Here is a 52699-nt window from a genome sequence, read left to right on the forward strand (position 1 = left end):
ACTAAACTTACAATAAACATAACTGGTGTTATTAATGCTGTTCTCAGCAGAATATTAACAAACTGCTGCAATTGAAAAGCATCATTAGTAGTTCTAGTAATCATAGAGGATATTCCAAATTTATCATATTCACTATGTGAGAATTTTTGAGATTTTTCAAATATATTATTTCTTATATCTCTAGTTATACTAGTAGAAATTTTTGCAGAACAATATCCTAATAATATGGTACCGCATACTCCTAAGATAGAAATAATCACCATGAAAAGTCCCATTTTTCTTATATATAAAATATCACTATTAGCTATACCTTGGTCTATAATTTTAGCTATAATAGTTGGTATTCCTAATTCAACTAAAGCAAAACCAAATACTGATACTACATTTAATATAAGAAGTTTTTTGTAGTTTTTTAAATACTGTAAAATTAATTTCATTATATCTTTATTACTCCTTTGTTAATTATTATTTATTTTAATACACTTTCTATGTAAATGAACCTTCAACTTTTAATTTATCACTCTTGTAAAGAGTTATTGACCCAATTGGAGATAAAAACTCCCTCTGAGTCTCTGTATCTTTAAATGTTAATTGTATTCTTAAATTATTAATACTAGCGTACCTATCACTTAACACTACTTGTACATTTTTCTTGCAATTACTTATAATGTTAAATTCAAAATTTAGGCTTAAATATAACTATATACTGTTTTTACTTTTTATCCAACATAATAAATTAAAAGTTAACATATTTTTTTTATTATCCTATAAAATATTGTTCCCAAAACAGTATTTTTTAAATATTATTATACCATTTTTAATATAAAATCTCATGTAAATTTCATATTTTTCAGTTAATTAATATTTTATAATTACTTTTCTTATTTTGTTTGTTAACAACTAGTTCACTTATTAAACCTTATTAATGTATTTTTTTAACTTTACTGCGTAAGATTTTAAAAACAAAAAAGACCTATCATTATATAAACAAATATACAACGATAAGTCCATATTAATTATTACTCTACTTGAGTTACAAGTCTCTTCATAACATCCTTTAATTTGCCTTCTCCAACTTCTTCATGAGTTAAAGCCATAACTAACTTTATGTCATTATCTGATGGGTCCCATTTATAAGATTTAATATCTAAAATAGATTCTTCTGGAAGGTATTCCTCTATATCAGTTGCAATTTCTTCTGCTAGTGTAAGATATTCTTCAAATAACTCATCTTCAGTTAGTTCATTTAAATCAAATTCTTCCTCTAACATTTCATTTAAAATATCTATATTTACACTTATATTAAAAGCAACTATATCCTCTCTTTTTGAACCTTTACTCATATCTTTAAGTATTTTAAATTCAGTATTCTTTTCAATTGTTTCCTTTATTTCTTTACTATCTATAACCTTATTTCCAAACACTACGTACATATATTTTCATCTCCTAAAATTAAGTTTATTTAATTTTCCTTATAGATTATATCATAATATTGTACCAATAGTTATATATGATTTGGAAATAGCAACTATTTATCTATCATTGTCATGAAATAAGTCTTAGGTTCAAATATAATATTATATTGTTTTACTATCAAGTTGCTATCCATTCTAAACACATTTACACTTCATACTTTAGTCTACCTTATTTTACATATTATAATTATCACATTGTATACATTTAAAGTTATTAACAGTAATAACACTATATTGAAAACCTTTAGTATTATCTTTGATGACAGCATCCTATTAAGCTTAGCTCCAATTATCCCACCAAGTATTCCACCAATTATCATAAAAGGTAGCATCGTTAGATCATAAGCTGCTAATCCTTTTGTTAAGACAACTTTTGTCAACTTTGAACTCTGCGAAAAAAATATTGTCACTATTGAATTTACTGCTGCTTCTTTTGTACCCATAGAAAAAAATATAGTTAAAATACAAACATTAATTGGACCTCCTCCTATACTTAAAAAGGATGCGATTGCACCTAAAAATATACCTATGACTATACAAAATAAAGAATTTTCTATTCTATAACTTTTATACTTGTCCTTATTATTCATATATATGTACACAAAAAATAATAGTAATGCAAGTATTATATTTTGAATTAACGCTATATTCAACTCACTACTATTATTTAGAACTAGTGTCATTATACTATCACCTAATATCCCACCTAAAATGGATCCACTGCCTATTAAGACAGTTTTTCTCACCTCAATTTTAAACTTATATCTAATCTGCTTTATTATAGATACTACAGCCATTGAAAATACAGTAAAAGATGACAATACACTTATAGTAGAAACATCATAGTTTCCTAAAAGATCTAGCAACGGCTTTATTATTACGCCTCCTCCTAAACCTGCCATTGAACCTACTATTGTAGCTAATAGTGCAATTAAGAAATATACTAATATCATAATTTTCTCCTTCCATAGAAAACTACAGTTTCCATCTGTTGCTATGTTAACAGAATTATTATTTAATACTAATTTCATATTAGCAATTCATCCAGATGAAACTCAAAAAAAATAATTACCCTTTATTCTTCATGTGTAAAGAACACCTTCCCCATTTTTCATCCTAAAATCCCAAAAATTCATTTACTAGTTTCTTTTTAAAGCATTTAAAGCTTTATATATCGTATTTTCATTTTCTTCAAGAATCTTTATACTCTCTTTCTTATTTAACCCAGAAAGTATACTAACTACAGCAACCTTGACCTTACCATCACATTCATTCAAATATTCTTCTGCAGTTTCTCTATCTACATTGGTACAATCCACTATTATCTTTTTACTTCTCTCCACTAATTTATTATTCTTTGCCCTGACATCAACCATATAGTTTCCATATACCTTGCCACACTTAATCATAGATCCTGTAGAAAGCATATTTAAAACCATCTTTTGCGCTGTTCCAGCTTTTAATCTTGTTGATCCTGTAATAACTTCTGCACCTGTAACTATCTCTATTGCAACTTCTGCTAAGGTAGAAATTTCAGCATTTCTTGAACAACTTACAGCTATATGACTAGCACCTATTTCTTTAGCATATTTCAAAGCTCCTTTTACATAAGGAGTTCTTCCTGATGCTGATAGTCCTACTAAGCAATCATTTTCACAAAAATCAATTTCTTTTAATTCTTTTATAGCTCCATCTTCAATATCTTCGGAACCTTCGTTAGCTCTTACTGTAGCCTCATAGCCTCCTGATAATATACCAATTACTTTGTCTTCTGAAACTCCAAATGTAGGAGGACACTCACAGGCATCTAATACACCTAATCTTCCTGAATTACCAGCTCCTATATAAATTAGTCTTCCACCTTTTGATAACTTTCCATGAATTAAATCAACAGCATTTGCAATATTTTTTATCTCTTTTTCCACAGCTTCGGCCACTAAATAATCCTCTTTATTTATCATTCTTACCATATCTATTGTACTTACTTTATCTATATTAACTGTGTTCTTATTTACTTTTTCTGTATCTAATCTCTTTAAATCTATTATCATTTTAAAGTCCTCCTTTAATCAGTTATCTTAAATTTTAAATTAGGGATGTTACTTCTTGTAACATCCCTAATTCTCTTATAATATATCTTTTAATTTGCAATTCTTATCATCCGGTACCATTACTGCATTTATATCAACACCTGCTTCTAATAATGTGTTGAAATATTTTGTATCTTCATCATTTACATTAACTGAACGCTTTATAGATCTTGTCCCTTCCCTTGAAGCCATATTACCAACATTAAATTCATTAATTTCTAAACCAGCTTCTCTTAATTCCCAAACATCCTTTGGATTTTTTAATATCATTAATACTCTTTGCCCTTCATACTTATCTGCTAAAATATTCTTAACAGCAGTTTCTTTATTTATAATTGAAGTTCTAACAGAAGCTGGTGCTACCATTCTTAAGAGTGATTTTTGCATTTCATCCACTGCAACTTGATCATTAACAACCATTATTCTTGTTATACCTAATGCATTAGTCCAAAACGCTGCTACCTGTCCATGTATTAACCTATCATCTATCCTTATATGAACTATTCCTTTCATTTTTAACTCCTCCTAAAATCAATGTTATGTTTTATTCTAAAATTATTATTTACTCTACCCCAAGATTTTTAAATTGAAAGCAACTATTGATAATACTATTAAAGCTATTATTACTCTTGTAGAATTCATGTTTTTTCTTCCAAGTAACCAATATGTTAAAGCTACTATGCCTACTGGTACTAATGATGGCATTATCTTGTCTAATATTTCTTGTGCTATTAATTCTACTTCTCCAGAAGTATATACATATGGTACATTTCCTTTTACAACTGTTGGTATTAAAGCTCCTATTACCATTAGACCTAATACTGAAGCTGCATCTGTTATATTTTTCAATACATTTCCTATTGATGATACAAGTTTTGCTCCTTGTTTATATCCTGCTTTTATAAAACTTTTACTAATTACTATCTTTGTTAAGTTTGCTAATATCCACAAATAACATCCTATAGCACTTCCCTCTAAAGCCATATAAGCTGCTATTGATCCAAACACAGTGTTTAGTGTAACTCCAAATAACGTATCTCCTATACCTGCTAAGGGTCCCATGAGTCCTGTCTTTATTGCTGCTACTGCTTCTTTAGCTTTAGCTCCCTCAGCTTCTTCAATGGCCATGTTGGCTCCTAAAATGAATTGTCCTGTTACTATATTACAGTTAAAAAATTGCAAATGATTTTTTACTGCTTCATTTAATTCATCCTCATTATTGTATATCTTTCTCAAAGCTGGTAATATAGCAAAACAATATCCTAAACCTTGCATTTTTTCATAGTTCCATGCCGTTTGTGTTGCTAATAGCCATCGTCTAAACACCTTGTTTATTGTCTTATCATCTAACTTCTTTTTTGTTTCTATATTATTACTCATCTTCATCTGCACCTCCTGTATATACTGCTGCTCCACTAGTAGATATTACTTCTTTAGATTGTGCTTTTTTAAATTGATATAGTGCTACTGCGAAGCCTGCTAGAGCTACTCCAAACATAGGAACGTTTAGATAAGCCACCAGGAAAAAACCTATTATTAAATATGGTGCATATGATTTTACTGGTAGATATTTAAGCAATAAAGCTACACCTAAAGCTGGTAATACTCCACCTGCTACCTTCAATCCTCCCATTAACCATTCTGGTGATAATTGCAATAATTTTTGTACTAAACCCTCTCCAAAATATAAACATATAAATATTGGCACAAATCTAGATATCATCCAAGTTGATAAACCTAAAATATTCATTAACTCTATCTTTTCATATTTTCTTTCATCTGCATATTTTTCAGCCTTATGTTGAAAAAATACATTGCTCATTCTTGCCAGTACATCTAATTGAACTAAAAGTAATGCTGTTGGCACACCTATTCCTATTGCAAAATCTATTCCTTGTCCTGTTGATATTGCTAAAGCTCCTGCTATTATGGTAGCTGTTGCATAGTCAGGAATTGTTGCCCCACCATAACTTCCTATTCCTAAAGTCATTAATTGCAAAGTTCCTCCAACTAATAAACCTGTCTTTACATCTCCCATTACTAATCCAACTATTAGTCCTGTTATTACTGGATTTCTAAAACCTAATTTCATATTGGTCTCATCCCACTGGGCTACTCCTCCAAGAAGCCCTAAAAAGATTATTTGCCATAATTGAATTTGCATTACTATTCCTCCTATTTATTCTATTCATCTCCACCTGATGGAGTTAATATTGTTGGTGTCGTTATCGCTGTCTTAGCCGATTCTTGAATGCTGTCTATTATATCTCTAAGATTACTTGTTTTTAACAGAGATGCCTCAATCAATAGTGGTAGATTAACTCCTGTTATTATCTCTACATTTTCAAATTTATTTTTTATTTCTAACATGGATAAATTAAATGGAGTTCCTCCATAAAGATCTACTAAAACTAACAAACCCTTTTCTGGTTCATAACATCTTTTTATCTCCTCTATTAATCTTTCCCTAAAATCTTCTATGCCTGTATCATTTAATCCAACTGCACTAACTTCATCAACATCTCCAGTAAACATCCTTAATGTTTCTTTCATAGCTTCAGCCATGGTACCATGAGTTACTATCATTAACTTATACATTATGTCTCTCCTATCTTTAAACTTCTTTTTATTTACTTATTTATATAGCAATAGATATGCCATATTTGTGTCTTTATATATATTTTTTTTAAGAAGCAGTGTTCATGCTAGTTTCAGAGGTTATAATTTTTTCTAAATTTCCTTCTGTCAGACTAATCAACTTCTGTCCTATTAAATATAGACACAAAAAATATGACACAAAATTTTGTGTCATATCATAATTTACAATCCTAATTTTCCAATTCTACTTTCAATAATACTTTGAATTATATATATTTCTTTTAAAGGTATTTCTAAATTATATTCATCTATTACACCCTTAAATATATCTTGAGAAATTCTTATAAAATTACTATTTTCCTCTTTATACTTTAATTCCTCTTCTTCTATAAACGTAAGACCTTGTTTTAGCATCAATCTTTCAATTAAAATACTAGTATGTATATATAAAGTTATCTTTAAATCAACATTAAATCTTTTATCTAGCGTCCTTTCATATCCTACTATTATTGTTTCTACCTCATTAATTATCTTATTAGGATTTAAAATTGTAAGTCTAGATATAAGATTGTCCATAGAAAACATCTTAATTATATCTTGTTTTATATTATCTATATTTTTATTTATAGTAACATCTTTCAAAACATGGAAAAATATTTCATCACAATCACCATTAATTAAATCATGTAGCAATATACTCTTTACTCCATCAATCTCTAATTTAGTTGTGGTAATAATAAGCTTAACATCATAGTCCGAAAAAATTTTATCATCTTTTCCTTTAAGATTTAAACTAGCATAATCATATTCTTTAATCTCTATGTCAGCATCGCCTATACATTCTTTTAATAATTTTTTAAGTTTCTTAGCTGTACCTATACCAGAAATACATGTAGTCAAGATAGCTTTCTTTTTTTCTTTTGATTTTATAAACTTACACATAAGAGGATTATTTTTTTCAATTCCTGTTATCATATTCTCTACATCTTCACCATTTATTATCCTACCAGCTATATCAAGAGCAATATTTGTCGTTATATTATTTATTACTCCTAAATCTCCCTCTAAAACTTCTTCAAGCTCTGAATTTATATTTATTAAAGATCCCATATCTACTAATATAATAGTTCCTTTTGATGTATCCACTTTACTTAAATAATTTTTTATTTTATCTTTAACTTCAGATGGTCCTATATCTATAGGCATATCAAAAGCTTCAAAAATAAATTCACCATAAAGTTGATTGGCAACACTGGATATACTACTTGCCGTTGAATATCCATGAGCAACTATTATAGCATTTATAGAAGTAGATTCCGTACTCATCATTGTAAATACATAAAGTATCATTATCACCTGTACTACTGTATTTAGCTCATAATCTAGATTGCTTTCTAAATTGTTTATTATTTTCTCTGAAATAACCAGTGACTTACTTAGTTCTTTTCCTATAATATTTTTTATCTTTTCAATTCTTATATAATTATAATCATTGCTTATAGTATCAATATTATTTCTAAAAAAAAGAAGTACCTTAGTTAAAATTTTACTTGTGTTTCCATAATACTTTATACCATAAGTTGACTCCATAATTTTCAAAGTATTTTCTACTGTTTCAAGATATATATTACTTATTAAATCATTCTCCTCATGTTTTTCTTCATGATAGACTATAATATCTAAACTTCTATTTAGCTCCATTGTAAGTTTTTTTCTAAGTTCTCCAATAGATATTATATTTTTTTGATAATCTGTTAATAAGGTCTCAACAACTTCCACCATTTCATACAACCTATTATATCTTTCATTTTTAACAGGATTTATTTCTCTTATATCATGATCTTCTCTATTTACTTTCATAAATTCTTGAAAATAATATTGCTTAACCTTTTGATTAAAGTTTAATTCATCTGTCCTTAAATGGTTTTTATCTATTTTAATGATTTTTTCATTTTGCTGTTCCTTATAAGCTAATGCACAGCAAAACTTCACTACATTTTTTAAACTGCCTATATTTCCTCCATTCTTTTGAGACAAAATAAAATTAATTACCCTTTTACTTATATATATCTTTTTCTATTTCTATAGACTCTTCCTTAAAAAATCTATATATCATAATTAATCTCTCATCAATAGGTCTATCATCTAACTTAGGAATATTTACACTCAAAGGAATTCTTCTTCTAAACGTTTGTAGTAATGCTTGCTGCGGATCTTCTGTTGTGGCAAATATGAATCTCACATTAACATTTCTTTCAGCCTTACTCTCTCCTACTCTTTTAAACAAACCTTTATCCATAAAAACAAAAAGTTTCTCTTGTCCCTCAGCCGATAACCTATGTACCTCATCCAAGAAAAGATATCCGCCATCTGCTAACTCTAATGCACCTAAGTGATCTTTTTCAGCACCAGTAAAGCTTCCCTTGATATATCCAAATATATTTGCAGATAATAGTTCGGGATTATCTGCATAATCTGCACAATTAAATATAATAAATGGAGAACCTGATTTTATCTTTCCTTCATCTTCAGCGTATTTATGAATAAGTCCTGCTATATAACTCTTACCAACTCCACTATCTCCAGTTAATAATATAGACATATCTTTACTAGGATAATAGACTGCTGCTTTGCATTTTTCTACTGCTTCTCTTAAACTTCCATTGTATCCTACCAATTCATTAAAAATATCCTTTTTATTATGTACTATTGTTCTAGTTGCATTATGCATAACATATGTGAATAAAACAGGTCTAGTTTTAGATTTTATAGCTTTACCTTCTTCAACCAACTCATTTAAATATTGACTAACTAAATTTCTTCTAATCCCTAACTCTTCTGCAATTTGTAAAGTAGTAATACCTTTAAAATTACCTGAATAAACATACTTTTCAGTAAATCTCTCTAATCTCTCTTCAATCCTCTTTTTATTGTTTTTAATCATTTTCTCTACCATCCTCCAATGTTTTGGGATAATAATATAGATAAAAATCTCAATTCACTAATTTAAAAAATCCACAAAACCATTTCAGTCATCACTTGTATAGGATTACAGATAGCATACCAAGGTGGTTTACTCTCTATAATTATTCTTTAGCATATTATAAATTTATAATAAAACTTTTCTAAAATTAAGTTTATTCAATTTTTTTATAGATTATATTTTAAATTTATCTATTTCGCTTTTCTTATACTTTCATATTGCTAATTATTTTACCACATTATATTAAGCTATGCACTTCATAATTATTTATATAATTAATGAAAACATAGGAGGAAATTTAAAGATGAATACGAATTTTTCATCTAAAAAACACTATCCAGAATATCTGTTGTATTAAACGTACTTACTAGTGCTATTTTTTTATTATTTTAAATCTAGCTGTATATGAAAGATAAATATAAAACAGTAGTTACATATAATATTAAAACTTACCCTTTATATAAAGTACATAACTTAGTATTATTAATTCACTAAGTTAAATCATCTATTATAATTCTAATGATTTTTTAATTCAATTCTTATATTTCATTAAGTTGTTAAGCTTATATTAAGTTATATGCTTTATAATTAAATTCTCTATTGATTATTTTTATAAAATCTCAATTAGTTTTTAGTTGAAATTTAAAATATGGCACATATTAGGCTATAACTACATACTAAATCATTGTTACTAAACGCCTTATAGTGTTCTTTATTCTTAATAGCCTTTTAATCATGAAAGTATCATAGTAGTATTATTAATCACACCATATAAGGGGGATAAAAAATGAGTTTTTTCTTAAATATACTATTAGCTAGACTAGCTGTTGTTTTAGTCATACTTACTAGTATTATTTATTTATTTAGAAAATTTAATAAAAATAATGACTTAATTAAGCGTGTAAACAGGTCACTTAGAAAAAAACATAAACTTTTAGGAATACTTTTAATTATTGTAGGTTTAATACATGGATTGTTATCTTCTGAAGCAATCTTTTCATTTAATCTAGGTACTATTTGTGAAATACTTTCTATTCTGTTAGGTATAAACTTCTATATAGGTATGAAGTATAAAATAAAAGGTTGGATGCACTATCATAGAATTATAACTTTGCTGTTTTTACTAAGTTTAATAGTACATATAGTTGACGTTGGTGGTTTTACTTCTGATTTGATAGAAAAATCTTTTAGTGATAATTCTAACAATATAGAATACAATAATGACTTTCCTACACAAAGCTCAAAGGATGAAAATAACGAGTCAGCTGATAATCAAACTGAAAATAATAGTCAAAAATCTAATAATAATTCAAATGACAATTCATCGTCTACTAAATATAAGGATGGGGTCTATCAGGGTGTGGCACATGGATATGGACCTAATTTAACAGTAGAAGTAACTGTTAAGAATGGAGCAATATCAAATATAGAAATATTATCTCACAATGAAAGAAATCCAAGATTTTATCAATCACCTATGGATAAAGTACCATCAGAAATTATTGCGAACCAATCAACTGATGTTGATATTGTTGTAGGATCAACCAAAACTTCCAAAGGTATAATGAATGCAGTAAAGGATGCTTTATCAAACGCAGTATAATAGTTAAACTCTAAAGATTATTTTCTCAACAAACAACTTAAACTAAAAATAATGTAGATAATTTTCAAAATCTTATCTACATTGTTTTTATATAATTTTATAATACATTGATCCACTGTTTTATTTCCCCTCTGAAACAAAACTTTAATATTATCGGTAGGCTTATTAGGTAACCCTATTCCTTAACTGGTCTATTGTCATCACTTATAGAATATGTGTCTAGAACATTTTTTTCATACGATGAATTAATCCAGCAAATTATATTATATAATAATTATTATCATTTACTTTCTGATAAAATTATAGTATTCTATACATATAAATATATAGAACTATAATGATTGTATTGAACACTTTTTAAATTTACATAGATTTTTCTTATAAAAAATATTAAATCCAATGTGTTTTCGTATACTATAGGAATTTCAAGAAAATAATATAATACTGAAAATTATTTTAGAATGGAGGGATTTTTATGATAATAGATTGGCTAAAAGATTTTAGCCCAGTAACTCAAGCACTCTTTGCAACACTTTTTACATGGGGAGTAACTGCTTTAGGAGCTAGTTTAGTATTTTTCTTTAAAAACATAAATAAAAAAGTATTAAATGCCATGCTTGGGTTTGCAGCCGGGGTTATGATTGCTGCTAGCTTCTGGTCACTTTTATCTCCAGCTATAGAAATGGCAGAACAATCTGGTACCCCCTCATGGATACCTGCTGCCGTAGGATTTTTACTAGGAGGAGCTTTTCTATGGAGCGTTGATAAGGTTTTACCACACCTTCACCTTAACCAACCTGTAGAAGAAGCTGAAGGAATAAAAACTAGCTGGCAAAGAAGCATATTGTTGGTATTAGCTATAACATTACACAATATACCTGAAGGGCTTGCAGTTGGTGTTGCCTTTGGTGCCGTTGCAGCTGATTTACCTTCTGCATCATTAGCAGGAGCTATAGCACTAGCAATAGGAATTGGTATTCAGAATTTCCCTGAAGGTGCTGCTGTTTCAATTCCATTAAGGAGAGAAGGATTTTCTAGATTCAAGAGTTTTATATACGGACAAGCTTCTGGAATAGTAGAACCTATAGCAGGAGTAATTGGTGCTTTTGCAGTAATGAGTATGCAATCTATTCTTCCGTATGCTTTATCTTTTGCAGCTGGAGCTATGATTTATGTAGTTATTGAAGAATTGATTCCTGAATCTCAACAAGGTTCTAAAACAGATATTTCAACAGTTGGTGCCATGATAGGATTTGTCATCATGATGGTATTAGATGTTGCTTTAGGATAATAATAAGTAAGTGCTAAGCTTGAAGTAAATATCAACAGTTATTTTACTTTGAATTTAGCACTTTTATTTTTAAAATTACGCTTCAATACCTTGTCTTATTATGGTTTTAAGTTTATTTTCATCTGTTTTTCTAGGATCATTTAAATATATTTCATGGTGCTTTCCTCTAAGTTTATAACCATTTTCTTTTATTATTTCGTGTAATTTTTTAACTGTATCACCTTCATTTTTATATGATCCAATGTATAAAGTTTCGTAAGCTTCTCCTTCTATATACTCAATAAACTCAATATCCTTTATAGAACTATAAAGTTCATCCTCATTAAGGCTACCTTTTATATTATTAATATGATCCTCTTTAATATAATTTGGAAGTTGAATCATCATAGTCCATTTCCAAAGTTCTTTCCCACCCTGGACAAAACTATTATTATCCTCTGCCCACCATAAACCACTTAAAGGCATAACAACAAAGTCTAATCCTTCTTTCTTATACTGAAACTTCAATTTATAAGCTACTTTATAAAGTGATGATACTTTATTTGTGTAATCAGCATTGTTATTTGGATCTCCTTCTCCATTAATTGCAATATAATAAGCTTTATCACATATAACTTTTTTATATTCACCTTCTTTTACATTAAATAACTCATTGTTTACCTTTTTTAAATCCAATTTTGTATTTATCATTTTCTTTCACTCTCCTATATATCTTTTATTAAAACAAGTTTTTATAATTAAACTTTATAACTACTTAATTATAAAAAAACAAATAGGACACCTTTCTGTCCTATTTGTATAATTCATTCATATTCTTTACGGTATTTTTTATATTCTCTTTCAAAAATTCTGGTCCAATAACCTTTATTTTATTTCCAAAGCTTAAAATCATGCTTTCTATCCACTTATTATATGGAACGCTAATAGTAAGAGTAATAAAATTCTCATCCTTATTTAAAACCTTATAATCCTGAAAACTTTCATTAATTAGTCCCTTTATATCTCTTGAACATTTTAAAGTTATATCTGTAGTTTCGTAATTTATAGGTTTAAATATTTCTTCATTTGCCTCTTCTCTATACTTAAATGTTTCCTCTTTAATTTTAATATTATTAATTCTATGTATCTTGAAAATCCTCATTTCTTTCTTCAGAGTGCAAAATCCATAAATATACCAATTAAGAGCTTTAAAAACTATTTTATGAGGTTCAACTACTCTTAAGGTATTCTGTCCATTAATATTTATATAATCAAATTCTATTAACTTTCTCTCTAAAATACAGTTATCTATAAGATTAATTTTTTCCGTTAATTCCTTACCTTTTCCCCATGTTGAAAAATCTATTATTAGTCTATTGTTTGATTTTTTATCATTATCATCAATTGCATTAAGTTTGTTAATTAATGAATAGGATTCTTTAGTTTTGTATGTATTATCTATACCCTTTAGAAGATTTTCTAATAAAATTGCCTCGCCTTTTGTTATTGATGATTTGTTAATTTTATACCCCTCTATAATTCCATAACCTCCATTGTAGCCTTTATAGGAAACAATAGGTATACCAGCTTGTTCTATTGTTTCAATATCTCTCTGAATAGTTTTTACTGAAACTTGAAATTTTTCACTTAATTCTTTTGACGTTACTCTTTTATTATTATTTAAAATCATTATAATTGACATTAATCTATCTATTTTCATTTAACCTATATCCTCACAAATTCTAATGTTTATTTATTCTTTCTAAAAATTTTCCTATATTATCCTCATAAAATCATAATAGTATATTTCCTTCCTGCGTTTTATTAACATATTTTTATCCAATATATAACTCACCTTACACTACCCTAGCGACTTTGAATAAGTTTTTCTAAGAATCACTTGATAATTATCCTTGAAATAATTCCCTGTATTATAAATAATATACTAAAACTTTCAATGCTTCAATTCCTATTTCTTACTTATTGCCATATCATTAAAATAAATTATATAAGTATTAATCCATAATGACAAAGTAATAAGTTAAAATAAACTAATCTTTTAAATATACACTTAGGCACATTCATGTGCTTATAGTCTTATACCGTACTCTGTTATATAAATTTTAGCCTAAGTCAATAAGATTCCCACTAATAATTGAGTAAGCATTATTAATTATAATATATAAATAAACAAAAAAGATTTGCCTTTTTGAAACAAATCTTTTTATATTAAATAATTTAAAAATTTATGGCTCTATACTAAATCATATTTATACTTTTATTTTTATCTACATTTATTAGATTTGCTTCTCTTCTTACCTTTATTTTTCTTATGTTTTTCTTTATTTTTTTCTTCACATTCACAATGTATATTATACATATCGCTAAGCTTAGTCCACATTTCTTTGTCAACTATTTTACTAACTTTAATATTAAAATATTTTTGAATAGTATTTATTGCTTTAAGTGTCTCTTCACCAAATTTACCATCTATTTTAACTTTAGTTATTTTTATATCCTTAATTTCCCATGCAATAGTATTTATATAAGTTTGAAGTACTCTTATATAAGCACTATGCTCTCCAAACTTAATATCTTCATATAGATTTTTTTCACCTCTCTCATTTTCATTTCTACCATAGCTAGTATTATTAAAAACTTCTTGAATTTTTCCCCATGTTGTAGGTCCTACTATTCCATCACTGCTAAGTCCAAAGTATTTTTGAAAATCAATAACAGCATTTTTAGTATCACTTCCAAAACTTCCGTCTACTTTAATTTTTCTAATAGAAGAATATAAATCTGCAATATTACTTAAATAATATTGTATTCTTCTAACCTCCTCTCCTACTTGTCCTTCTTTTAAGGGATATCCTGGATATTTGTATTGTGTATCTCCTCTTTTCTCCTCATTTATATTTTTATATACCTCACATAGTTTTTTCCAAGTATCTTTTCCAACAATACCATCAGGTGATAATTCAAACATTTCTTGAAAAGTTATCACCGCATTCTCAGTATCCTTTCCAAATATACCGTCCACATCTATTTTAGGAATATCAGTATAAAAATCTGCAATTTCATTTAAAAATCTTTGTAATCTTTTTACCTCTTCTCCTGCTGAACCTACCCTTAAAAGATACCCTGGATAACCACAATAATCCTCTTCCTTTTCTCCTTCTGATTCAAGTTCTGCAAGATTTTTTACTGCTACATAAATAAATGAAATTCTGTACCAAGTACTTCTTCCTACAATACCATCTTGAGTTAATCCAAATATTCTCTGAAACGTTTTAACAGCTTCTTCAGTATTTTTACCGAAATCCCCATCTACAGGATAAATCTTAGGAATAGCTGGATAGTTTTGAGAAATTCTATTTAATTGTCTTTGCAAAATCTCAACCGATTCGCCACTACTTCCTAATCTCAACAAATATCCAGGATAGGACTCTGGAATTCCATCAACTATATCTGCTGTTCTTAACTCAATATTATCTCCATAATAATACTTTAAAATATCAAATGGTATATAACCTTTATTTGCAAGATCGACTGTTCCCCATTGTGACATTCCTTTACATGTTACAGTTGTTCCATTACAAAACTGAGCAAATAAAGGTTCCTTATATTGTATTCTTGCAATATATTGTTGAAATATTTCATCAACCAATCTATTTATATTATCAAAAATATTTCTTCCTTTTATAAAGTACTGATCATATGCAGTAGAATTTGTTATTTCAAAATCGTATCCTTTTCCTCTATACCATTCAGTATAAATTCTATTTAAAGCAAATGAAATTTGTGCATATACATTGGCTCTAATTGATTCCTCTGGCCATGTTGGAAAAATTTCACTAGATGCAACGTTTTTAATATACTCTGGGAAAGTAACAGTTACATTCTCTGCATATGAAGTTGGTGCTCCAAGGTGCACTGTTATATATTTAGGAATATACGGATCCTTTATGACTTTAGATACAAAATCTTCTGTAGGTCCCCTTTGCTTATCTCTAGTTGCATTAAGAACAAGTTGATTTGGTGTAATTATGATTACATTTTTACCTTGGTATGTCTTACCTTCTTCTAATGGTTGCATATCTACTTTCTGAATTGCTGTTATCTCTGAGAACACCTGAACACCTTGTATTAATGTCTCAACATACCCCTCAGCCTTTACAGAAATATCATAAATATCATAAGGCAATATCTTTGTTTGAGGAGTTTGTGATAATTCTTTAGGTGGCGCATCTACTTCTATTCTTTCTGTCTTACCACTTTCATCGGAATATAAGGTTTTTTCAAAGACAATACTTCCATTTATAGTTCTACTAATTACAACAGTACAATTTTTTATTGGTCGTGCTTCTCTTGCCATTGAAACTCTAACTTGTATATACCCCTTATTCATAATTTCTCCTATTTAAATTTCTCTTCAATTTATCTTATTCAAATATACATTTTTTGTTAATAAAACGTGATATTCTTATGCAATGAAAAGATTTAATTCTCTTTTATTATCCTACATTCTTGAAATCAATTTTAAATACCTTTTAATCTTTCTACTTCCTCATCTATAACTTTTTTGTCAATTCTATCAAATAATATTTTAGTTTCAGGTATAGAGAAACTTTCATTTACATACTGCTCTTGCCACTTGTTGTTTAAACATAACCACTTTTGAATCTTCTCTGAGGAAAATGGTAAAAATGGATTTAATAAAATTGATAGATTTGCAATTATTTGAACACAATTATACAGTGTATTGCTACATTTCTTTATATCTGTATTTCTTGTTTCCCAAGGTTTTTCTTTATCAAAATATTTATTTGAACCTCTTATAAATTCAAATATTTCATCTAAACCATCCTTAAATAATCCCTCTTCAATCTTTTCTCCAACAGTTTTATACAAAGTATTTATTGACACCTTAATTTCTTCATCTAACTTACCATTTGGTACTTTACCATTAAAATATTTACTTATAAAAACAAGACTTCTATTTACTAAATTGCCATAGGCACCAAGCAATTCACTATTATGACTATTTACATATTCACGCCATGAAAAATCAGTATACCTTTTTTCAGGTCCATTTGTAATGAGAAAATATCTTATAGAATCGGGATTATATCTATTAACCATATCCTTAACCCATATTGCCCAGTTCTTACTTGTGGATATTTTTCTGCCCTCTAGTGTTAAATATTCACTTGATATAATTTCATCTGGTAAATTCCAATTATTACCATTTACAAGTAAAAGTGATGGAAGTATAATTGTATGAAATGGTATATTATCTTTCCCATGTACATAATAATGCTTTGCGCCTTCTCCCCATAAATCATTAAAATCTTCACTTCTTTCTTCTGATAAAACCTTACTCATTGAAAGATACCCCAAAACATTTTCAGCCCATATATATATTTTTTTATTTTCATAGCCTTTTTTAGGAACATCAATACCCCAATTTAAATCACGGGTTACTGCTCTATCCTGAAGACCCTCTTTAATATACCTATTTGAAAAGTTAATTGCATTTTTTCTCCAATTAATATGTGAATTAACAAACTCTGAAAGTTTTTTTCCAATTTTGATATTGCAATATATAAATGCTTACTTTCCTTAAATATTGGTGTATTTCCACAAACTGAACATATAGGATTTTCTAAAATTTCAGGTTCAAGTACCTTTCCACAGGCATCACATTGATCTCCCCTTGCATCTTCACCGCATTTTGGACATTTTCCAAGCACAAATCTATCTGCAAAGAAACTATTACATTTTTCACAATATGCTTCTGGTGCACTTTTCTCAAAAATATATTTACTTTTATATAATTCCTTATGAAACTCTATTACAAAATTCTTGTGGACTTTTTTCTTCCTGTTTTGCTCTTATGGCAACAGGTGTTCCATTGCAATCACTTCCTGATACATAGTAAACACTATCACCTTTTGCCCTATAATATCTTGCCAATACATCACCTGGTAATAATGCTGCAATATGTCCTATATGCAAAGATCCATTTGCATAAGGCCAAGCTCCTCCAATTAATATCTTCATAACTTCTTCCCTCATTTCTATATTTTTATTTTAAAAACTCTAATTTGAACATGAAAAAAGCTCTCACCCCCGAAAAATTTCTTTTTCAGGGACGAGAGCAACGCTTCGTGTTACCACCCTAAGTTTATCTATACTTCACAATAATAGACCTCATCTGCTACGAGCAAAAATTTTTACTGATAGCATATCACTATAACGGGTGAACCCGTCGCAGCCTAAACTTAATGTTTTCGGTGCACAGCTCCAAGACCATATTCAGCAATTTTTGAATTTGCCCTTTCTCATCAAACAGGGTTCTCTGTAAAACCATAGATTACTTACTCTTCTTTTCACAGCTATTTTAATATATTATCTCTATTATATCCCCTAAATTTATATTGTCAATATATTTATCAGAATTTTAAGAATGTTTTCTCGTGATTTTGAATTCTATATTTAAAATCTACAAATTCCTACATTTAATTGAAAAATAGTTAAATATGCTGTAAAATATTTCTTGCATCAAAAATATTTTTATTATGTAAAAAATTTATATATGTAATTATTTTATAGGAGGCACTTAATGAGTAAAAATACAAACATATTCATATTCTTGGATAATGGCAATGGGTTTCTTGGTATTATAGTATTAATTATATTAGCTATAGCAGCTATAAAAACTGGCACGAGGTGGATATTTGACCATACTATTAGACCATGGATTTTTGTTATTATCAAAGGATATTTTAAATTATTTCTATGTCCTTTACTATTTTTTGTAAAACCCCAAGACTTTGCATCTGGTTTTGGTACTAAAAGTGTTTCTGAATCAGATATTCAATTGTTTTTTCAAAATCCCAATAATTACATAACAGAGAATAATGGCATATATTCTTATGCAAATATAATATTTGCATTAATCATGTTATTTGGAATTTGTTTATTTTATTATAAAAATGGAATAATTAAAGGAAAAGCTAAATGGTGTGTACGCTATTTAATTACTACTGTCTTAATATCAGTACCATTATTTGCATTTATGTTAGAAAAAGTTTCCTACTTACAAATGCATGTTAATATAGATGGACACTATACCGAAATTTACAAAGACATCCAATCTAATCTATTTAGCATATATATTAAATTTTTTATATTTTGTATATTAATGTCCTATTTTTATAAACAAATATTATTATTCATAGGTAAAAATTTTACTGATAGAGAGAAGAAACGTTTAGACAAAATTAATTTAAGAAAACGAAAAACAAAAGAATATTATTGATTTTGCACTAAGATTATATAATCAAAACATATATTAATAAAAACATAATTTCAATTGAAAATTTTTATTATCATCAGTGTAATATTGTAGACATACAAAGCCTCAACATTTAAAATAGAATATATACTAGGTATTTTTTACAAAAATATGTTAATTGAGGTGGCAATATAATATGAATAAAATAGATATAAAACCAGTTAAAAATAAGAAAGCATATTTCCAAATAATAGAGACCTTCATTCATTTAATAATTGATAATCAACTTGAATATGGAGAAAGACTATATAATGAAGCAGAATTAATGGAAATCTTAGATGTAAGTCGTCCAACCTTGCGTGAAGCCTTAAGGGTTATGGAGTTTTTAGGAATTGTAATTGTATCTCCAAGAAAAGGAATTGTAATTAGTAATCCTAAAAACAATAACTATTATTTACCTCTAACATATATTTTAGCCTTTGAGAAAACAAGTAACACAGATCTTTTTGAACTTAGAATGTCCATAGAATTAGAAATGGTAGGACTTGCTACAGTTAGAGGAACAGATGAAGACTTTGCTGAGTTAAAAAAGGTTTCAGATGAACTAATCAATCTTCCTAGAGGAGATATCAAAAACTTTACTAGATTAGACCAATTATTTCATATGACACTTTTAAACTGTGCTAAAAATGAATTATGCTCTAAATTAATGAATACCCTTAATGCATTAATCTATGAGCAGTTAGAGCAAATACACATGGCTTTAACAAATGAAGATAGAAATAATACAATCGAAAAGCATCGTGCTATATATGAATCACTTATAAATAGAAATGAGGAAATGGCTAGAAAGGCAATGAGAAATCATCTTGATCATGCTTATGGTGTTACCAAAGAATTGCCAAGCGTTTTCTATAACACTTTTGAAACAAATTAAACATAAAATAAAATTCATCTAAACGAGATAATTCATAAAAGTGTGTGGACATAAGCAACACAAACTAGCTGACTGCACATATCATTCTAAGTTATAAAAAATCATTGATGACTAAATTCCAATAACTCTCTACGTTCAAACAATTGGAGTTCTTAACGTCATCAATGTTTTTTATAACAAGAATGATTAATGTTCGTCAGATAGTTTGTTAATGCTTATGCCCACGCACTTTTAGTATATACCTATTAATAATAAACTTGCCACTTGTCACTTAAATAGATTAGTTTACTAACGCTTATCATTCTATTTTTATTATATAAAGTACATTGTCATCAAACTTAAAAGATATGTACCCCTAATAATTTTTGAATATCTGAAATTAAAGACTTAACATTAACTTAAAACATATCCTAATTTTTATATAAAAAATAAAGTTCCTACAGAAGTAATAAATACATTATACATTAATCTGTAGAAACTTTATTAACTTACTTTTAGAATTTATATTTTTAAATCTTTAATCTTATTGAAGAAGTATTTTGTATATAGGAATTATAAATAAACTCAATACTGTGCTTATAGTAATCATAATAGCAGCATATTGATAGTCTGCATCATAGGATTTAGATACTATAGCAGTATTGGTCATTACTGGCATAGCTGCTTGAATGATAAACACACTTGCCATAAGTCCAGGTAGAGGGAAAAACTTACATAATAATACTACCAATAAAGGTGATATTATAAATCTACCTAATAAAACTCCCCATACATCCTTATTAAACTGTATACCCTTTAGATTTATATAATACATTGTATTACCTATAAATAACATTGATAAAGGAGTAGTTAAATTCCCCAAATATCTACAAGTATCCATTACGAACTTAGGTACAGGCACAGCTAAAAGTATTAATATTATAGCCACTATAAATCCCATTAGAGGAGGTGAAAATATTCTTTTTATTGTATTCATTGATAAAAAGCCCTGAGTTTCTCCGCCTCCATCTTTACTTATTTCAAAAACACCTATAGTCCAAAAGAAAGTAGTATTAGCTATATAATATAATAAAACATAAGGAACACTTTCAGATCCAAACAAAGCTAAATTAACTGGCAATCCAATAAATATGGTATTAGATACAAAGAACATAGATAAAAATGTTCCTCTTCTTTTAGGAGTAACATTAAAAACTTTTATAAAAATCTTACCTATTAAATAAGTAAGACCTATAGAAAGAAATGGAACAACAAGTCCTTTTCCCATACTTAAAAGTTTTGCTCTATCAAAATCTGCCATAAGACTATTAATCATTAAAGCTGGTAGTGATACATTTATAACAATTTTTGAAAATAGTTTAGCCCCCGCTTTATCTATCCATTCTTTTTTTGTCAAAATGTATCCAATAGCTATCATTATAATAATACTAAATATACTGCCAAAAGCAGTTAAAAGTTCCATAAAAAATCCCCCTTAATAATGTACTTGTAAGTTAATCTCCCCAATTTATCAGATACACCTCTTCATTATGTATACCATACACAACTCAATAATTTAAAAGTTAGGAACCTGAAAGAAAATAGACTAGCATACTAACTTGTTATTTTTTTGAATGTGCCTTATATATAATTTAATAAAAATTCCTTACATAAGCTTTTCTTATGCCCAGATAAATAACCTAGTACACTTACAAATTATTATTTTTGCTTTCCATACAATCTGAGCATAAGAATCACTTAATTTAATCATAATAAATTATTTCCTATCCACAACTTTTGTAGCGATAATATCTGATCCAAGACCTAATATATTTTCAATAAGAACTTGGTCAACCTTTATAGGTGCATTAACTTCCTTGTTTTTAATTTCTTTCATAACATCAAATATTTTTTCTTTAGGTATTGCCTTTGTTGTTCTTACACTAACAAGTGCTTCTTCCCCATCATTTACTTTAATTAATGATGCAATTGTTCTTTTAGGATCCGTTATTTCTTGGGACACATATGCTTTTCCTCTTTTACATAAAGCTCCACTTACCTCTTTTATATCTTTTCCTTCTAATTCTACACATAATTCACATCCGTTAGGACAAATTATACATGTCATTTCTTTTTTCATTAAACTGCCACCACCTTAATATCTTCTTTACCACTAATATCCTCTTTTTTTAAAGTTATGTGTATCATCTCTGCTGGATTTAATTTTTTAAGATTCTTTACCTTAATAACTTTTTCCCCTTGTCTAATTTCTATTGCTCCATCTCTTGAAGGTCTACTTACTCTTAAAGAGATCTCTACATCATTTTCTCCACTTATTCTTTGTGGAACTACATTATTAATAGTTTTATCTGGTTTTATTGAGATGTTACTTTCTTTTTCTTTTTCTTCTCTTATATATCTTGCTGCTGATTCAGCTAATTTTTCTCCTTCATTAGATACAAAGTCAACTAAATCATGTACATGAAGAACATTTCCTGCAGCATAAATTCCCTCAACACTTGTTTGTAAATTTTCATCTACAACTGGGCCCTTTGTTCTTTCATCAAGCTCTACTCCTGCTTTAAGAGATAATTCGTTTTCTGGAATAAGCCCAACAGATAATATTAATGTATCACATTTATACTCTTTCTCTGTTCCTTTAATAGTTTGTCCATTTTCATCTACTTTACCTACGGTTACTGCTTTTAATCTTTCTTTTCCTTTTATATTAGTTACTGTATGACTTAAGTATAAAGGAATGTTATAATCGTTTAAACACTGCTGAATATTTCTAGGAAGTCCACTAGGGTACGGTAATTTTTCTATTACTGCGAGCACATTTGCTCCCTCTAAAGTAAGTCTTCTTGCCATTATAAGTCCTATATCTCCAGAACCTAGTATTACAACTGTTTTTCCCACCATAATATTTTTTAAATTCATGTAACTTTGTGCTACACCTGCTGTAAATACACCTGCTGGTCTTGTTCCAGGTATACTAATTGCTCCTCTTGTTCTTTCTCTGCAACCCATTGTTAAAACAACTACCTTAGCTTTATATTTTTTTAATCCATCTCTTGTAGCTGCTACAACTTCCTTATTATTTTTAAGATTTATTACAGTAGCTCCTGTTTCTATTTCAATATTTGCTTTTTCTACCTGTTCTACAAATCTATTTGCATACTCAGGTCCGCTAAGTGCTTCATTAAATCTTACTAGTCCAAAACCATCATGAATACATTGTCTTAAGATTCCACCTGGTTTTTTCTCTCTTTCTAATATTAAAATCTCTTCTACACCTTTTTCTTTTAGTTTTAAAGCTGCTGCAAGTCCAGCTGGTCCTCCTCCAATAATAACTGCATCTTTTAATATTACTTCCATTATCTCACCTTCCTTAAAAACATTTTCCCATTTTCTCTTGCATAAGTTACTTCATTTACTTTTTTGTTTTTCTCCTTCATAATGATTTCTGCAATTCTAGTTTGGCAATATCCCCCTTGGCATCTTCCCATCATAGATCTTGTTCTATATTTAATACCTGTTACTGTATCTACTCCTAATGGATTATTTATTGCTTCCATGATTTCTCCCTTAGTAATAGTTTCACATCTACAGATAACTTCTCCATAATCAGGATTTTCTTTTATAAGTTCAGCTTGTTTTTCTTCACATTGCTCTTCAAACTTTAGTATTCCTTTCCTTCTAGGATTAAAGTTTTCTTTTTCTTTTAAAGTCTCTTTATTTTTAATTTTTTCTACTACATATTCTGCAATTGGAACTGCTGAAGTTAATCCTGGTGATTCAATTCCTACCAAGTTAATTACATTTGGTATTTCTTCTCTTTCCTCTATTACAAAATCAGCATATCCACCCTTTTCTTTACTTACTAACTTTGGTCTAATACCTGAGAAGTTTCTAATAAAATGTTCTCTTTTTATTTGTGGCAATATTTTCTGTCCTTCTCTTACAAGCATGTCCATAACTTCCTCAGTAGCTGAATAGTTATCGTTTTCATCGATATACTGAGCACTTGGTCCAATAAATATATTTCCATGAATTGAAGGAGTAAGATGTATTCCAAGTCCCCCCTCTTTTTTATTAGGTACTGGATAAGCTGGTATTCCTAGATATTCTCCTGCTTTTTTATCTAAAATAAAGTATTCTCCTCTACATGGATATATTGTATAATCTGTAACACCTACCATTCTCGCTACTTTATCAGAATTTAATCCCGCACTATTAATTACCCATTTACTATAATAAGTTTCTTTATTTGTAGTAATTTCATAGTAACCTTCTTTTCTTTCAATATTTTTGACTTCTCTACCTAAATAGAAATCTACACCATTTTCACAAGCATTTTCTGCTAATGCAATTGTATATGTAAATGGATCTAATATTCCTGTCATTGGAGAGTATAATGCTGCTTTTCCTTGTACATTTGGTGCTAATTCTTTAATTCTTTTTTCTGATACAATTTCTAACCCTGGAACACCATTTTTATCTCCTTTTTCCTTTAATGCTTTTAATCCTTCTATATCCTCATCGGTAAAACCTGTTACCAATTTACCTACTCTTTTGAAAGGTATGTTAAGTTCTTCTGCAATTTTATCAAATCCCAAACATCCTTGGACGCAAAACTTTGCCATAAGGGTTCCTGGTTTATTATTAAATCCAGCGTGAAGCACACCACTATTTCTACCGCTTGTCTCACATATTACATCTTGTTCTTTCTCTAGTACACCTATTTTCATTTCATACTTTGAAAGTTCTCTTGCAATTGCACTACCAACTACTCCTGAGCCAATAACCATTACGTCATATTGTTGTTTTTCCACTTTCATCACCTCTTCTTATATTCTTTAAACTTTCTTTATTTATAATAAAGAACTTAATATGTTATTTTATAATTTAGTTTAATTAGTATACTTAATTAACTTAATATCATTTTAACTATTGAAAAATATTTTGTCAATTTATTTTTCAGAATATTTTACTAATTGTAATTTTCATATATTATACAATTATTTATCTAATACATAGGCTATAATATACTCAAATTTTTTCTAATTTAATATCCAACGAAAAAATCCCTTCAAACTAAAAGTTTGAAAGGATATATTTCTTGCAATTAAATAAAATTTTATTTTTTAGACAATAGTTTTGATGTTATTTGAATTAATGCCGCTCCTACTATTCCTATTAAAGTATAATTAAGCAAAGTATGATTTAAATTAAATAACCCAAATCCAACAGAAAATAATACTAAAAATATTATAAAATTTATAAATATAAATTTATATTTAATTGAATTCTCCTTCATTATTTTATATCTCCCTTCTGCAATAGTTGTTCATATAACATCTAGGCAGCATTAAATTATATATATATATTGAAATTATACCATTTTATTCATATACATACACTATCATTCCTATGACCTTAAAACTTAAATTTCTACCATTCATCTTTAATTCTATTTTTCAACTAAAAAACTAGCTTAATATAAATATACTAAGCTAGTTCTATATCCAAAATTATTTTACTTTAAATACTATATCTTAAATTTTGAAATCTCTTCTTTTAACTTTTCCGAACTTTCCTTTGCTTTCAATATCATATCTAGTACATCATTAGATTTATTAGTAATGCCTGAAACTTTACTAGCAATATCTGTAGTTCCTGCTGCTCCTTCACTTGCAGCTCCAGCTACCCCATCTATGCTCTTTGTTATATCCATTATAGAATCTAAGAGTTCTTTAGATGTTGAACTAAACTTCATTACAAGATCTTCTATGAAATTAGCATCACCACTGTATTTATTAGCTACGTTGAACATGATTTCATAATCATCATTAATGTCCGTAGACACAAATGTAAGTAATTCATTAGAATTTTGAGAAAGATTTTCAACAGCTTCCTTTACTTTAAGTGTTATGTTCTGTATTTCAATTACCGTATCCTTTGAATCTTCTGCTAATTTTCTTATTTCATCTGCAACAACTGAGAAGCCTTTTCCTGCCTCTCCTGCCCTTGCAGCCTCTATCGCAGCATTTAATGCAAGAAGGTTTGTTTGAGATGTTATCTGCATTATAGAATCAGAAAGCACATTTATTTGTTCAACAACCTTTGCCGCTTCTATAGCTTCTTCAAGGTTTATTTTAGTGTTTTTAAGTACTTTATAAGTTTTTTTCTGTGATCCTTCTACAGTTTCTTTTGCACTCTCTGCTCTTTTATTTATTTCACCTGCTTTTTCTGCACCTTCTTTAGATTTTTCTGCAATAGATTGCACCGCTCTTTCTATTTCTTGTGAAGTTGCATCAATTTCTTCTGATGTAGCTGCAGTTTCCTCCATATTTGCAGAAAGTTCTTCTGTAGTTGCTGAAACTTCCTCTATATTGCCGTTTAATCCATCCATGTTAGTACTTGTATTTATCACAATAGTTTCAATAACCTCTGATTCGTCTCTTACTTTTTTAACAAGTGTACTAATAGAATCTCTCATACCTTGGGTAGCCCTAGATAATTGTCCAATTTCATCCTTTCTATGTATATATTTTTCATCAAGTAGAACTGAAAAATCTCCTGTGGCAAGTAAGTTGAAGTAATTTGCACACTTTTCCAAAGGAATAGTTATGTTTCTTGATATAATTAAAGTTGCTAAAATTATTATTATAACAGCACATATTAATAATATTACAAATTCAATTAATGTTTTTCTATACTCACTATTATTATCTGCATTAACTTCATCTGCATCATTTATATTGTATATAGCTAAATCTTTTAGAATTTTTTCAAAGTCCGTTTTTTTAGATTCTAAAATTTCACATCTTCCTTTAGCTTCTTCTTCCTTTCCTTCCATTGCAAGCTTTAAAACTCCATCTCTTTCTTCTCTATAGTTTTTAAGTTCACTTTCAAATTCTGGAATTAAGTCTTTCTCTTCTTTATCTATATTTGATTTTTTATACTTATCCCAATTTTCATTAAATATTTCAGTTCTTTCTTTTAAATCCTTCATAGCTGAATTTTGATTATCAGGTTTCCCAATATTAAGTATTATATAATATATGTCTGCTTGAATTGCTCTAGATTGATTTCTATTATCACTAAGATATTCAACTGCAAGTAAATTTTCTCCATACAAGCTTTTCATTCCATCATTAGCTTTTGACATACTTATGTATCCCATGCCTGCTACTAAAAATATTACTATAAGCATTACAAATGATAAAAGAAATATTTTTGTTTTAACTTTTAAGTCATTTAACATTTTAAATTTCTCCCCCGTCCAATAGTTATTTTATATATTAATAACCATAAAATATGATTATTAACCATAGTATACCTGTTTATTTTACATATTTCAACATTTGTCTATGGTTATAGAAATTATTTACATGCATTAACTATATGTAAATTAAAATTCTTAATTAAATCCTTATAATCGTACATATATAAATCCATTATTATCTCTCACTTTTTATATAATCACTATTTTTAAGTAGAGGCTTATTAGGCACATGAAAGAAAATAGACTAGCATACTAACTTGTTATGTTTTTGAATTTGCCTTATAATCAATGATAAAATATATTAATAAATAACGCTCTTTATAAGAAATTTAGGTAATGATTAAAAACCATCACCTAAATGAAGATTCGTTCTATAAAATTCTTATATATATATTTAAATAACGGAGGAAGAAAATTAAATGAAAAATGAGAAAGATTTAAATCCTAATAAGAAATGGTGTCAATTAAATAAGAAAGAACAAATAATAGTCTCAACTATGTTAAGAGATTTATATATTAGGTTTGTTGTAGAAAATAATAGAAAACCAAATAGAGATGAAAAACAATTTATAGTGGCTACAGTTTACCTAAAAACAGAAGAAGAAGATATCTTTATACCTGCTAATCAAATCAATAAATATTTTCAAAGTAAGATTCCTAATTATGATAAATCTATAGAAAAACTAGGATTTTAATGTATACTTTCCATACAAACTTATCCAATTTAAAATTCATATTACAACTTTTTTCTACAAAATAATATGCAAACGACTCTTATTGCAGAAAAAAGTAACCTACTAAAATTCATCACATAAACTATAATATGAATCCTCTAAAAAATAAATAACGGGTGATGATAATATGAAAAGTTATGACTTCTGCGGATTAACTGGCAATATTGTATTAAAATATAGTGCAAAGTATGACCAAGCAAGACAGGAATGGAATAGATCTATACAAAAATATCCTTTAGTTATAGTTTATTGTTATGAAAATAAAGATATTAAAAATGCTTTATGTTGGTCTATTAAAAATAATGTTGAAATTAGAATTAGATCTGGTGGCCATAACTATGAAGGTTATTCTATTGGAAATGATGTATTAGTTATTGATATAAGCAGAATTAATAGGATTTATATAGATGAAGAAGAAGGTATAGTAAAAGTCCAAGGAGGAGTAAAAAACTCCGAACTCTACAATTTTCTTGGTAGTAGAGGCTATCCATTCCCAGGTGGAAGTTGTCCAACTGTAGGAATTTCAGGCTATGAATTAGGTGGAGGCTGGGGATTTTCCTCAAGACTATTTGGATTAGGTTGTGATAGTTTAGTTGAAATTGAAATTATGAATTATAAAGGTAATATAATTAAAGCCAATGAATCTTGTAACTCTGATTTATTTTGGGCATGCAGAGGTGGTGGTGGCGGAAATTTTGGAGTTGTTTTATCTATGACTTTTTCTCTTCCTAAAAAAGTTAAAAAAGTTACCTTGTTATCAATATATTATCCAAATTCAACCTTAGAAGAACAGGTAGATGTATTGGATACTTTACAAAATATGTTTCCTACCTTAGATAGGAGAATGAATTTTCGTATAGGTTTTTACAATTCCTTGGAAGAAGAAAAAGCCATTTATTTAATAGGCTTATTTTATGGTTCTGAAGAAGCCGCCCTTAAAATTATAGAGCCACTTAAAATTATAAGCCCCAATTCCAAAGTAACTAGCCAGTATATAACGTTTTTAGAAGCAACACAAGAAATCGCTAAAAATTATCCACCTTATGAAAAGTTTAAATCTACAGGTGGCTTTGTGTTTAATAAGTATACTAGAAGTGAAATTTATAAAATTCTAAACTTTATAAGTAAAAGACCTAAAGGTTCTGTTTTCACTTCAGTATCTCTTTATGGATTAGGTGGAGCTGTAAATGATGTAGAAAAAAAAGATACAGCCTTCTATTATAGAGGATGCCAATATATACTTGGAATTCAAACAGTATGGGAAGATAATAAATATGCATCTATAAATAAAGCTTGGTTTAAAGAACAATTTGATATAATGAGTAAATTTTTTACTGGATCTTATGTTAATTTCCCATATGAAGGAATTAAAAACTATGAAAAACGATACTATGGCTGTAATATATATAGACTAAAATTAATAAAATCAAAATATGATCCTTTTAATATATTTAGATTTCCTCAGAGCATAAACCCTTTTAAGAAACCTTGTCATTACACTAAATTTTAAGCAATTTAATATAGATATCCAATATTATTTTTAAAATAAAAAGCTCTCATTTTTATGAGAGTTTTTTATTGAAACACATCTATATGAAAATTTACAGCTATATTCCACGGACTATTTAGATTTTTTATACCCAAAAAATTCATAGCTACCATCTTCATCTTCAGTAATTGTATATGGCTTATCCTGATCAACCCAAACCTTAGCAAATTTATTATCTGAAACAGGGTATAATAAATGATGCACTTCTCCATTAAATCTCATAAACTCTACACCTTCACCCACTTGCTGTATCTCAATTTTATTTTCAAGATATATACCTTCATATTTAGAAAGTTCCTCTTTACCTAATTGTATTTTTTCAAATCTTTTTGGTTTCTCTGTTGATCCATTAAAAAATATTTCTGTAATAGCATTACCAATATGATAGTTGTTTCCACACTCTAAATTAGAAAGAATAATAACACAAATATCATCTTCAAAGAAATACTGCACATATGTCATTACACCTAAATGGTCTCCCCCATGAGAAAACCTTGTTCGTCCATATATATTGTCACGATTGATTCCATAACAATATCCTGCTAGGTTTTCAGTAAAGAACTTATCATATGTTTCATTAGATAGTAATTTTCTATCCTTCAAACATCTATACCATTTACACAGATCATGAAAGTTTGACATCACTGCTCCCGCCCCAATACTAAATTTTTCATTATAATATTGACACCTAACTATATCATTTCTGTCTATTTGATATGGAAATGCTCTGTTTTTTACAATATTATGCCCATCATCTAAAACTGTATTATTCATTTCTAAAGGTAAAAAAATCATTTCATGTAAAACATGTTCAAAACTCTTATTACATATATTTTCAATAGCCCATGCAAGCATATTATAATTTGCATTATTATATTCAAACTTTGCTCCAGGTTCAAAACCTAACGGCCTATTTATATACTTTTGAAAAAAATCAAGACGATTAAAAGTCCCTCTGTCATAAATCTGAAAAAAATCCTCTTCCCAATTATAAAATTGATGAAGGCCTGATGTATGAGACATTAAATTATGAGCTGTAATTCTATTATCTATCATTAATTCTTTAGGTAAATAATCATTTATTGGTTTATAAATATCAATTTTTCCTTGTTCATTCAGCAACATAACCACAAATGCAGTAAACTGTTTTGATATTGAACCTAAAGTAAAACAAGTATCTATAGTGTTTTGAATTCTATACTCATGACATGCCATTCCATATGAATGCTTAAAAATGATATTTCCATGTCTGATTACCCCCACATTTCCGGAAAAGGGCCATATTTTTATATATTCATCTAAGTATTCTTCTATAGATGTTATCTTCATAATTATCTTACCCCCTAATTATCCTTGCTTTAAGCTATTTCAATTTCACATTTTACAATTTATGTAAATTATACTCGTTCTATACATTTTTCTCAATCTTTTTGTTATTATATATTACAACTAAATTTAATTAAACATAATATAAAAAATATTAGAGTTTTATATTTTAAGAACCCTAATATTTTTATATTATAAAATCTATTTACTTTTCATGCTCTAATAGTTATATTTATGGATTAATACAAGCTCCATTATTATCAAAAATGTATAGTTTTCATCTACATACTCTGGTACCTCCTTCACTATTTGTCCTCAAAACAAAATGACTTTCTCATTTTCATAAAACTATTCTGATATCTTTTTAAAACGCAAAAAAGACTTGTTATTTAAAACAAATCTTTTCAAAATCTAGACCATCTTTAATTATAAAGTTTTCCTTAAAATTATACTTTGACATATCTGTTTTATCTTCAAGTTTAGAAGAAAAGTAATTACATAATCTTTGCTGAAAAATCCTATTTGATATCTTAACTCTACCATTAACATTTTTAAAGTATCCAAATATAAATCCAATATTTATAAGTGGATTATCTATTACAAATGTTTTTTCAGCTCCATTAATTATCAAATCAAATATATATTCTCTAAGTGCATCATTATTTTCAACATTCTTTATTAAATCATCAAATAATGTATTTCCCTCTTGAAGTATTTCTTTAACTGCTTTAATTAAAGTTTCGGTATTCCATGCATATCGATCACCTACTATAAGCTTCTCATCTATAATTTGACATAATCTACTTACTAAAAAAGGATATCCATCAGTATAGTAGTGTAGCATAGATGATATTTCTTTGATATCCATTTCTATTTTTTCATCTTTAGAATATTCTTTTAACATAGTAGATATTTCTTCAGTAGTGAAACTCATATCTATATCAAAATTTACAGCTATATTCCAAGGACTATTGTACTTTATGTCTTCATCTTGTTTTATCTTAAGTTTTAGATTTTTTATATCATACACACCTGCAAGGATAACAGATTTAAAAGTCTTATCTTTCCCTTGCTGCCTTAATAAAAACTTACTTCTAAGCATACCTAAAAAACTTAAAAATAATTGATTGTTAGAATTCTTATCAACTTCATCCACTAAAAGAATAACAGGTTTGCTGCTTTCATCTATAATATCTGTAATTGCATAGGATAGAGTCTCAAAATTATTTACTTTTTCACTTAGCTTAATAATAAAACTACTCATTTCTCTATCTTCAAACCTCAAAGCTCTTGATAAAATTCTTAAAAATCCTGCTGAAAAGTTTGATTCGCTATTAAATATTTCATCTCCTATGCCTTCAAAACTTACACCTATAATTAAATAGTCTTTTTTTAATTCTTCCTCTAACATAAACATTGTTGTAGTTTTTCCATATTGCCTTGGTCTGTTTATAACAAAATATTCTCCCCTATGAACCATGGTTTTTATTTTATTAATCTTACTTCCAATATCAACCATATAATGTATGCTAGGTATACAAACTCCTGTAGAATTAAATCTTTTATACATTTAAATTCCCCTCCATGGTCAAAGTTTTGCATGTGACTATATTGTAACAAAAAAACATGTTTATGTGTTATAAGTTTGTAAGAATATCTTGTTTATGTTAATGATACTTAATTTATCTGCCTATATAATTCTCTTCTATGTATACCTTTTTCATATTTTTTATATTGGGAACATTCAAAAAAATAACAAGCCAGTATTCTAGTCTATTTTCTTTCATGTGCCTTAATTAAAACTGTTCTAAAATGTGATTATACATATCAATAATCCATTTTATTATATCTCTATAGTCAGTTCCTTTAACTTCTAATATTTCATTTGCATATGGTTTAAATATATCTTCTAAAAATTCTACTTTTAATTTTCCTGCAAAAGGTTTATCTACTAATTCATTTTTTAATTGTCTTACTACATACTTTAATACATCTTCCGAATTACCATAAACTGATGAATATACTAGATTAGGATTAAATTTAACACTTGAAAATAAGCTAAGTCCATTATCATATAATTTGTATAATTTAACATATGAGTTAATCTTATAAAATCCGAAATTAGTTAAGTTTCTATCCATCTGCCTAGTTAATATATCAAATAAAAACATTCTTAAAAAATCAATACGTACCCTTTTATCAATATCCTTAATCACTAATTTTTTATATAAAACTTCAATATTTCTACTATCAGTATCTAAAAAAGCTTCTGCATGAATTAAATCCATATTTTCATCAGTAAATTATAGCACAATTTAATTCTCTTATTTTAAAAATATTCTTTAAAGAATATAATAAACATCGAAACTTGTTTTCAAAAATCAATTGTGTAAAAAGGATTTTTAATTAATGTATTTCTTTTTACTTCCATATAAAATCTAATTAAGCAATGTTAATGGTGGTGCTCCAACTAATGTTGAATAAACTTTTCCACTATTTATATCTACAAAATAATAACCAATAGTAGCTGTATGTGTACCCATATTGTCAAGTAAATGTATTGTATACCCTGTCATACCCTGTAAATCTTTCTGAGTTTCATCATCACATTCCACAATTACTCTTCTATTAGTTCCTTTAGCATATACTTTAACTGCAAGAGACTTTGCTTCCTCTAAAGATAGCTGTTTTTCTTCTGATTCCTTGGCTGCTTTTTGCTCTTCCTCAAACACCTTCTTATCATTATCTATTTTATTTTTCAAGACCTCTATATCTTCATTTTTATCCTCTACTTTTTTTGCTTCATCTACACATTCATAAGCTTTATCAAAATCTTTTTGGTTTAGATACTGTTCACCTTGACTTAAATATTGGTTTACTAATTTCTTATTACAATCTAATATATTGTTGTTTGCTTTAGTCTTAATAATTTCTGCCTTATCATTAATTTTATTTAACTCTTCTATGGCTTTATTATATTCTTTATTATCTATTAACTTTAATGCTTCTCTATAAACGTTATTTGCTTCTATGTATATATTGGCTGTGTCTATCTTATTATCTAAGCCATCTTTATTTTTTATATTTTTTGCCTCTTCTAAGCATGATTTTGCCTCTTCATACTTTTCTTCTTGAAGAAGCTTGTCTGAATTAGAAACTAAATCCTTTATTTTCTGTTCCTTTTCATAAACTTTAAACCCAATAGTTCCTCCTATTATTGCTATAACAACTATAATAATTGCCAATATAACTTTTTTACTCCTCATATGTATCTCCTTTTTATATAGTTTTTCCCATATAATATTATATCGTTACTCAAATTTTGTCAATTATTCATTATAGTTACTATATAGTGCTGTTAAATCCATAGAATCAATTTATTGTATGTAAGATAATCAGCTGTACTTTTTTATATATCTTAAATAGAATTAATTCTTTCAAAGTAACTTCAAAAATCATTTTTAAATACATTCACACTTAATTTTTCACATAAATATTTTATATTTAAATACAAAAAACATTAGGCTCCTTCTTAAATTTCAACCTAATGTTTTTTATAAAATATATACTTGTTGGTTTATTTTATATCTTTATTTTTCAACTACACCATTTTCCCATTGAAACTTTAAGAATCGTGTACCTTGAAATGTTAGAGTTCCCCACTGATTTTCTGGAACATTTCTAAAAATACATGTTCCAACTGTAAGTTCAAGTTCACTTCCAGTATCAAGTTGAAATTTCAATCTTAATGTTTCATTTCTTGTTATCATTCCATTAGAATCTGTACGAGTACGGACTTGTCTATTTTTACAAATGAGTTTTGCCTTTATAGATATAATTGGTGAATTTTCATTTTTGATATAAGTGATAATTACTTTTATAATTATTACAGCTAGAATAATAAAAAATAATATTTGAAGTCCAAACATATACCCCTCCACAATTATAAATCTACTTAAGTCTTTATTTTTCCTATTGCTTGTCCAGCTCTTTTATCTTATTAACTCCTAATTCATATAAATGTTCAACAAGATCCTTAGCACTATCATACCGTGCTCCCTGTCTTTGTAAGATTTCCTTGTATTTATCATAGTCTTTTAATTCTATATCAAATTGAACAGAAACTGTTGGTTTTTTAAATTTGTCTCTAGTATCATTTATTATCCAATTCATAAACTCTAAAATCCTATTAAATTGAGTATTATTAAAATCTATTGCATTTTTAGATGGATTTACTCCTAGCCTTTTTAGATCACTTGTTTCTATTAAAACTTCTGCAAAAAACTTAGTGTAAGTATGTCCTTTTACCCTAATATTTTTGTTCCAATTAATTCTATTACTTTTCTCTTTTTCTACTATACTCCTATCATTTACTATAAAATCTATACCATTATCTTCTTTATGCTCAATTCCATTAAATAATTTAATTGTTACTGTATCTCCTCCAATGTTTTCCGTATGCTCAGGTTCTATAAATAATCCATCAATAAAAACTGGTTTAAGTTCTTCATCATTTACTTTAATTCTTATCATTGAATTAATTATATATCTATATCTTTTAGAAATAGTATTTTTCAACTTCTTTAACTCTTTATTATTTCCAATTAATTTTAATGCTTCTTTATTAAAATTGTCTATAATTATCTCAACCATATCATCAGTATCTTGTGTTTTATAATCATCTATTTCTATATCAAATATACCTTTTTCATATTCTGATTTTTTATCTTCTAATACTACTTTTAAATCTATTTTAATTTTTTCTTGTTCTCTTATAGACTTAATACAAGCACTTCTTCCTATTTTTAAAATTGCCTTTTTTAATCCACATCCACAATTATTATCAAAAGTCTTCTCTCCTATTTGAAACAAAGTTTCTTCAGCATCTTTTCTACTTATACCTAAACAGTTATCTTTAATATAAAACTTATTGTTATCTATATTAATATCTATTGTAAACTCTTTGAAAATCCCTTGTGATTTTGCCTTTTCAACAGCATCAATTGAGTTATCAATAAGATAAAATATAGCATCATGTACACTTACTCCCATTATTAAACTATTAATTTCATATTGTTTTGTAGTAACTCCACTTATTCTTTTTTTCATTAAAGCTTTCCTTAATAATTTATATCATATAATGTATATTAACTATTTTTTAGTTTTATTACTCCAATACAACTTTTTTCTTCTACTGTTAATTCTTTATTGCTTGTATTATAATACTTTATCTATATGAACTTCTTATGTATCAACATATCTGTTGCATTATATAATGTCTTTTCTAATATCTACTGGGTATTTGCTTCGTGTTTAATCTTTATATATTAATTTCAAATAGTTACTTCTATAAAAATAACTTTTAGAGATTCCAACCCCACTTCTCTACATACTATATATATTTTTTAAAATAACAAATTTTACATGTGCTTTTCCACATTAAAAATGCCTAACTACCATATATTGTGTAGTTAAGCATTTTTTAAGATTATTTTGTTTTTAAACTTGCTTACTGTTTAAATATATTTTGTAAGTGATTGCGTTTTTGCATATAAACACAACATAAAATTATGTTGAAAGATTTTTAATTTATTCATTACTTAGTTGTCTTTTAATTATTTATCCATTAAAATAATCTCTTCAAGAAACTTCAATATTAATTTTGTTTAATTTATTATTTACTTTCCTGGATATTTAAATATTTTTTTATGGTGACTCAACTTCTTATTATATGAATAATGGGAAGTTAATTCGTCTGTCTATCAATTTTAAAATCAGGAATTTCATGTATTTTTTTATAATAATCTCTGATGCCGAAATGCCTTTCAACTATTTCATTTATATTGTTTTTAACACAATATTCAATTTTTTCATTAATATCTAAATTAATATTTAAAGATTGAACTTTATACTTAACTTCATTTATGAAGACTGCTTTATGAGAATATTTAACATATGACGCACTATGGTAGTTAAATAAAACTAAATTATGGCCTTTTCCAACCGAGCTTTCAAATTTTATACCATCAAATCTTAACAGTATTAAAGCGTCAGCTATTACTTGAGTGAAATCATACTTTTTATCTGGATTTGGTAATGATAGCTTTTCATTAAGTGTCTTTAAAAATATATAATTTCCAATATCATTATCACTTTTTGCAAAGTTATAAAAATCTATATTATAGAAATCTACAATATGTAGATAATCTAACTCTCCAATAATTTCAAATTCTCCAAGAGACACATAATGGCCAGCACTAGGTTTTACTTCTGCTATTGCAGTATCAATATCTGAAGCCAAATATAAATAAGCAGTTTTTTCTATTTAATCTACCTTATGTTGCGATTATAGGTTTGGATGCACTAATTAACTCACCTTTATATGTAATAGCAACTTCATTATAATTATTCGTAAAAACTGAAAATGGATCCACTAAAATGTGCTCTGTTCCTATCCTAGCTCTATAATATCTTTTATCACTTAATCTATTATCCAATATCATTTTTATTTTTTTAATATGTGTAGCCAATTTATGTGCTATTATATATGAATTTTTGTCCTCAATTTCATTTTCTAAATCTTGTATTACTCGAGAGGTTTCATCTTTAATTAATAACATAAACGCACACTCTTCCCCCACCATAATACAATGAGACATCACTATCATAATCGTTAATATGGCCTCCTATTAAATGAATTTCATCGTATAATCTATCATTATCTTGTTTCCTGTCATATATAAAATTAAAAATAGGATTTTCTAATGAGTAGTATTAGCCGTTTTTTTCGAAAGCAACTTCTCCACTTTCAAAATTTACATTAACAGTTTTATATTCTGCATTTAACCACCCCAAATCCACTGAATGAGTTCTAGTGTTAGATTCAAAGCCCTATGTTTATATACTTATGCTCTTTAAGTATTAGGTCAACCCAATATATTTAACTCCTTTTAGCATGTTTACCTCCATAAATTTCTTGTTTTATATTCTAGTTAAAGCTACATTGATTCTATGCACAAACTATCCAGTTTTATATATAATGAGAAGCTAATGTTCCAAGAACTTCCTCTGTAGGCCGCTTTACCCCTTCCCCTGTTAGTAGTTATTTATATTAATCTATTTGTTTTAATCTTATTTCCTTATTTATTGTTTTAATTATGTCACTTTCTGCATCTGTGTCCTTAAAAGAATCCCATAAACTAGCAATTTCAAGAGAAATCCCCAAAATATGATCAATAAAGTAATCGATAACGTAATACACAATCGGGGTTTGTATTCTACTATCATAGTTATGGTTACGAATTAAGATTATATCTGTAGTTTCAGGATAATAATTATTAAGAGGCATACAATTTAAATACGCATCTATGTCGTAGTTATCTATTATTAGTATCGTTTTACAAAAGCCAAAATATTTTTCATTAACATAATAATTTTTTAGAAACCATGTTATATTATTATTTACTGTATATTGATACTCATCATCTGAAAAATAGAATTGATATGCTTCTGGCACTTCTGAACAAAATATATCAAATAAGTCGCACCCTGATAGAGTATAATCATCTTCATAGCATGCGTAAATAATAATTTCTGTTCTAGTTTCAGATGGAATAATTCGCTCTAGATGTTTTTCTAATGATTTCAATATTGATATGTTTGAAATTTCAATATCGATATTCCTATAATAATTAATTCTTTCTACAATTTGATTATAAAAATATCTAAAATCAATGAAAACTACATTATCAATGTCATCATAGAACTGTGACCCAAATTCAGAAATATTAACGTTTGGTATTGATAAATAACTCAAATCTATGTCATATTCTTCTTCTTTATCTTCAATATAACCAGTAACACTACCTAGCTTAATCAATTGTTCTCTAGTAATGAATTCCATCTTTTGAGGTTCAATATAAAACACAGGAATATTGATTTTTTCATCTGATTTCCTACTCATTAATTCTATTTCAAAATAAGAAGGATGTATTAATGCAAATTTTATAAGCTCATCTGAAACTTTTTTTTGAAATCTATAACATGTACTTACTAGAGCATCTCCATGCGAGTCACAAAAATATATGCAATTATAGTAGTTACTGTAATATACAATAAATCTTAGGTGTATACTATTTACTATTTTCAATAATTTTCTTGTAAATTTATCGCCTCTACTATTACTCTCTTTATGTAAGGAAGCAAAAACTTTTAACGAATCGATAAAGTCTGAACCCGTACAGATAATATTATCTCTTATAATTACATTAAAAGTATTTCGTTCATTAACATTTTTTTCGTATAGATAATAAAAAACATCATCATTCCAATTAGTAATACCATTATCAAAAACTCCACCACATACAGTACCACCAACACCATATTTAAGAAATCCATTTTTATATATAATAATTTGAAGGAAAGCAACAATTTTTGTAATAATTGTCTTCGTGCTATTTTTTTCAAATTCAAAGCCTTTCGTAAAATTCATTAGCGTATCTGTTAGGTTATTGATATTTTTTCCATTTCCAATACACTTAAATGTCTGAATTTCTTCATAGCAATTACCATTCAAATAAAATAGTCGATTAATACCATCGATACTAAGTGCTATTAGTACCTCTGTCCCTAAATTTAAAATGCCCGAAGTAGTTATACTTTCGAATATTTCCTCTAATTTAAAATTATCCTTTTTATAAATTAGTTCATCTATGATATTGTTAACTTTATCCGTATTCCCTGCAAATGCTATTAGCATGCCATTTAACTGGAATAATTTAGAACATGATTCCTCAACAAAATATCCATTGTATTTTCCATGTACTTCCCCGATAGTACTATATTTAGATTGAATTATTTCCTCCGATTCTGATGATAATAATGAATCACCTAACATAAATATCTTGTTGTTTTGTTTCCACGCTAAACAATATGTCATTTTCTCCTCCAATTCTTTGATTACAAAATTATTTCGCATAACTAAGATATTGATAACACTTATTAATTAAGTGTTTATTTTTTAAACTTCCCATTATAGGCATAATATACACCTAAATTATACCATAAACACCCTCATATACTTACAATTAACCACAAATTTACTAAATACCTTTCAATTTTTATCTTTTTTTCTTATCTTTAAGAAGTTATTTTACATGTTTTTCTTTTTAAGAAATATTAAATCCAAACTAAATAAACCAGCCACACAGAATTACTTGTGTGCCCGGTCTATATTTAATATTTTTTATGCTGCAATGCTATACATTATTTTCTTTTTAAAATATCATATCTTATAAATGAAAACTATTTTAAAACCAATAACTCCCCATCATCAAATCCCATAGTAATATGTCTAACCTTAAATAAATTAAGTGATTTCAATTCAATCAATAACTCTTTTAAAATCTCATACATTTCAACTTGAACAACTTCCCAAGGTAAATCATACTCTATATTTAACTCGCCACAATATCTATCACTAGGTACAAAATCTTCATTACAAGCCCAATCTTCATTTTCTGGATCATACTCTTTTGATCCAATCAGATATATTCCGTATTGTTCATATAATCCAAAATTTAATGCACTAATTTTTTCTGGTAATATTTCTTTCTGGTCTATTATTAAAATCCATTCCTTAATAATCCTTTTAATTTCTATTTTGTTCACTATTTATCCCTCCACTAAAGCTATCTCTAAACCAAAAATTTTTGTTAATTCCTGCAATGACTCTGTACCGCTATATGAACATATCCATGGATTAAAATATACTCTACCAAACCTCTCCTAAAACAACTCCATCCTTAAATCCACCACGCTCATCTCTCTTCTTCTCCCTAGCCTTAACAAGATCCTCTTCAGAATAACCAAGTGCTTCTGCAAGTCCAAACAAAACCTCAATAACATCTGCAAGTTCCTCAATATTCTTATCCTCTAAATACTCATTAACCTCTTCCTTAAGTTTTTCCTCAAGTAAAGGCAGCTTCTCTTTTTCTGAAACTATCTTTACACTACACTCCTTGCCATCTTTTCTAATAATCTCTGGTATCAAATCCCTTACTAACTTATCATATTTCTTCATTAAAAATCACCTTTACCCTTCTCAAATCTAGTTCTATAATACTGTTTAACTCTAAAATCTATAGCATCCTTAACATGTTTTAAAAAAGTCTTATTATTTACATATTTATGTATATCATTACTTAAAGTAAAATTCCCCTCTTCATTTTCATAGAAGAATGTTGATGAACTTTTAAGTAAAAACTTAATAGGATTTTTCTTAGCTAAAGATACATAGTTCTTCTTATCCCAAATTTCAAAATCCTTTGTGGATTTATCTTTTCTCATATCTACTCCATTGGATTTATAATTGTAAAAATCCCTAAAGCTATGATATAAATCATCATCATCTATAGATGTTTTAAAATAACCTTCATTATACATTGCAAGTAAAACTGGCATTTTATAGGTTTTACTCATGGATGTGGTTTCTATCATATTAATAAAATCATAAGCTCTTGTATTCATTAATGCTGTTTCTTCCTCATTGACTCTATCCATATCGTTTAAAAAATTCATATAATCTATAAATGGGTTTATATTAGATTTTGACTTTATATTGTCATAAATATCATTATCCATTAAATCAAATAACTCAACTCTACTTGGAACATGTCCTATTTCTTCTTCAACTCTTAAGAATTCTTCTTTTAACTTATCTCTAACTGTCATTTCTATTTCTGCTTGTTCTTTAAAAATATCAATTATATTTAAATCAAAATCTACATGGCAATCTTCTGGATATTCATAAGAACTTACATTACCCTTTTTTATTAAGGTTTTATCATAACTTTTTCCACTTAGTAAAAATGGTATAAGATTAGCTTTTTTATAATTACCTATAAAATCAAGGACATTTAAATATTCTTTTCCCTTATATTTTCTAAGACCTCTTCCTAATTGCTGAAGAAATATTGTTGGAGATTCTGTTGGCCTTAAAAACATTACTAAATCAATGGATGGTACATCAAGTCCTTCATTAAACATATCTACTGAAAATAAAACTTGAACCTGTCCAGTTTTTAATAAATTTAGGGCTTCTTCTCTATTAGCTGAGTTTTCTCCCATTTCTCCACTATATACAGCCAAAGCCTTCACTTTATTATCATTGAAATACTTTGCCATATATTCTGCATGATTTTTTGATGAACAAAATCCCATGGCTATTTTTGAATTATATTTTAAGTAGTGTCTTAATACTAGGTTTCCTCTTCTATTTATCATTAAAGCTTCTTCTAGTTTTTTATTATCGTATTTTCCATTTTTAAAATCTATTTCATCATAATTTACTGACTCATCATAAATTCCATAATATTTAAATGGTACCAAGTCACCTCTATTAATTGCTTCTTTTAACCTTATTTCATAAACAGTATTATAATCACATAATGAAAATACATCCTTATTATCTAATCTTTCTGGGGTTGCAGTTAATCCAAGTAAAAACTTTGGTTTAAAATAGTTTAGTATCTTTTTATAATTTCCACTTACTGCATGGTGAAATTCATCTACTACTATGTAATCAAAATAATCTCTTTTAAAATATTCTTCATTTAAATATTCTTCTTTTCCTAATGTCTGAACCAAAGCAAATAAAAGGTCTTTGTTCTCATAATCCTTTGAGTTTCCATAAAACAGTCCACTTTTACTATTTGGTCTTACATTATTGAAGCTTTTTTCTGCCTGTTTTATTATTTCTTCTCTATGTGCTACAAATAATATTTTATTAAAATCTTTAGAGTCAAAGGCTGATAAATATGTTTTTCCTATTCCTGTAGCAGCAACAACTAATGCCTTGTCAAATCCTTCTTCTCTAGTTTTATTTAACGCATGAAGAGCTTCTATCTGTGCTCCCTTTGGTTCCCAAAACTCAATAACCTTTATTTCTTCTTCTTGCTGATCTTTCTCTATGTCTTTATACAACTTTGGTCTAACCCATGATTTTGCATATTCTCTTAAGATTTCATCTGTTACTTCAAAAGAATGGTTATTAAACAAATCTTCAAAGGTATTATAAAAAACATTGAAATCTTCCTCATTATTTTCTTTTCTTAATCTATAATTCCACTCAATAGAATTTGTTAATGCTCCCCTTGAAATATTAGAAGATCCTACAAATATATCTCCTGAATTTTCATAATGAAATATGTACGCCTTAGGATGAAAGCTTTTTCTTGGATTATTGTAAAACCTTAGGTCTACTTTATCCTGAAGCTTATCCTTTAAATAATATAATGCTGATGGCTGAGTTATATTTAAATAATTTCCTGAAAGTATTCTTACCTTAACTCCTCTTTCAATGGCTTCTTTTAAATCATTTGCTATAAGCTTTACCCCTGATTCCATTAAAAAGGATACTATTATATCTATGGAAACTGCATTTTTGAATCCTTGTTTTAATCTATTGTATAAGTAATCTTTTTCATTTCCTGTAATTGCATTGGTTAAACTTCCATAATCAATGGACTTTTCTTTTATAAACCCCTCTTGTACTTCAGTTGTTATAGTCATAGTTTCCCCACCTATCCATCATATTCAACTAGCTGCTTCTTTATCTTTCTTATTCCACCTCTAGGATTTTCAATATCTCCTTTATATCTTGGTATAATATGTACATGAAGATGCATTATAGTTTGACCTCCATATTCCCCTACATTTATCCCAACATTATATCCATCTGGCTTAAACTTATTATCTAAAATACCTTTAACCTGTTTTATTAAATGATTTATTTTGATTAACTCCTCATCGGTAACATCAAAGAAACTTTGAAAATGCCTCTTTGGTATTACTAAAACATGTCCTTCATTTACTGGAAATTTATCATATATTGCAAAAGCTAACTCGTTTTCAGCTATATATTCACTTTTATCATAATTACAAAATAAACAATTCATTGCTTCACCTCAAAATTTAATATTAATTTTAATTTTAGCATTTTTTAATGATTACTTCTATAAAAATAGCTTCTAATCATTTTCACTTATTTCATGGTGAATTTATTAGCTTAGTCACATGAAAGAAAATAACAAGTCAAATATACTAACATACTGACTTGTTATTTTTTTGAATGTGCCTTATGTTAAGTAAGAACTAAAATTTTTCAATGATATTCCTTTCTTATATTTACTATATATAATGTTCTCGCTATACTATATTTAAATGAAGTAGACTTTAATATGGATATAATTGATGTATAATCAACAGTGTCTGAAATCAAAAATAAACTTAAGTCCATTAAGGGTATTTAAAAGTCAAACTCATTAATTATTTTATAGACATTAAAAGAAATTACAAACAGATAGGAGACACTTTATGATTTTAAAAGGATTTCGATTTGGAATGTTACTACAAATTGCTGTAGGACCTGTTTGTCTATTTATTTTCCAGACTGCAGTTGCTTCTGGACTTATGTCAGCAATTACCGGAGTTATAGGTGTTACAATCATTGACAGTTTATTTATACTTGCAGCTATATTAGGCATAGGAGCCCTACTTGACAAATATAACAATGTTAAGGAAATTATTAAATATTTCGGAGCTATTGTCCTTATTGTTTTTGGATTGAGTAACATAATGGGTGTTATAGGAATCTCAATAATCCCAAGTATGAACTTTCTCACTACTCAAAGTGTGGACAGTGTTTTCATAAAAACACTTATACTAACGTTGTCCAACCCTTTGACAATACTGTTTTGGGCTGGGGTTTTCTCTAGTAAAATTGTAGAAGAAAACATGAATAAATCTTCCATGTACCTCTTTGGTCTTGGTGCAGTGATTTCAACGATTATTTTCTTGACATTTATCTCGTTTATAGGCTACTTTGCTAATGTGTTTTTCACATCAACAACCCTTAATTTTTTAAATGTTTTTGTGGGACTAGTTTTAATAGCATTTGGTATAAAAACTGCAAGAAAAAGGTTATAGGTTAATTGATATTTATGTTTAAAGAAATCGTTATTACATATTGCACAAATTCAAAAATTCTACTGGTAATGTGTTCATTGAAAAACAAATTAAGAGGTGAATTACTCCACCTCTTCTAATACTTCCATTAATATATCTATTTTATCTAAAAAATTATGTTTAATCATAGTACAATAACTCTCTCCATGCTTACTTTTTAGTTTAACATTTTCAATAAAATTAATTATAAAAGGTTTAACTATATTTATATCACTAGAATCTTTATTATTTAGTACCATCTCTATAGCAGAAATTAAAAGCTCATAATTTTTACTAAATTCACTTAAATATTTTATTCTCTCCTCTTTTAAATCTGACCTTTCATTTAATTTTAATAAATCTATCATTATAGTACCACACTTATTGTTTTCTCTACTTACAGCTACTTCACCTATATACTTAATATAATCTTCTGGATTTTTATCACTTGGACTTATCATATCCTCATTATAATATGAACCCTTTGAAATATTACATCTTTTACAACTATAATGTAGATTATTATACTCAAAACAAAGTTTCTTGTATTTACTCTTTGGTTTAAAATGTTCTATTTCCGGATATGATGTACTTTTAATTTTACTTTCACAATAACAACAACAACCCTTATACATTTGTTCTAGCATATCAATAGTTTCTCTTTTTACCACAGTTTTTGAAAATTCCTCCCAATTAGGTTTCAAATTAGGATTCAATTTAAATGAGTCTTTCCATTCTTTATCTTTTTCAAGTAATTTTAATGGTCCTTTGTTTCTTTGAACCTTATGCATTATTTCTTATTTAGCTTTAGCCTTTGTAATAATGACTCTAATTTTTTAGAATCTTCTTTTATATTAATTAAAGATAAAGAAGGGTCTTCTGGGTCTAAATACTTTTCTAATTCTTTTTTTAACTCATTAAATTCATTTAATTCACTATCTATTAGCTTTTCTTTATTTATATATAGCATTTTAAATCTATCTAGTTTTTGCTGCACTTCTGGATTCCTAACACTTTTAAGCTCAAATACAGAAAGCAACAATTGTTCTACAGTCCATCCATAGGTTTCTTCCACATCACTTTTTACTACTGTCTTACCATTATATCTACCTAAAACTATAACCTCTTCCTTTTTACAAGAAGATACTATGTGAGGTGAATGTGTTGCAATTATTATTTGATTATTTTTCCCTATTTCTTTATAAAAATCTAGTATCTTTTGTTGCCATTCGGGATGTAAACTTAATTCTGGCTCATCTATTAAGATAATCGAATTATTTAAATCCATTTGAAGCATTGAACCACCCCTAAAGAAAATTTGCTTCTCTCCTGCACTTAATTCATCAGCAGAATGCATCTCACCTGTAGCCTTTATTTTAAAAAGCGGTTCAAACTCCTTTACTCCCATAAACTCCTTTTCTTCAAAAAAAGCATTATATAATTTCCTAAACCTTTCAATTCTATGAGGTTTTTCTCCTATACTCATATCTTCTAAATCTTTATAATGAATATTTACAAGATATTCTTTAAGATTTAAGCTCATTTCATCAGAGTTTAAAACACTCCCTATATTAACATCTTGCTCTATTTTTTTTGGAGTTTCAACTTTATATTTTTTAAAGTTAACACCTGTAGGCAAATATACTATTTTATTAAACCAATTTTCCTTTTTTGCAGCATTTCTAGAACTACCACAATTTACAAAACATATATTTTTATTAAATCCTATTTTATTTAATATAAGCTCTTCATTTTTGTTGTATTTTTCTCCACTTAAACGCTCTATAGAATTTAATTCTTCATCTGTAAATAAAACTTTAACTGTAAACTCTCCAGATTCATTATTGTTCATTATTTCATTATTGCCTGTAATCATATCATAGATTGTTTCTAAAATAGTTGTCTTTCCTAATCCATTCTCACCGATTAATATATTAATATTGTCATTAAAATCCATCTTAAAATCTTTTAATGCTTTTAAATTTTCTATGTAAAGAGATTTTATTTTCATTCGGGTTCAACTCCCTTCTTAATTTCTTAGAATTCATGCAGAATTCTCTTCTCTAATTTGCAAATATAAAATTCTAATAATATTTATAGATTAATTTTAACATTTTTAAGTACTTACTTCTATTAATTTAATGAAAAATCTCGTTTATCCTAAAACCCAAATCATACTCATGAATATATTCACTTTTACAAAGCAAAAAACATTTATGTCAACCCCCTATTATACTTATGTTATTAATCAATAAATATAGTAGTTATCTATGCATAAATGTTTTTATTATCTATGATTCCAAAAAGATATTAAAAATCATCATCTAAAATCTATAACAAATTCCTAATATCTCTTTTTTATTTTTTACTTAAAATCAATATTTATATTACCATTATTACTAACAATATCTATACTGTTTTCTTTATTATTGTTAATCTTAATATTGTTTTCAAATTTTTCTTTACCTATTTTTATATTACCATATTCACAAGAGACACTATAATTATATGATTCTTGTGGTATACTAGTTTTTATTTTTACATCTCCATAATCTGATTTTATACTGGTATTGCCCTTAAATTCTCCATCCAAGTCAATTTTGGAGTTGTCTGATTTTATTTGCAATCCATTAGTTGTAAGACTATGTGATTTTATATTACCATATTCATTGTTAATAATAACATTATCTATACTTGTATTTCCTATATTTAAACTTCCATTGGTTACATCATTACTTAGTTTATTAAATGTACTATCATTTATCTCTATATTTCCATATAGATTTTTTAACACTGCATTATTATTAGAGTTCAATTTTTTAATGTTTATATTTCCATTATCCATTTCAACTTTGAAAATGTCTGTATTTATATTTTCAGCATTTATATTTCCATACTCACAATGAAGTAAAATATCACTGGCACTTAGGTCATTCATTGTAATATTTGCATTATCGGATTTTACATCTATACTGTCTAAGTCCACATTACTTGGAACATACACTTTAATATATCTTGGTATTTGTGAATCTCCTATCCTAAAGTCTATATTAATTCCTTTATATTTTAACTTAGATTCTTCTATTACAAGCTTTTCATCTTTAATAGTGTAATTAACCTCACTATTATCTCCCTCATATTGTATTTCAATTGCATATCTATGTGATTTTATTATATCTATATTATTAAAATTAGAAGCTATATATATACTTTTAAAAGAAGATAACTCCTCATTTTTTATTACTGTCTCTTTGCTATCAAAAACCTTAAATTTTGAATTATCTCTTACTATTCCAAGCTTTCCACCCATAAAAAAACCTGTTAATGCTAAAATTGATCCTATTCCAATTAAAATCAATGAAATCCTTGATAATTTCTTCATTTTTCTCATAGTCTCTCCTCCCTACCCATTTGATTTTTTAAATCTAGTTAATGATTTTCTAGCAAAATTTGCAATTCCTCTAAATACCCTTGGTGCTAATCTTGCAACTAATAATCCTATTAATAATCCTAAACCTGTACATATTAATCCTATTCCAATAAACATAATAGATGTAGAAAAACTTTGAGTCATAACTGCAGCTCCTGCAAAGCTAACAAATATTCCTGAGCCAAATAATGTAACAGTAATAATGACAAATGTAAAAACAAGAGTTCCTACCACTAAAACCATTGTAAATACTAATATTATAAGAGTTAAAGCCAATGGCAATGCTAATGGTGCAGCTAATATAGCTAATATGACAAACCATATTGAAGATATACCTTTTTTACTTTTCTTAATCTTTATTTCATCATCCTTAAATGCATAATCTGATAATATTTGAGAAGCAATATTTGATGGTGACTCTAATTCCTTTAAAACATCTTGCTCATCATCTATTCCTGCATCTTCAAAATATTCTATATAATACCCTAAAGCATTATCCATTTCTTCTTTAGGTAAACCTTTTAATTTATTTCTTAATTCTTGAATAAACACATTCTTATTCATTTTCAAACATACCCCCTAAAAGAACTTTGTCAACATCCCTTTTATAATCTTTCCATTCATTAAGATACTGAATAAGTGTTGCTTTTCCTTTATCTGTGATTTTATAATATCTTCTATTCCTTCCTTGAAACGCTTGGTCATAGGTAGTTAAGCACTCATCCTTTTGTAATCTTCTAAGTACTGGATAAAGAGTAGATTCTGATATATTCATTATTTGTCTAACCTGTTGAGTAAGAACATATCCATAAGTATCTTCTCTTGAAAGTACTGCTAATACACAAGCGTCAAGCAAAGTTGCTCCTAATTGAAAGGCCATTTTATTACCTCCTATATTATATCCCTATCTATATTATACGGTGTATAATATACTACAACTAATACTATACGCCGTATAATATTATATGTCAATAAAATCCTATATTATTTTTTTAAATTGAAAGTTGAAGGTGGAAACCTGAAATTTCAATTTTCAACTAAAAAAAATCACAAGAAATATATGAATATTTCTTGTGATTTTTATAATGTTATATTTATTACTGAGTTATCCTTCTGTTAGGTACTTTATTTCCTCTAGGACTTTTACCTTGAGTATTTTTTCTACTAGAGTTATTACCACCATTAGAATTTCTACTTCCTCTTGTAGCTTGTTGATTTACTACCTTTTTATCAGCAATTATACCTGCTGGATAATCGTGACCCTCTATTACTGGTATTGATTTTTTAATAACTTTTTCAATATCTTTTAGGTACCCTTTTTCATTCACATCACAGAATGAAAGTGCAATACCCTTATGTCCAGCTCTTCCTGTACGTCCAATTCTATGCACATAGCTTTCTGGAACTTCTGGTAAATCATAATTGATTACATGAGATAACTCATCTATATCAATTCCTCTTGCCGCTATATCAGTAGCAACTAGAACTCTTATCTTACCTTCCTTAAAACTACTTAAGGCTAATTGTCTTGCATTTTGTGACTTATTACCATGAATAGCCATGGCTTCTATATTTACTTTACCAAGCTCTTTTGTGATTAAATTTGCTCCGTGCTTTGTTCTTGAAAATACTAAAAGTGACGTTATAGCTTCATCTTTAAGTATATCAATAAGTAAATCTTTCTTATGCTTTTTACCTACAAAATATACTCCTTGAGTAATGATATCTACTGTAGATGAAACAGGTGCTACTTCTACCCTTACTGGGTTCTTTAAAATAGAATCTACTAGCTTTGTTATTTCCTTTGGCATAGTTGCTGAAAATAACATATTTTGTCTAACTGCTGGCAACTTAGCTATTATTCTCTTAACATCATGAATCATTCCCATATCAAGCATACGATCTGCTTCATCAAGAATAAAATAATCTACATTTCTTAAATCAATAAACTTTTGATTAATTAAATCAATAAGTCTACCTGGTGTAGCAATTAATATATCTACTCCACTTCTTAAGACTTCTACTTGAGGATGTTGAGATACTCCACCAAATATAACGGTGTTAGTGATACCAGTGTGCTTGCTATAAACATCAAAACTTTCTCCAATTTGAATAGCTAACTCTCTAGTAGGCGCTAATATTAAAGATTTAATAGTCTTTTTACCTTTTTTCTCTTCGCCCTTTTTCTTAAAAACATTTTGTAATACTGGAATAGCAAAAGCTGCTGTCTTTCCGGTTCCAGTTTGAGCACAACCAAGCAGATCCTTACCCATTAATGCAGATGGAATAGATTTCTCCTGTATTAGGGTTGGTTTTTCATAACCTACTTCCTTTAAAGCTCTTTGAATAGGATCAATTATAGCTAAATCCTTAAATAACATTTTTCTCCTTTGTAAGTGGGTATATATATTTTAAATGTCTTTAATCAACTATACGACATTGTAGAATTTCTTTTTAAAATTGTACACGACAAACTCTCTTATAATTATATTACATCTAATTATCCACTATCTTTCGTCTATTATTAATAGAAAAAATAAAGAGACTCTCGTTTGGTGGAGTCCCCTATTTAATCATTATACCCTATTTCCGTAGAAATAGCATTATTTTTATTTTATCTTTCTTTAATTTCTATATCCAATTATTTATTGGGCTCAGAATCCCATTCATGTAGTTTGCTATTTCCATTAAAAACAAGATCTTGTTCACTTAAATAATATACATCTTCATCTGGATAATATGCTATGTCGCCTTTCTCTTTAGTACCAATATCAAGTATTTCTAATGTTTCATCTCCATTATTTATAAACTTATGTGCTATACCTTTTCCGGCAGGTTTTGAAACAAAATCTCCCTTTTTTATTAAATATTCTTCTCCATCAATTCTTATAATTCTGCTTCCATTAATAATTAAGAAAAATTCTTCTTGTTTTGTGTGACTATGATATTTCGCACTTTTAGAATCTGGTGCTATTTTATCTACATTTATATATATCTTCTCACTGCCTGCTGCTTTGCCTAAATATGATGTGTTAGCTTTTCCTAAAAAATCTATTACATATTCATTAGGAATACTATTAATATTTAATATATTAATCATAATTACCCCCTCTTGCAAACATATGTTCTTACTAATTTTACTAAGTATACATCTATGCGTCAATAGTAGAATCTTATAAATTTTCAATAAATTTTTTTATATTGACATTGACCTAAGGTCAACATATAGAATTAATACAGATGGTTTTTTTATTAGCCAATTAAAAGGATGTGATTGATTTGAATGAAAATTTTCTTACAATAAGTGAACTAGCTAATAAATTATCAGTATCTACAAGAACTCTTAGATACTATGATAAAATAGGGCTACTTTCCCCAGCCCATTATAATAATTCTGGTTATAGGATGTATAGATATAATGACTTAACAAAGCTTCAATATATATTATCATTAAAATTTCTTGGATTTTCTTTAAATGAGATAAAAGCTTTTGTTTATGAAAATGAAGAAAATCTCAAAGAAATTCTTAAAGATCAAAAAGCTATGCTAAAGGAAAAAAGATTGCAAATAGATGCAATTATTAATGCCATTGATGAAACAGATGAGTTACTTAAAACCAGTGATGATCCTTGTGACTCAATTATAAAAGTCATTAATGCAGTACAATTAAGTAAAAAAACAAATTGGTTAAACACCTACCTTTCTTCAGAACAACGTAAATATATTAAAACTTTAGTAGAAGCTTCTTATTCCAAGAAGTCTTTATGTAAATTTAAAACTATGAATTCTAATGAAAACTTCAGAAAAAACGAGAATATGCATAAGTTTGTGTAATTAAATAAAGACGGGCTTTTTTTAATTGGAAATTACTACTGGATTTTATTGTCAGTAGTAATTTTTATTTTTCAAGGCAATACTAATAATGGGTTAGTGTAACTTTTTATATAGTTATTATTTGCAAAAATAGTAATACTATTCATGATTATTAAAAGTTGTACAAGCTTAATTTTAAACTTCAAATCTTCCTTCAAATAAAATACTAAGTTGAGCTAAAGTACTCGCCCAATGTTGAATTGGTGAAGTCCATTTCTTCATTATCTGCTCTGTTGAAAGATACAGTGACTTCC

48 protein-coding genes, 1 pseudogene and 1 other annotated feature (1 of these 50 running past the window's edge) are annotated in these 52699 nt (G+C 27.5%); of the genes and pseudogenes, 8 read left to right on the plus strand and 41 right to left on the minus strand.

All coding sequences use genetic code 11. The features are described from left to right. The 10 genes from BM119_RS09245 to BM119_RS09290 all read right to left on the minus strand — a co-directional run. Positions 1-437, minus strand: partial view of an ABC transporter ATP-binding protein gene (locus tag BM119_RS09245; protein ID WP_090040865.1) — the beginning only. 1291 nt of this gene lie to the left of the window's left edge; the window shows 437 of its 1728 coding nt (coding positions 1-437); the start codon lies at positions 435-437; its stop codon lies off the left edge, out of view. Between the two features lie 582 nt (positions 438-1019). Continuing rightward, positions 1020-1433 carry a hypothetical protein gene (locus tag BM119_RS09250; protein WP_090040866.1) on the minus strand — a complete coding sequence of 138 codons (414 nt, stop codon included), beginning with the start codon at positions 1431-1433 and terminating at the stop codon, positions 1020-1022. A 206-nt stretch (positions 1434-1639) separates the two neighbouring features. Further along, positions 1640-2506 carry a sulfite exporter TauE/SafE family protein gene (locus tag BM119_RS09255; protein ID WP_242948387.1) on the minus strand — a complete coding sequence of 289 codons (867 nt, stop codon included), beginning with the start codon at positions 2504-2506 and terminating at the stop codon, positions 1640-1642. A gap of 108 nt (positions 2507-2614) precedes the next feature. Beyond that, the gene (gene murQ / locus BM119_RS09260) at positions 2615-3526 is read right to left on the minus strand and encodes an N-acetylmuramic acid 6-phosphate etherase (protein ID WP_090040868.1); all 912 of its coding nucleotides are present in this window, start codon (positions 3524-3526) and stop codon (positions 2615-2617) included. A gap of 75 nt (positions 3527-3601) precedes the next feature. Next, a complete protein-coding gene (locus tag BM119_RS09265) occupies positions 3602-4078 on the minus strand; it encodes a PTS sugar transporter subunit IIB (RefSeq protein WP_090040870.1) in 477 nt (158 codons plus the stop codon). A gap of 54 nt (positions 4079-4132) precedes the next feature. Then, positions 4133-4951 carry a PTS system mannose/fructose/sorbose family transporter subunit IID gene (locus tag BM119_RS09270; protein ID WP_090040872.1) on the minus strand — a complete coding sequence of 273 codons (819 nt, stop codon included), beginning with the start codon at positions 4949-4951 and terminating at the stop codon, positions 4133-4135. Beyond that, the gene (locus BM119_RS09275; RefSeq protein ID WP_090040874.1) at positions 4938-5729 is read right to left on the minus strand and encodes a PTS mannose/fructose/sorbose/N-acetylgalactosamine transporter subunit IIC; all 792 of its coding nucleotides are present in this window, start codon (positions 5727-5729) and stop codon (positions 4938-4940) included. The genes BM119_RS09270 and BM119_RS09275 overlap by 14 nt, the downstream gene beginning before the upstream one ends. A gap of 20 nt (positions 5730-5749) precedes the next feature. Continuing rightward, entirely contained in the window at positions 5750-6163 is a 414-nt protein-coding gene (locus BM119_RS09280; RefSeq protein WP_090040876.1) for a PTS sugar transporter subunit IIA, read from the minus strand. A 222-nt stretch (positions 6164-6385) separates the two neighbouring features. Continuing rightward, positions 6386-8155 (minus strand): PTS sugar transporter subunit IIA domain-containing protein, encoded by a 1770-nt coding sequence (locus BM119_RS09285; protein WP_143087313.1) that lies wholly within the window; start codon positions 8153-8155, stop codon positions 6386-6388. 64 nt (positions 8156-8219) lie between these two features. Further along, entirely contained in the window at positions 8220-9107 is an 888-nt protein-coding gene (locus BM119_RS09290; protein ID WP_177199377.1) for a sigma 54-interacting transcriptional regulator, read from the minus strand. A gap of 826 nt (positions 9108-9933) precedes the next feature. Here BM119_RS09290 and BM119_RS09295 point away from each other — a divergent pair. Together BM119_RS09295 and BM119_RS09300 are read left to right on the plus strand one after the other, a co-directional pair. Then, positions 9934-10749 (plus strand): FMN-binding protein, encoded by an 816-nt coding sequence (locus tag BM119_RS09295; protein WP_090040882.1) that lies wholly within the window; start codon positions 9934-9936, stop codon positions 10747-10749. Between the two features lie 475 nt (positions 10750-11224). Further along, positions 11225-12040: a ZIP family metal transporter gene (locus tag BM119_RS09300; protein WP_423231004.1), complete on the plus strand. Its 816-nt coding sequence runs from the start codon at positions 11225-11227 to the stop codon at positions 12038-12040. Positions 12041-12115: 75 nt separating this feature from the next. Here BM119_RS09300 and BM119_RS09305 read toward each other — a convergent pair whose 3' ends face one another. The 5 genes and pseudogenes from BM119_RS09305 to BM119_RS20595 all read right to left on the minus strand — a co-directional run. Continuing rightward, positions 12116-12730 carry a GyrI-like domain-containing protein gene (locus BM119_RS09305; RefSeq protein ID WP_090040884.1) on the minus strand — a complete coding sequence of 205 codons (615 nt, stop codon included), beginning with the start codon at positions 12728-12730 and terminating at the stop codon, positions 12116-12118. Between the two features lie 100 nt (positions 12731-12830). After that, a complete protein-coding gene (locus tag BM119_RS09310; protein WP_090040886.1) occupies positions 12831-13739 on the minus strand; it encodes a helix-turn-helix transcriptional regulator in 909 nt (302 codons plus the stop codon). A gap of 564 nt (positions 13740-14303) precedes the next feature. Beyond that, positions 14304-16430, minus strand: coding sequence for a peptidoglycan-binding protein (locus tag BM119_RS09315; RefSeq protein ID WP_090040888.1), 2127 nt, complete (start codon positions 16428-16430; stop codon positions 14304-14306). Between the two features lie 131 nt (positions 16431-16561). Further along, on the minus strand, positions 16562-16948 hold the full coding sequence (locus tag BM119_RS20590; RefSeq protein ID WP_423231005.1) for a class I tRNA ligase family protein: 387 nt from the start codon (positions 16946-16948) through the stop codon (positions 16562-16564). Between the two features lie 126 nt (positions 16949-17074). Continuing rightward, a pseudogene (locus tag BM119_RS20595) lies at positions 17075-18100 on the minus strand (methionine--tRNA ligase); the annotation flags it as partial. A 69-nt stretch (positions 18101-18169) separates the two neighbouring features. Further along, positions 18170-18427, minus strand: a binding site (T-box leader). Positions 18428-18647: 220 nt separating this feature from the next. On the opposite strand from BM119_RS20595, the gene BM119_RS09325 reads away from it, so the two are divergent. Together BM119_RS09325 and BM119_RS09330 are read left to right on the plus strand one after the other, a co-directional pair. Continuing rightward, positions 18648-19346: a G protein-coupled receptor family protein gene (locus BM119_RS09325; protein WP_090040890.1), complete on the plus strand. Its 699-nt coding sequence runs from the start codon at positions 18648-18650 to the stop codon at positions 19344-19346. 172 nt (positions 19347-19518) lie between these two features. Continuing rightward, entirely contained in the window at positions 19519-20259 is a 741-nt protein-coding gene (locus tag BM119_RS09330; protein ID WP_090040891.1) for a FadR/GntR family transcriptional regulator, read from the plus strand. A 523-nt stretch (positions 20260-20782) separates the two neighbouring features. On the opposite strand, the gene BM119_RS09335 is transcribed toward BM119_RS09330, so the two are convergent. The 6 genes from BM119_RS09335 to BM119_RS09360 form a co-directional block, all read right to left on the minus strand. After that, a complete protein-coding gene (locus BM119_RS09335; protein WP_090040893.1) occupies positions 20783-21721 on the minus strand; it encodes an AEC family transporter in 939 nt (312 codons plus the stop codon). Between the two features lie 294 nt (positions 21722-22015). Next, on the minus strand, positions 22016-22378 hold the full coding sequence (locus BM119_RS09340; protein ID WP_090040895.1) for a DUF1667 domain-containing protein: 363 nt from the start codon (positions 22376-22378) through the stop codon (positions 22016-22018). Then, positions 22378-23616 carry an NAD(P)/FAD-dependent oxidoreductase gene (locus tag BM119_RS09345; protein ID WP_090040897.1) on the minus strand — a complete coding sequence of 413 codons (1239 nt, stop codon included), beginning with the start codon at positions 23614-23616 and terminating at the stop codon, positions 22378-22380. The genes BM119_RS09340 and BM119_RS09345 overlap by 1 nt, the downstream gene beginning before the upstream one ends. Then, the gene (locus tag BM119_RS09350; protein WP_090040899.1) at positions 23616-25079 is read right to left on the minus strand and encodes an NAD(P)/FAD-dependent oxidoreductase; all 1464 of its coding nucleotides are present in this window, start codon (positions 25077-25079) and stop codon (positions 23616-23618) included. The genes BM119_RS09345 and BM119_RS09350 overlap by 1 nt, the downstream gene beginning before the upstream one ends. A 299-nt stretch (positions 25080-25378) precedes the next feature. Then, complete coding sequence (locus BM119_RS09355; protein WP_090040901.1) at positions 25379-25558, minus strand: hypothetical protein; 180 nt, start codon at positions 25556-25558, stop codon at positions 25379-25381. Positions 25559-25789: 231 nt separating this feature from the next. Then, the gene (locus tag BM119_RS09360) at positions 25790-27508 is read right to left on the minus strand and encodes a methyl-accepting chemotaxis protein (RefSeq protein WP_090040902.1); all 1719 of its coding nucleotides are present in this window, start codon (positions 27506-27508) and stop codon (positions 25790-25792) included. Positions 27509-27948: 440 nt separating this feature from the next. Here BM119_RS09360 and BM119_RS09365 point away from each other — a divergent pair, with 440 nt between their 5' ends. Both BM119_RS09365 and BM119_RS09370 read left to right on the plus strand, forming a co-directional pair. Then, a complete protein-coding gene (locus BM119_RS09365) occupies positions 27949-28224 on the plus strand; it encodes a hypothetical protein (protein ID WP_090040904.1) in 276 nt (91 codons plus the stop codon). 166 nt (positions 28225-28390) lie between these two features. Next, a complete protein-coding gene (locus tag BM119_RS09370; protein ID WP_090040905.1) occupies positions 28391-29773 on the plus strand; it encodes an FAD-binding oxidoreductase in 1383 nt (460 codons plus the stop codon). A 111-nt stretch (positions 29774-29884) separates the two neighbouring features. Here the strand turns inward: BM119_RS09370 and BM119_RS09375 are convergent, their stop codons facing one another. The 13 genes from BM119_RS09375 to BM119_RS09435 form a co-directional block, all read right to left on the minus strand. Further along, positions 29885-31141 carry a serine hydrolase domain-containing protein gene (locus BM119_RS09375; RefSeq protein ID WP_090040907.1) on the minus strand — a complete coding sequence of 419 codons (1257 nt, stop codon included), beginning with the start codon at positions 31139-31141 and terminating at the stop codon, positions 29885-29887. Between the two features lie 382 nt (positions 31142-31523). After that, the gene (locus tag BM119_RS09380; protein ID WP_090040908.1) at positions 31524-32708 is read right to left on the minus strand and encodes an AAA-like domain-containing protein; all 1185 of its coding nucleotides are present in this window, start codon (positions 32706-32708) and stop codon (positions 31524-31526) included. 226 nt (positions 32709-32934) lie between these two features. Further along, positions 32935-33426, minus strand: a complete 492-nt coding sequence (locus BM119_RS09385) for a hypothetical protein (RefSeq protein ID WP_242948389.1) — start codon at positions 33424-33426, stop codon at positions 32935-32937. Positions 33427-33576: 150 nt separating this feature from the next. Then, positions 33577-34404 (minus strand): hypothetical protein, encoded by an 828-nt coding sequence (locus BM119_RS09390; protein ID WP_090040910.1) that lies wholly within the window; start codon positions 34402-34404, stop codon positions 33577-33579. 324 nt (positions 34405-34728) lie between these two features. Further along, positions 34729-35067 (minus strand): DUF2500 family protein, encoded by a 339-nt coding sequence (locus BM119_RS09395; RefSeq protein WP_090040911.1) that lies wholly within the window; start codon positions 35065-35067, stop codon positions 34729-34731. 43 nt (positions 35068-35110) lie between these two features. Further along, positions 35111-36247, minus strand: a complete 1137-nt coding sequence (locus BM119_RS09400) for an ATP-binding protein (RefSeq protein ID WP_090040913.1) — start codon at positions 36245-36247, stop codon at positions 35111-35113. A 637-nt stretch (positions 36248-36884) separates the two neighbouring features. Next, on the minus strand, positions 36885-37439 hold the full coding sequence (locus BM119_RS09405; protein WP_177199378.1) for an RES family NAD+ phosphorylase: 555 nt from the start codon (positions 37437-37439) through the stop codon (positions 36885-36887). A gap of 34 nt (positions 37440-37473) precedes the next feature. Continuing rightward, positions 37474-37806, minus strand: a complete 333-nt coding sequence (locus tag BM119_RS09410; RefSeq protein ID WP_090040917.1) for a hypothetical protein — start codon at positions 37804-37806, stop codon at positions 37474-37476. 443 nt (positions 37807-38249) lie between these two features. Beyond that, positions 38250-40076 carry a hypothetical protein gene (locus tag BM119_RS09415; RefSeq protein WP_090040918.1) on the minus strand — a complete coding sequence of 609 codons (1827 nt, stop codon included), beginning with the start codon at positions 40074-40076 and terminating at the stop codon, positions 38250-38252. A 365-nt stretch (positions 40077-40441) separates the two neighbouring features. Then, positions 40442-40807 carry a hypothetical protein gene (locus tag BM119_RS09420; RefSeq protein ID WP_090040920.1) on the minus strand — a complete coding sequence of 122 codons (366 nt, stop codon included), beginning with the start codon at positions 40805-40807 and terminating at the stop codon, positions 40442-40444. A 103-nt stretch (positions 40808-40910) separates the two neighbouring features. Beyond that, positions 40911-41219: a nucleoside triphosphate pyrophosphohydrolase gene (locus BM119_RS09425; protein WP_090040921.1), complete on the minus strand. Its 309-nt coding sequence runs from the start codon at positions 41217-41219 to the stop codon at positions 40911-40913. Next, entirely contained in the window at positions 41219-43708 is a 2490-nt protein-coding gene (locus tag BM119_RS09430; protein ID WP_090040923.1) for a DEAD/DEAH box helicase family protein, read from the minus strand. Before BM119_RS09430 ends, BM119_RS09425 begins: the two co-directional genes overlap by 1 nt. An 11-nt stretch (positions 43709-43719) precedes the next feature. Next, positions 43720-44094 (minus strand): HIT family protein, encoded by a 375-nt coding sequence (locus BM119_RS09435; RefSeq protein WP_090040925.1) that lies wholly within the window; start codon positions 44092-44094, stop codon positions 43720-43722. Between the two features lie 418 nt (positions 44095-44512). Between BM119_RS09435 and BM119_RS09440 the strand changes: the two genes are divergently transcribed. Continuing rightward, positions 44513-45124: a LysE family translocator gene (locus BM119_RS09440; protein ID WP_090040926.1), complete on the plus strand. Its 612-nt coding sequence runs from the start codon at positions 44513-44515 to the stop codon at positions 45122-45124. A 101-nt stretch (positions 45125-45225) separates the two neighbouring features. Here BM119_RS09440 and BM119_RS09445 read toward each other — a convergent pair whose 3' ends face one another. The 7 genes from BM119_RS09445 to BM119_RS09475 form a co-directional block, all read right to left on the minus strand. Then, positions 45226-45933 (minus strand): retron system putative HNH endonuclease, encoded by a 708-nt coding sequence (locus tag BM119_RS09445; protein ID WP_090040928.1) that lies wholly within the window; start codon positions 45931-45933, stop codon positions 45226-45228. Continuing rightward, entirely contained in the window at positions 45933-47153 is a 1221-nt protein-coding gene (locus BM119_RS09450) for an AAA family ATPase (RefSeq protein ID WP_090040929.1), read from the minus strand. The genes BM119_RS09445 and BM119_RS09450 overlap by 1 nt, the downstream gene beginning before the upstream one ends. 354 nt (positions 47154-47507) lie before the next feature. Further along, the gene (locus BM119_RS09455; RefSeq protein ID WP_090040931.1) at positions 47508-48533 is read right to left on the minus strand and encodes a DUF4097 family beta strand repeat-containing protein; all 1026 of its coding nucleotides are present in this window, start codon (positions 48531-48533) and stop codon (positions 47508-47510) included. A gap of 12 nt (positions 48534-48545) precedes the next feature. Then, entirely contained in the window at positions 48546-49136 is a 591-nt protein-coding gene (locus tag BM119_RS09460; protein ID WP_090040932.1) for a DUF1700 domain-containing protein, read from the minus strand. Then, positions 49129-49452 carry a PadR family transcriptional regulator gene (locus tag BM119_RS09465; protein WP_090040934.1) on the minus strand — a complete coding sequence of 108 codons (324 nt, stop codon included), beginning with the start codon at positions 49450-49452 and terminating at the stop codon, positions 49129-49131. Before BM119_RS09465 ends, BM119_RS09460 begins: the two co-directional genes overlap by 8 nt. 217 nt (positions 49453-49669) lie before the next feature. After that, on the minus strand, positions 49670-50953 hold the full coding sequence (locus BM119_RS09470; protein ID WP_090040936.1) for a DEAD/DEAH box helicase: 1284 nt from the start codon (positions 50951-50953) through the stop codon (positions 49670-49672). Positions 50954-51213: 260 nt separating this feature from the next. Further along, on the minus strand, positions 51214-51672 hold the full coding sequence (locus BM119_RS09475) for a cupin domain-containing protein (RefSeq protein ID WP_090040937.1): 459 nt from the start codon (positions 51670-51672) through the stop codon (positions 51214-51216). Positions 51673-51851: 179 nt separating this feature from the next. Here BM119_RS09475 and BM119_RS09480 point away from each other — a divergent pair, with 179 nt between their 5' ends. Continuing rightward, a complete protein-coding gene (locus tag BM119_RS09480; protein ID WP_177199379.1) occupies positions 51852-52406 on the plus strand; it encodes a MerR family transcriptional regulator in 555 nt (184 codons plus the stop codon). The last annotated feature ends 293 nt before the right edge of the window (positions 52407-52699 follow it).

The organism is Clostridium frigidicarnis (assembly GCF_900111985.1).
Taxonomy (GTDB): domain Bacteria; phylum Bacillota; class Clostridia; order Clostridiales; family Clostridiaceae; genus Clostridium_Z; species Clostridium_Z frigidicarnis.

Coding starts and splice junctions, on each gene's coding strand:
- BM119_RS09310 (WP_090040886.1), bottom strand. CDS start 13,739: ATGAAAATAGATAGATTAATGTCAATTATAATGATTTTAAATAATAAT.
- BM119_RS09460 (WP_090040932.1), bottom strand. CDS start 49,136: ATGAATAAGAATGTGTTTATTCAAGAATTAAGAAATAAATTAAAAGGT.
- BM119_RS09250 (WP_090040866.1), bottom strand. CDS start 1,433: ATGTACGTAGTGTTTGGAAATAAGGTTATAGATAGTAAAGAAATAAAG.
- BM119_RS09290 (WP_177199377.1), bottom strand. CDS start 9,107: ATGATTAAAAACAATAAAAAGAGGATTGAAGAGAGATTAGAGAGATTT.
- BM119_RS09305 (WP_090040884.1), bottom strand. CDS start 12,730: ATGATAAATACAAAATTGGATTTAAAAAAGGTAAACAATGAGTTATTT.
- BM119_RS09335 (WP_090040893.1), bottom strand. CDS start 21,721: ATGGAACTTTTAACTGCTTTTGGCAGTATATTTAGTATTATTATAATG.
- BM119_RS09425 (WP_090040921.1), bottom strand. CDS start 41,219: ATGAAGAAATATGATAAGTTAGTAAGGGATTTGATACCAGAGATTATT.
- BM119_RS09435 (WP_090040925.1), bottom strand. CDS start 44,094: ATGAATTGTTTATTTTGTAATTATGATAAAAGTGAATATATAGCTGAA.
- BM119_RS09345 (WP_090040897.1), bottom strand. CDS start 23,616: ATGGAAGTAATATTAAAAGATGCAGTTATTATTGGAGGAGGACCAGCT.
- murQ (WP_090040868.1), bottom strand. CDS start 3,526: ATGATAATAGATTTAAAGAGATTAGATACAGAAAAAGTAAATAAGAAC.
- BM119_RS09280 (WP_090040876.1), bottom strand. CDS start 6,163: ATGTATAAGTTAATGATAGTAACTCATGGTACCATGGCTGAAGCTATG.
- BM119_RS09330 (WP_090040891.1), top strand. CDS start 19,519: ATGAATAAAATAGATATAAAACCAGTTAAAAATAAGAAAGCATATTTC.
- BM119_RS09355 (WP_090040901.1), bottom strand. CDS start 25,558: ATGAAGGAGAATTCAATTAAATATAAATTTATATTTATAAATTTTATA.
- BM119_RS09255 (WP_242948387.1), bottom strand. CDS start 2,506: ATGAAATTAGTATTAAATAATAATTCTGTTAACATAGCAACAGATGGA.
- BM119_RS09350 (WP_090040899.1), bottom strand. CDS start 25,079: ATGAAAGTGGAAAAACAACAATATGACGTAATGGTTATTGGCTCAGGA.
- BM119_RS09370 (WP_090040905.1), top strand. CDS start 28,391: ATGAAAAGTTATGACTTCTGCGGATTAACTGGCAATATTGTATTAAAA.
- BM119_RS09455 (WP_090040931.1), bottom strand. CDS start 48,533: ATGAGAAAAATGAAGAAATTATCAAGGATTTCATTGATTTTAATTGGA.
- BM119_RS09265 (WP_090040870.1), bottom strand. CDS start 4,078: ATGAAAGGAATAGTTCATATAAGGATAGATGATAGGTTAATACATGGA.
- BM119_RS09440 (WP_090040926.1), top strand. CDS start 44,513: ATGATTTTAAAAGGATTTCGATTTGGAATGTTACTACAAATTGCTGTA.
- BM119_RS09450 (WP_090040929.1), bottom strand. CDS start 47,153: ATGAAAATAAAATCTCTTTACATAGAAAATTTAAAAGCATTAAAAGAT.
- BM119_RS09475 (WP_090040937.1), bottom strand. CDS start 51,672: ATGATTAATATATTAAATATTAATAGTATTCCTAATGAATATGTAATA.
- BM119_RS09415 (WP_090040918.1), bottom strand. CDS start 40,076: ATGACATATTGTTTAGCGTGGAAACAAAACAACAAGATATTTATGTTA.
- BM119_RS09275 (WP_090040874.1), bottom strand. CDS start 5,729: ATGCAAATTCAATTATGGCAAATAATCTTTTTAGGGCTTCTTGGAGGA.
- BM119_RS09300 (WP_423231004.1), top strand. CDS start 11,225: ATGATAATAGATTGGCTAAAAGATTTTAGCCCAGTAACTCAAGCACTC.
- BM119_RS09375 (WP_090040907.1), bottom strand. CDS start 31,141: ATGAAGATAACATCTATAGAAGAATACTTAGATGAATATATAAAAATA.
- BM119_RS09365 (WP_090040904.1), top strand. CDS start 27,949: ATGAAAAATGAGAAAGATTTAAATCCTAATAAGAAATGGTGTCAATTA.
- BM119_RS09385 (WP_242948389.1), bottom strand. CDS start 33,426: ATGGATTTAATTCATGCAGAAGCTTTTTTAGATACTGATAGTAGAAAT.
- BM119_RS09410 (WP_090040917.1), bottom strand. CDS start 37,806: ATGATAGTGATGTCTCATTGTATTATGGTGGGGGAAGAGTGTGCGTTT.
- BM119_RS09380 (WP_090040908.1), bottom strand. CDS start 32,708: ATGTATAAAAGATTTAATTCTACAGGAGTTTGTATACCTAGCATACAT.
- BM119_RS09360 (WP_090040902.1), bottom strand. CDS start 27,508: ATGTTAAATGACTTAAAAGTTAAAACAAAAATATTTCTTTTATCATTT.
- BM119_RS09340 (WP_090040895.1), bottom strand. CDS start 22,378: ATGAAAAAAGAAATGACATGTATAATTTGTCCTAACGGATGTGAATTA.
- BM119_RS09400 (WP_090040913.1), bottom strand. CDS start 36,247: ATGAAAAAAAGAATAAGTGGAGTTACTACAAAACAATATGAAATTAAT.
- BM119_RS09465 (WP_090040934.1), bottom strand. CDS start 49,452: ATGGCCTTTCAATTAGGAGCAACTTTGCTTGACGCTTGTGTATTAGCA.
- BM119_RS09295 (WP_090040882.1), top strand. CDS start 9,934: ATGAGTTTTTTCTTAAATATACTATTAGCTAGACTAGCTGTTGTTTTA.
- BM119_RS09445 (WP_090040928.1), bottom strand. CDS start 45,933: ATGCATAAGGTTCAAAGAAACAAAGGACCATTAAAATTACTTGAAAAA.
- BM119_RS09430 (WP_090040923.1), bottom strand. CDS start 43,708: ATGACTATAACAACTGAAGTACAAGAGGGGTTTATAAAAGAAAAGTCC.
- BM119_RS09395 (WP_090040911.1), bottom strand. CDS start 35,067: ATGTTTGGACTTCAAATATTATTTTTTATTATTCTAGCTGTAATAATT.
- BM119_RS09390 (WP_090040910.1), bottom strand. CDS start 34,404: ATGAGGAGTAAAAAAGTTATATTGGCAATTATTATAGTTGTTATAGCA.
- BM119_RS09270 (WP_090040872.1), bottom strand. CDS start 4,951: ATGAAGATGAGTAATAATATAGAAACAAAAAAGAAGTTAGATGATAAG.
- BM119_RS09325 (WP_090040890.1), top strand. CDS start 18,648: ATGAGTAAAAATACAAACATATTCATATTCTTGGATAATGGCAATGGG.
- BM119_RS09470 (WP_090040936.1), bottom strand. CDS start 50,953: ATGTTATTTAAGGATTTAGCTATAATTGATCCTATTCAAAGAGCTTTA.
- BM119_RS09315 (WP_090040888.1), bottom strand. CDS start 16,430: ATGAATAAGGGGTATATACAAGTTAGAGTTTCAATGGCAAGAGAAGCA.